General features: G+C 44.1%; 50 protein-coding genes and 1 riboswitch (2 of these 51 cut by a window edge). Of the genes, 32 read left to right on the top strand and 18 right to left on the bottom strand.

Going from position 1 to position 57,671, the window contains the following annotated elements; translation table 11 throughout:
* Positions 1-1,679, top strand: partial view of an alpha/beta hydrolase-fold protein gene (locus H6A34_RS01235; RefSeq protein ID WP_205102958.1) — the 3' portion only. 190 nt of this gene lie to the left of the window's left edge; 1,679 of the gene's 1,869 nt are visible here — the last part of the coding sequence; the start codon falls outside the window, past its left edge; it ends in the stop codon at positions 1,677-1,679.
* A 59-nt stretch (positions 1,680-1,738) separates the two neighbouring features.
* Complete coding sequence (locus tag H6A34_RS01230; RefSeq protein ID WP_239480712.1) at positions 1,739-2,431, top strand: flavin reductase family protein; 693 nt, start codon at positions 1,739-1,741, stop codon at positions 2,429-2,431.
* Between the two features lie 82 nt (positions 2,432-2,513).
* On the opposite strand, the gene H6A34_RS15170 is transcribed toward H6A34_RS01230, so the two are convergent.
* The 7 genes from H6A34_RS15170 to H6A34_RS01195 form a co-directional block, all read right to left on the bottom strand.
* The gene (locus tag H6A34_RS15170) at positions 2,514-2,990 is read right to left on the bottom strand and encodes an EamA family transporter (protein ID WP_205102957.1); all 477 of its coding nucleotides are present in this window, start codon (positions 2,988-2,990) and stop codon (positions 2,514-2,516) included.
* Positions 2,944-4,032, bottom strand: coding sequence for a tRNA 2-thiouridine(34) synthase MnmA (gene mnmA, locus H6A34_RS01220; RefSeq protein WP_205102956.1), 1,089 nt, complete (start codon positions 4,030-4,032; stop codon positions 2,944-2,946). Before mnmA ends, H6A34_RS15170 begins: the two co-directional genes overlap by 47 nt.
* A gap of 84 nt (positions 4,033-4,116) precedes the next feature.
* Positions 4,117-5,100: a methionyl-tRNA formyltransferase gene (gene fmt / locus H6A34_RS01215; RefSeq protein ID WP_205102955.1), complete on the bottom strand. Its 984-nt coding sequence runs from the start codon at positions 5,098-5,100 to the stop codon at positions 4,117-4,119.
* 90 nt (positions 5,101-5,190) lie between these two features.
* The gene (glmS, locus tag H6A34_RS01210; protein WP_205102954.1) at positions 5,191-7,041 is read right to left on the bottom strand and encodes a glutamine--fructose-6-phosphate transaminase (isomerizing); all 1,851 of its coding nucleotides are present in this window, start codon (positions 7,039-7,041) and stop codon (positions 5,191-5,193) included.
* 270 nt (positions 7,042-7,311) lie between these two features.
* Positions 7,312-8,235, bottom strand: coding sequence for a hypothetical protein (locus H6A34_RS01205; RefSeq protein WP_205102953.1), 924 nt, complete (start codon positions 8,233-8,235; stop codon positions 7,312-7,314).
* 13 nt (positions 8,236-8,248) lie between these two features.
* Positions 8,249-8,980: a hypothetical protein gene (locus H6A34_RS01200; RefSeq protein ID WP_205102952.1), complete on the bottom strand. Its 732-nt coding sequence runs from the start codon at positions 8,978-8,980 to the stop codon at positions 8,249-8,251.
* Between the two features lies 1 nt (position 8,981).
* A complete protein-coding gene (locus H6A34_RS01195) occupies positions 8,982-9,479 on the bottom strand; it encodes an RNA polymerase sigma factor (protein ID WP_205102950.1) in 498 nt (165 codons plus the stop codon).
* 135 nt (positions 9,480-9,614) lie between these two features.
* On the opposite strand from H6A34_RS01195, the gene H6A34_RS01190 reads away from it, so the two are divergent.
* Positions 9,615-9,995, top strand: a complete 381-nt coding sequence (locus H6A34_RS01190; RefSeq protein ID WP_021948932.1) for a GtrA family protein — start codon at positions 9,615-9,617, stop codon at positions 9,993-9,995.
* 18 nt (positions 9,996-10,013) lie between these two features.
* Here H6A34_RS01190 and H6A34_RS01185 read toward each other — a convergent pair whose 3' ends face one another.
* Entirely contained in the window at positions 10,014-11,195 is a 1,182-nt protein-coding gene (locus H6A34_RS01185) for a Bcr/CflA family efflux MFS transporter (protein ID WP_205102949.1), read from the bottom strand.
* Positions 11,196-11,325: 130 nt separating this feature from the next.
* On the opposite strand from H6A34_RS01185, the gene H6A34_RS01180 reads away from it, so the two are divergent.
* The 3 genes from H6A34_RS01180 (at position 11,326) to H6A34_RS01170 (ending at position 16,110) form a co-directional block, all read left to right on the top strand.
* The gene (locus H6A34_RS01180; RefSeq protein ID WP_205102947.1) at positions 11,326-12,207 is read left to right on the top strand and encodes an AraC family transcriptional regulator; all 882 of its coding nucleotides are present in this window, start codon (positions 11,326-11,328) and stop codon (positions 12,205-12,207) included.
* Positions 12,208-12,611: 404 nt separating this feature from the next.
* A complete protein-coding gene (locus H6A34_RS01175; protein ID WP_205102945.1) occupies positions 12,612-13,925 on the top strand; it encodes a T9SS C-terminal target domain-containing protein in 1,314 nt (437 codons plus the stop codon).
* A gap of 76 nt (positions 13,926-14,001) precedes the next feature.
* Positions 14,002-16,110 (top strand): S8 family serine peptidase, encoded by a 2,109-nt coding sequence (locus tag H6A34_RS01170; protein WP_205102944.1) that lies wholly within the window; start codon positions 14,002-14,004, stop codon positions 16,108-16,110.
* 318 nt (positions 16,111-16,428) lie between these two features.
* Here the strand turns inward: H6A34_RS01170 and rny are convergent, their stop codons facing one another.
* From rny to H6A34_RS01150, 4 genes are all read right to left on the bottom strand, one after another.
* Positions 16,429-17,964 (bottom strand): ribonuclease Y, encoded by a 1,536-nt coding sequence (rny, locus tag H6A34_RS01165; RefSeq protein WP_021948927.1) that lies wholly within the window; start codon positions 17,962-17,964, stop codon positions 16,429-16,431.
* A gap of 26 nt (positions 17,965-17,990) precedes the next feature.
* Entirely contained in the window at positions 17,991-18,317 is a 327-nt protein-coding gene (gene zapA, locus H6A34_RS01160; protein WP_205102943.1) for a cell division protein ZapA, read from the bottom strand.
* 10 nt (positions 18,318-18,327) lie between these two features.
* Entirely contained in the window at positions 18,328-18,621 is a 294-nt protein-coding gene (locus tag H6A34_RS01155) for a hypothetical protein (protein WP_205102942.1), read from the bottom strand.
* A gap of 131 nt (positions 18,622-18,752) precedes the next feature.
* Complete coding sequence (locus H6A34_RS01150) at positions 18,753-19,388, bottom strand: hypothetical protein (protein WP_205102941.1); 636 nt, start codon at positions 19,386-19,388, stop codon at positions 18,753-18,755.
* 239 nt (positions 19,389-19,627) lie between these two features.
* On the opposite strand from H6A34_RS01150, the gene rfbA reads away from it, so the two are divergent.
* From rfbA to H6A34_RS01085, 13 genes are all read left to right on the top strand, one after another.
* Entirely contained in the window at positions 19,628-20,506 is an 879-nt protein-coding gene (gene rfbA, locus H6A34_RS01145) for a glucose-1-phosphate thymidylyltransferase RfbA (protein WP_205102940.1), read from the top strand.
* Between the two features lie 48 nt (positions 20,507-20,554).
* Positions 20,555-23,062, top strand: a complete 2,508-nt coding sequence (locus H6A34_RS01140) for a GumC family protein (RefSeq protein ID WP_205102939.1) — start codon at positions 20,555-20,557, stop codon at positions 23,060-23,062.
* Between the two features lie 130 nt (positions 23,063-23,192).
* Entirely contained in the window at positions 23,193-23,624 is a 432-nt protein-coding gene (locus H6A34_RS01135) for a BT0820 family HAD-type phosphatase (protein ID WP_021948921.1), read from the top strand.
* A gap of 266 nt (positions 23,625-23,890) precedes the next feature.
* Positions 23,891-25,153 carry a family 8 glycosyl hydrolase gene (locus tag H6A34_RS01130; protein ID WP_239480711.1) on the top strand — a complete coding sequence of 421 codons (1,263 nt, stop codon included), beginning with the start codon at positions 23,891-23,893 and terminating at the stop codon, positions 25,151-25,153.
* Between the two features lie 626 nt (positions 25,154-25,779).
* A complete protein-coding gene (trpD, locus tag H6A34_RS01125) occupies positions 25,780-26,781 on the top strand; it encodes an anthranilate phosphoribosyltransferase (RefSeq protein WP_205102938.1) in 1,002 nt (333 codons plus the stop codon).
* Positions 26,782-26,811: 30 nt separating this feature from the next.
* Positions 26,812-28,311, top strand: coding sequence for an indole-3-glycerol phosphate synthase TrpC (trpC, locus tag H6A34_RS15365; protein ID WP_205102937.1), 1,500 nt, complete (start codon positions 26,812-26,814; stop codon positions 28,309-28,311).
* Positions 28,312-28,315: 4 nt separating this feature from the next.
* Positions 28,316-29,092: a tryptophan synthase subunit alpha gene (gene trpA / locus H6A34_RS01115; RefSeq protein ID WP_205102935.1), complete on the top strand. Its 777-nt coding sequence runs from the start codon at positions 28,316-28,318 to the stop codon at positions 29,090-29,092.
* A gap of 2 nt (positions 29,093-29,094) precedes the next feature.
* Positions 29,095-29,499, top strand: a complete 405-nt coding sequence (locus H6A34_RS01110; RefSeq protein ID WP_205102933.1) for a PaaI family thioesterase — start codon at positions 29,095-29,097, stop codon at positions 29,497-29,499.
* A 91-nt stretch (positions 29,500-29,590) separates the two neighbouring features.
* Positions 29,591-30,775 (top strand): tryptophan synthase subunit beta, encoded by a 1,185-nt coding sequence (gene trpB / locus H6A34_RS01105; protein WP_205102932.1) that lies wholly within the window; start codon positions 29,591-29,593, stop codon positions 30,773-30,775.
* A 307-nt stretch (positions 30,776-31,082) separates the two neighbouring features.
* Positions 31,083-32,495 (top strand): anthranilate synthase component I family protein, encoded by a 1,413-nt coding sequence (locus H6A34_RS01100; protein ID WP_205102930.1) that lies wholly within the window; start codon positions 31,083-31,085, stop codon positions 32,493-32,495.
* 71 nt (positions 32,496-32,566) lie between these two features.
* Positions 32,567-33,130 (top strand): anthranilate synthase component II, encoded by a 564-nt coding sequence (locus H6A34_RS01095; RefSeq protein WP_205102968.1) that lies wholly within the window; start codon positions 32,567-32,569, stop codon positions 33,128-33,130.
* A 295-nt stretch (positions 33,131-33,425) separates the two neighbouring features.
* Positions 33,426-33,941 carry a DUF6359 domain-containing protein gene (locus tag H6A34_RS01090; protein WP_205102928.1) on the top strand — a complete coding sequence of 172 codons (516 nt, stop codon included), beginning with the start codon at positions 33,426-33,428 and terminating at the stop codon, positions 33,939-33,941.
* A 222-nt stretch (positions 33,942-34,163) separates the two neighbouring features.
* Positions 34,164-34,353, bottom strand: a riboswitch (cobalamin riboswitch).
* Between the two features lie 157 nt (positions 34,354-34,510).
* A complete protein-coding gene (locus H6A34_RS01085; protein WP_205102926.1) occupies positions 34,511-35,110 on the top strand; it encodes an RNA polymerase sigma factor in 600 nt (199 codons plus the stop codon).
* A gap of 99 nt (positions 35,111-35,209) precedes the next feature.
* Here H6A34_RS01085 and rpe read toward each other — a convergent pair whose 3' ends face one another.
* Positions 35,210-35,860, bottom strand: a complete 651-nt coding sequence (gene rpe, locus H6A34_RS01080) for a ribulose-phosphate 3-epimerase (RefSeq protein WP_205102924.1) — start codon at positions 35,858-35,860, stop codon at positions 35,210-35,212.
* A gap of 1,196 nt (positions 35,861-37,056) precedes the next feature.
* Between rpe and H6A34_RS01075 the strand changes: the two genes are divergently transcribed.
* The 4 genes from H6A34_RS01075 (at position 37,057) to H6A34_RS01060 (ending at position 41,835) form a co-directional block, all read left to right on the top strand.
* Complete coding sequence (locus tag H6A34_RS01075; RefSeq protein WP_205102922.1) at positions 37,057-38,013, top strand: LuxR C-terminal-related transcriptional regulator; 957 nt, start codon at positions 37,057-37,059, stop codon at positions 38,011-38,013.
* 285 nt (positions 38,014-38,298) lie between these two features.
* Complete coding sequence (nrdD, locus tag H6A34_RS01070; RefSeq protein ID WP_205102966.1) at positions 38,299-40,392, top strand: anaerobic ribonucleoside-triphosphate reductase; 2,094 nt, start codon at positions 38,299-38,301, stop codon at positions 40,390-40,392.
* A 29-nt stretch (positions 40,393-40,421) separates the two neighbouring features.
* Positions 40,422-40,892, top strand: coding sequence for an anaerobic ribonucleoside-triphosphate reductase activating protein (gene nrdG / locus H6A34_RS01065; RefSeq protein WP_205102921.1), 471 nt, complete (start codon positions 40,422-40,424; stop codon positions 40,890-40,892).
* An 85-nt stretch (positions 40,893-40,977) separates the two neighbouring features.
* Positions 40,978-41,835, top strand: a complete 858-nt coding sequence (locus H6A34_RS01060; protein WP_021948905.1) for an enoyl-ACP reductase FabI — start codon at positions 40,978-40,980, stop codon at positions 41,833-41,835.
* A 79-nt stretch (positions 41,836-41,914) separates the two neighbouring features.
* On the opposite strand, the gene H6A34_RS01055 is transcribed toward H6A34_RS01060, so the two are convergent.
* The 3 genes from H6A34_RS01055 to H6A34_RS01045 are packed head-to-tail and all read right to left on the bottom strand — an operon-like array spanning position 41,915 to position 43,566.
* The gene (locus tag H6A34_RS01055; protein ID WP_205102919.1) at positions 41,915-42,376 is read right to left on the bottom strand and encodes a DUF4293 domain-containing protein; all 462 of its coding nucleotides are present in this window, start codon (positions 42,374-42,376) and stop codon (positions 41,915-41,917) included.
* A complete protein-coding gene (locus tag H6A34_RS01050) occupies positions 42,376-42,711 on the bottom strand; it encodes a DNA-directed RNA polymerase subunit omega (RefSeq protein ID WP_021948903.1) in 336 nt (111 codons plus the stop codon). Before H6A34_RS01050 ends, H6A34_RS01055 begins: the two co-directional genes overlap by 1 nt.
* A gap of 27 nt (positions 42,712-42,738) precedes the next feature.
* Positions 42,739-43,566 carry an outer membrane protein assembly factor BamD gene (locus H6A34_RS01045; RefSeq protein ID WP_205102916.1) on the bottom strand — a complete coding sequence of 276 codons (828 nt, stop codon included), beginning with the start codon at positions 43,564-43,566 and terminating at the stop codon, positions 42,739-42,741.
* A gap of 174 nt (positions 43,567-43,740) precedes the next feature.
* Between H6A34_RS01045 and uvrB the strand changes: the two genes are divergently transcribed.
* Positions 43,741-45,780: an excinuclease ABC subunit UvrB gene (uvrB, locus tag H6A34_RS01040; RefSeq protein WP_205102914.1), complete on the top strand. Its 2,040-nt coding sequence runs from the start codon at positions 43,741-43,743 to the stop codon at positions 45,778-45,780.
* 527 nt (positions 45,781-46,307) lie between these two features.
* Here the strand turns inward: uvrB and H6A34_RS01035 are convergent.
* Entirely contained in the window at positions 46,308-49,193 is a 2,886-nt protein-coding gene (locus tag H6A34_RS01035; RefSeq protein WP_205102912.1) for a pectate lyase family protein, read from the bottom strand.
* 13 nt (positions 49,194-49,206) lie between these two features.
* The gene (locus H6A34_RS01030; protein ID WP_205102910.1) at positions 49,207-49,575 is read right to left on the bottom strand and encodes a subtilase; all 369 of its coding nucleotides are present in this window, start codon (positions 49,573-49,575) and stop codon (positions 49,207-49,209) included.
* 422 nt (positions 49,576-49,997) lie between these two features.
* Here H6A34_RS01030 and H6A34_RS01025 point away from each other — a divergent pair, with 422 nt between their 5' ends.
* From H6A34_RS01025 to H6A34_RS00990, 8 genes are all read left to right on the top strand, one after another.
* Complete coding sequence (locus H6A34_RS01025) at positions 49,998-51,746, top strand: phospho-sugar mutase (RefSeq protein ID WP_021948898.1); 1,749 nt, start codon at positions 49,998-50,000, stop codon at positions 51,744-51,746.
* Positions 51,747-51,870: 124 nt separating this feature from the next.
* A complete protein-coding gene (locus tag H6A34_RS01020) occupies positions 51,871-52,701 on the top strand; it encodes an ATPase (RefSeq protein ID WP_205102908.1) in 831 nt (276 codons plus the stop codon).
* 348 nt (positions 52,702-53,049) lie between these two features.
* Positions 53,050-53,400: an NADH-quinone oxidoreductase subunit A gene (locus H6A34_RS01015; protein ID WP_205102906.1), complete on the top strand. Its 351-nt coding sequence runs from the start codon at positions 53,050-53,052 to the stop codon at positions 53,398-53,400.
* Positions 53,391-54,062 carry an NADH-quinone oxidoreductase subunit B gene (locus tag H6A34_RS01010; RefSeq protein ID WP_021948894.1) on the top strand — a complete coding sequence of 224 codons (672 nt, stop codon included), beginning with the start codon at positions 53,391-53,393 and terminating at the stop codon, positions 54,060-54,062. Before H6A34_RS01015 ends, H6A34_RS01010 begins: the two co-directional genes overlap by 10 nt.
* Positions 54,063-54,073: 11 nt before the next feature.
* Positions 54,074-55,642, top strand: coding sequence for an NADH-quinone oxidoreductase subunit D (locus H6A34_RS01005; protein ID WP_205102904.1), 1,569 nt, complete (start codon positions 54,074-54,076; stop codon positions 55,640-55,642).
* 44 nt (positions 55,643-55,686) lie between these two features.
* A complete protein-coding gene (nuoH, locus tag H6A34_RS01000; protein WP_205102902.1) occupies positions 55,687-56,769 on the top strand; it encodes an NADH-quinone oxidoreductase subunit NuoH in 1,083 nt (360 codons plus the stop codon).
* A 36-nt stretch (positions 56,770-56,805) separates the two neighbouring features.
* Entirely contained in the window at positions 56,806-57,336 is a 531-nt protein-coding gene (locus H6A34_RS00995; RefSeq protein WP_205102901.1) for a NuoI/complex I 23 kDa subunit family protein, read from the top strand.
* A gap of 15 nt (positions 57,337-57,351) precedes the next feature.
* Positions 57,352-57,671, top strand: partial view of an NADH-quinone oxidoreductase subunit J family protein gene (locus H6A34_RS00990; RefSeq protein ID WP_205102900.1) — the 5' portion only. It continues 193 nt past the right edge of the window; only the first 320 of its 513 coding nucleotides appear in the window; its start codon is at positions 57,352-57,354; the stop codon falls past the right edge of the window.

Here is a 57,671-nt window from a genome sequence, read left to right as displayed (position 1 = left end):
TTGTGAGGATAGAGTACGACTCGAGAGATTATACCTGCGACAACCACCCTGCTACGCGGAAACCAGCTTATGTGTATCTACCGTACGGCTATGATGAAAGCCGTTCATACGATGTCATCTATCTGATGCATGGATGGACAGGCAGGGCAGAGGACACTTTTGAAACTTTGGGCGGCGCGCAGAAGAACATACTGGACTGGATGATACAGCAGGGGGACTGCCGTCCCGTAATCGTTGTTTCTCCTACATGGGACAAGGACAACCGAGCTAAAGACTGGGGCGAGTCGTGTGAGGAAATCGCCGTGTTCTACAACGGGTATGAAAACGACCTTATTCCAGCCGTTGAAAGTCGCTTCTCAACATACGCCGAGACGACGGATCGGGCTGGTATCGTGGCCTCGCGCGACCATAGGGCTTTCGGCGGATTCTCTTTGGGGAGCGTTACGACATGGTATATCTTTGAGCATTGTTTTGACCTGCAACGCTTCTTCTTGCCGATGAGCGGCGACAGTTGGCATGTTACGACATTTGGCGGACAGACGGCGCCGGAGCAGACGGCACAGTTCCTTGCTTCGGTAGTCCAGGCATCGCCTTACGGAACTGATAACGGATTTCACGTATGGCACGCCGTGGGGACGCAGGATGCACGCTTCTATCAGACCCATAATCAGGCGATGGCTTGTTTGCAGCTGACCGATGTGTTCACCCCACATAATTTTTCATACCATCAGAGAGAGGGTGGGCAACACGACTACAATTCCGTCGTTAAGTTTGTCTATAACACCCTGCCGTTTTTCTTCCCGGATGAAGAACAACAGTCTTTCACTCGCACAAGTCGCATCAGTGATGTAATGAACGATCCGGCTTTCGGTGACTGTGGACGGCTGATTTTCCCAGTGGATGAAGGATACTGGAGTGGCGAGACATTGGAACAGCTGCGTTTGGTGTGGTACAACTATATAGATCCGGAAAAGACTGTCGAAATCTGCAATTACCTGAAAGCACATACTGGTAGCGCATTCCTTGACATTTATACGGAAACAGAGAAACAGGCTGACCCCCAGAAACGTAACACGGGCCTGTTCTTCTTCCGTGGAAGCCCTGGCGCTCCCTTTTCCGTCTGCAATGCAGGAGGGGCATTCGCGTATGTCGGAGCTATGCATGATAGTTTTCCTCATGCCCTTGAATTGTCCAAACTCGGCTATAACGCTTTCGCGCTTATCTATCGTCCGGACAATGCTTACGAAGACCTTGCCCGTGCAATTACCTATATATATGACCATGCTGATGAATTGGGCGTAAGCGCTTCCGGTTATTCCCTTTGGGGCGGTTCAGCAGGTGCACGTATGGCGGCAGTGCTTGGCAATGCAGGATACCTTCGTCAATTGACCGGACGTAAAGATATACCGCAAGCAGCGGCTGTAATCATGCAATATACGGGATATAACACGGTCAGCCAGCAAGATGCGGCAACATATGCTTGTGTCGGCACTAACGACGGTATTGCATCTTGGCGTACCATGCAACGGCGGTTGCAAAGCCTTTCAGCCCTCGGAATTCCGACCGAATTTCATGCTTACGACGGACTTCCACACGGCTTTGGATTAGGCACGGGAACAGTGGCTGAAGGATGGATAGCTGATGCTGTTCGCTTTTGGAAAGCGCAGATAGATAATTGATAGAAATATGAACGCATGTAATTCTTATAATTCTGAATTTAAATCAACAAGAAGACAATATGAAAAAAGCAATAATTATTGTAGTAGCCTTGCTGTCTGTATTGACAGCCTGTAATGAAAACAATAAATCTAACGATATTAACATGAACGTGAATCAGAAAGAAAAAGTAAAGGAGGTGCCCGGACGCCGGAATTTCGGAACACAGCATCCGGTCATGACACCGCAACCCTGTATCATGATAGCGACTTATGACGAGAATCAGGTTCCGGACGTTATGATGGCGGCATGGGGCGGCCAGTGTGACTATGACAAAATTACTTTTGATTTAGGAGCACACAAGACAACAGAGAATATAAAGCTGAAAAAAGCATTTACGGTCAGTTTCGCTACGGAGGAAAATACGGCTCAATCAGATTATTTAGGATTGGTGAGCGGTAATAAGGTTACAGACAAAGTGAAGCGTGCCGGGTTCACCGTAACTCCAAGTCCAAATGTGGATGCCCCGATAATCAACGAATACAAGCTAACGCTGGAATGCCGTGTTGTTGAAATGGAAGAAAACACCGATGGCGGTGCACGTGTGGTTGGTGAGGTCGTGAATTGGAGTGCTGATGAGAGCATTCTTAATGCCGAAGGTAAGGTTGATCTTGCAAAACTCCGACCGATTATTTTCGACTCTTCCGCTTTGATTTACCGCGCAGTCGGCGATAGTGTAGGGCAGGCATGGCATTCAGGTAAGAAGTTTCAGTAATCTAAAAAACAAATAAGACTATACAGACAATCAAACTGAGCAACAACGGGAGACATTGTAGGATGTTTCCCGTTGTTGTTTATTATTCTGTTTGTTTTTCTTCTTTTGCTGGGCTATGTGTAACGACCATTGCTCCGGCTATGACAAGGACGAGCGCGACAGGTTTATCCCAACTAAATACGTCCTGCCCGATGCAGATGGATGCAATGGATGCCACGATGGGCTGCATGTTCATATAGACGCTCACCGTGGTGGCATGTAGGTATTTCAGCACAAACGGTATGAGGAAATAAGAGAGGCAGGTGGAACCAATTAATACGAGCAGCAGCATAGCTATGGCGGAAACGTCTGCCTTACCGTTGTATATCCGTTGTTTGCTAATTTGTTGTGGAGGCGGGGAATTATATAGGGAGAGTAAGGAAGCCAGGATGTTGCCATCGCGGCTGGTATGTGGAAGACGTGTCTTGACTTCTTTACCCTTTCCTTGATTTCTTAATCGGTGAGGACATGCATCAGATACATATCTCGCCGCTTCCGACGCATTTGTGGTGCTCTTCATCGTACACGGTGCAGAACTGGCCGGGGGCTACGCCCTGTATCATGTCCTCAGAGTGTACGGCGAAGGCCGCCTTGCCGGCGCGTTCGAGCGTGGCTTTGTGGAACTCGGGGGTGTGGCGTATCTTAAACGTAACGTTTATCGACGCTTGTCCTTGCCAGGGGTCGCATGTCAGGAAGTTGAAGCCGTGTATGTTGAAGTCTTTTTTGTAGGCCGTAGCCGGCTCGTATCCTTTGCTTACGTAGAGGATGTTCGCCTGCATGTCTTTCTTCACGGCATACCACGGGCCGCCGCCGAAGCCGAGGCCGTGGCGCTGGCCGATGGTGTGGAACCATAGCCCCTTGTGGCGTCCGATTTTCTTGCCGGTCTCAAGCTCGAGCACGTCACCCGGGTTTTCGCCCAAGTAGCGGCGGATATAGTCATTGTAGTTTATCTTGCCCAAGAAGCATATCCCCTGGCTGTCCTTGCGCCTGGCGTTGATAAGGCGCTCGCGTTCGGCTGTAGCCCGCACCTCTTCTTTCATCAGTCCCCCGATGGGGAAGAGGGCTTTCTTGAGTTGCCAGTCGTGTATCTGGGCGAGAAAGTCTGTTTGGTCTTTCACGGGGTCGGGGCTTGTCGTCAGCCATTTCATGCCGTCTATTATTTCCGTCCGGGCGTAGTGGCCTGTGGCTATCAGGTCGTAGTCATGGCCTGCTTTCTCGTTGAAGGCGCCGAACTTGATCAGCCTGTTGCACATTACGTCGGGATTCGGCGTGAATCCTGCCCGCACTTTCTCCATGGTGTAGCGTGTCACTTGGTTCCAGTATTCCTTGTGGCAGTCTACAACTTCGAGCCTGCAGCCGTATCTTGCGGCTACGGCGGTAGCCATCTCAAGGTCCTCTTCGCTCGAGCAGTCCCACTCTTCGCTCTCTTCGGGGCCTATCTTGATGTAGAAGCAGTCGGGACGGAAACCGCCTCGGGCAAGCTCGTACACGACGACGGAACTGTCGACTCCGCCCGAGAGGAGTACGGCTATGCGCTTGTCTTTTAATAATTCATAATCCATAATCCATAATTCATAATCGGGCAGGATGTGACCGTGGTGATTGTAATCCTGCCCAAGTCTTCACCCTTTCACCTTTTCACCCTTTCACCTTTCAAGAGTGTAGCTTTCGATGTCGCGAAAACCGTTAAGGAACGCCCGTGCGTCCATGCGTTTCTTTCCGCTCAGCTGCATTTCGTCGAGCTGTAGCCAGCAGTCGGCCGTGGCAACGAGCATGTTCCCGTTGAATATCCTTATCGTTCCCGGAGCATTCCCGTTGCAGGGCATTTGCGTTAAAGCGGCCTTGAATAACTTAAGGACCGAATTCTTACCGTCGGGAGATACCATGTTGGTCCATGCTCCGGGGTATGGCGACAGACCGCGGACGAAGTTCCGCGCCTGTTCTGCCGGCATGTTCCAGTTAATCCGGCATGTCTCCTTGAATATTTTTGGCGCGTAGTGCAGCTCTTTGCCTACCGGTATCATGTCTTCTTGGGGCAGTGAGTCTACGTGTCCGTTGCCTGCGATAATTCTGTCTATGGTCTTCAAGGCTATGCCGGCGCCGAGTTTCATCAGGCCATCGTACACGTTCTCTACGTTGAAATCGTCTGCGATGTCGAACGGTTCCTGCATTATTATGCGGCCGGTGTCGATATCGTGGTCAAGGAAGAATGTCGTGACGCCAGTCTGTTTTTCGCCGTTGATGACGGCCCAGTTGATGGGTGCCGCCCCACGGTACTGCGGGAGCAGGGCCGCATGGACGTTGAACGTGCCGAAACGCGGCATGGCCCATACCACTTCGGGCAGCATTCTAAAGGCCACGACAACCTGAAGGTCGGCGTTGTAGCTTCTCAATTCATCAACGAATTGCGGGTCTTTCATCTTTACGGGCTGTAGCACGGGCAGACCTTTTGCCACGGCATACTGTTTAACGGCAGAAGGCTGGAGCGTGTCCTGGTGGCGTCCTACTGGTTTGTCGGGCTGTGTCACCACGGCTACTACGTTGTATCCGCCGTCGACAAGGGCACGCAGTGTCTCCACGGCGAACTCGGGAGTGCCCATGAATATTATTCTCAGGTCGTTCTTTGTCATGTCTGTATTTTGGGAAATTAAGAATTAAGAAAATATGCCTTGCAAGGTGTTTTCTACACGGCAGTTGGATTTTTGATTTTAAATTCTTTCCTATTCTACGGTTACTGACTTGGCGAGGTTTCTCGGCTGGTCAACGTTCAGCCCTTTCTCGACGGCTACGTGGTATGCCGTAAGCTGTAGCGGGATGACGGATAGTAACGGAGCGAGCGGCGCAAGTGTCGGAGGAACTTCAATCGTAGCTTCCGCAATGTCGCTCACTGCCTCGTCGCCTTCCGTTACGATTGCTATAATCCGGCCGTTACGGGCTTTTACCTCTTCGATGTTGCTCAGTATTTTCTTGTACAGTTGATGGTGTGTAGCGACAAATACGACGGGCATGTCTTCGTCAATCAGGGCTATCGGCCCGTGTTTCATTTCCGCGGCGGGATAGCCTTCGGCATGGATATAGCTTATTTCCTTTAGCTTCAGGGCGCCTTCAAGGGCTACGGGATAGTTGTACCCTCGGCCCATGTATAGAGCGTTTTCAGCGTATGTAAGCGTTCTGGCAATGTCCTTTATCTTGCTGTCTTTTTCAAGAACGGTTTTTATCTTGCCGGGTATTCGGCCAAGCTCCTCTATGGTATCTTCGTATTCCTGTTGCGGGATGGTGCCTAATTCGTGGCCCAGCGCAAGGGCGAATAATGTAAGTACGGTGACCTGCCCTGTAAAAGCCTTGGTTGAGGCTACGCCTATCTCGGGCCCTACGTGTATGTAAATGCCCGTGTCAGAGGCCCGCGCAATGCTTGAGCCTACGGCGTTGACAATGCCGAAGCACAATGCGCCGCTCTTCTTTGCCAACTCGAATGCCGCAAGCGTGTCGGCGGTCTCGCCGCTTTGCGATATGGCTATCACCACGTCGCCAGGCAGGATTACAGGGTTGCGGTAGCGGAATTCCGAGGCGTACTCCACCTCCACCGGAATTTTTGCCCATTGTTCGATTAGCTGTTTGCCTATCAGTCCGGCGTGCCATGACGTGCCGCAGGCTACGATGACGAATCTTCCTGCGTTGACAAGTTCATTACGGTGCAGGTTGATGGTGCTCAGCACGATGCGTTTCTCCTTGAGTAGAAGGCGTCCACGCATGCAGTCGGATATGCATCTTGGCTGGTCGTATATTTCCTTGAGCATGAAGTGGTCGAATCCGCCCTTTTCCAATGACTCGAGGTTTATGTCCACCTCCTTTATATCATGGGTTATTTCTTTGTTGTCAAGGTTCCTTATCTCAATGTCCTGGCCGAGCTTAAGCAGTGCCACCTCGTTGTCGTTGAGGTAAATCAGCTTGTTTGTGTAATCGGCGAATGGCAGCGCGTCGGAAGCGAAAAAGAACTCGCCATTGTCCTTGCCTACGCCTATTGCCACGGGACTGCTTTTCTTTGCTACCACTATCTTGTCTGGAAATTCTTTGTCGATGACGGCTATGGCATACGCGCCTACAACTCGCCTGAGCGCCAACACGACCGCTCCTTCAAGGTCTTTGCCGTATTCCTGCTGCATGAATTCTATGAGTTGTACAAGCACTTCTGTATCGGTGGAACTTTTGAAAGTGAACCCTTTTCCTTTAAGAAACTCTTTCAGGCTGGCGTAGTTTTCGATGATGCCGTTGTGTACAAGGGCCAGGCGTCCGCTCTGTGACACGTGCGGGTGGGCGTTGACGGCTGACGGTTCGCCGTGGGTGGCCCACCTCGTGTGGGCTATTCCTATCTTTCCGGTGGTGTCTCTTTGGCTTGCTATGGCTTCAAGATTGCTCACCTTACCTTTCTCCTTGTAAACGTTCAGCTGCCCTCCGTCGTTGATGAGGGCTATGCCGGCCGAGTCATAACCACGGTATTCAAGGCGTTTCAGCCCTGCAATCAATATCGGGTAAGCCTCTCTGGGGCCTATGTATCCTACTATTCCGCACATAATCTTGAATATTTGTCGGGCAAAGATAATAATTAAAAACGAAAATATTGTTGCGCGCTCTGTTTTTTATCTGTAAAAGCTTTTAAATCCTTGACTTTGCGGTATGCCACCTTTTACATTGTGAAAGATGGCCTATTGTCTTCCGAAAGACGGCCGTTGGGACTGTAAAAGACGGCCTTTTGCATGACCGTCAGTAAACAATAAATCCGTGAGGCGCTGGCTGTGCCTCACGGATTGCGTGCTTGTTAAATTCAGAGAGAGTATGTTATCCTATTTCTTTAGGTCTGATATGGCGATATCAAACAGTCCTTTTATATATACGTCCCATTCCCGCATCTGCATGTCCTCTATGCTGCGGATGCAGAACTTACGCTCTTCTTGGTTCAATAGTTTGCCGTGTTCGCGGCATAGTTCCAGTATCTTGTTGGCCAATACCGTCCTTACGTCGTCCTTGTTTGTGCTGCGCGACTTCATGAACGTAGCTCTAAGACTGCTTAAACGCCTGAAAAAATCCGTGCTTGTCTTTATCTCGTTGTTGTCCTGCATGTCGCCACTTTGGATTTCATATGTGCCGCTTCCGAGCTTTTTCAGCACATCGAGGTCTTTTAGCTTTTCAAGCTCCTTCAGCTGTTCAAGGTCGCCAAGGTTTATATATGTGGTGGTGTTATTTTTTACTTTCTGCGGATTCAGGCTGTAAATCACGTTTATCGAGCCGCAGAACTTGCCGTTGTCTTCGTTCTCGTACCATATTATTGCGTAGCAGTAACGGCGCAGGCTGTCTTTTGGGTCTTGTACAAGCATTATGCGGTAATTCCTGTCTTTGTGGGCACCAAAAGATATGCTTTTGTCAAGTTTTCCTCCGTATGCTATGTTTGTAAGACGGTTATTGTCTATTCCGGCGTCTTTGGAATATACGTTGTAGGCAACATCCGTGTCTTTTTTGAATGCGTTTAGTACGGGATTAAGTTCCTTTTTCTTGTTCATCGGCAACACGAATACATATTGGTCGCAGAACGATGAAACCTTGTTCTCCGGACCTGTGTTCTCCAGGTAGTTGCTTCTGTGAAAATACTCCGAGAGGCTTTTGTCGTTTATGAAGCTGTCGATGGCCTTTTTCAGATTTTCCTGTGCGTTCACTGCTACGGTCGTTGCGGCGCATAGTAGTGTCGTGGCTAATAATCTTATTGCTTTCATATCTTCTTGTTTTTTAATAATATTCTTCTTCAACATCGTAACTTTCAAGGGCGGTCAGGTATATTTCCAGTCCTGCCTCAATGCTTTTATAGTCATTATATATGTCGTTCAGTATTTCTTCCTGCTGCATTTCGGTCTCCTTAACGTTCTTTTCGGCTATGAGTTTTGCCTCATGGCTTATGGTGTCTTGCCGTGTTTCGGCTAAATATACTTTAGGAGGCATGGGCTTGTATCTGTCCCTTCTTATGCTGCGTCGTGTTTTTTTGTTCTTTGGAGTATTTACGGTTGCCGTGTCAACGGTCAGCGTGTCCGTCTTTATTGCCTGTTCAATATTTACCGACTTGGTTGGCATGGGCAAGTTGTCTGCCGTCATTGATTGCTTTGGCGCGGGCCATGTAATGAGCAGTAGCATGGTGACGGCTGCTGCCGCGGCTATTAACAGGTACAACTTCTTAAAGGTATTACGTCCGCTACGGTGGTTTGTTGATGGCTGTAAGATAGCGTGCTTAGGGCTATTTTCTCCTCTGCCAGTATCTGTTGAGGCTTGCATGTTTGGCTCATTGCCATCTTGAATGTTGTCAAGAGGCATTCCTTCGTCGAACCACGCGAACATTTCCTTATAAGCTTTCCACTCTTCCGGAACGTCGTGGGTGCGGAAATATTCAGCCAACAGGCTCTCCTCTTCGATGGATGTTTGGCCTGCCATGAACCGTTCAATCAGTTGCCGTATGTCTTTTTCTTTCATCTTATTTTCTCCTTTTCATTATTTCGCCGAGTATCTTGTTCCTTGCCCTTGAGAGAAGCGTCGACACCGACGCTGGCGATATGCCCAGCATTGTGGCTATTTCGTCGTAAGTCTTGCGTTCAATCTGTCTTAATCTCAATATCTTGTATTCTGTTGAAGGCAGTTGCGCAAGCTTGTTTTTAAGCCATTCCATATTCTCGTGCTCTTCAAGCGAAACGTCAGGCGTAGGCTGTTTTTCGTCAATGTAGCTCTTGTTTGAGTCTATCGGTACGGTATGTTGCCGCCTGAATCCGTCTATGGCACGGTGTCGGGCTATGCAGACAGCCAGGTTTTCGGCGTGTGATATGCTGCTGATGTCGTCGCGGACGGTCCACAGCTTCAGCATTACCTCTTGGGCAATGTCCTCTGCCTCGTCGTCGCCTACAGACATTGAGCTGGCTATTTTCACCGCTTTCAGCCTTATCCTTTCTGCTATGTCTTCAAATTCTGACTGTCTCATAAGCCTTTCTAAACAATAAACGGACAATCACTCGAAATACAAACAGGTTTTAATGTATTTTAAGAAAACAAGCTTCATTTCTTGTTTTTGTGTTGATTTTGGCGTATCTTTGCGCAGCTTTTTACATCATATATTATGTTATTTAACCGTGAGACATTTTTCGAGATAGTACGTTTCGGCATTGTCGGCGTTGTGGCGACGGCCCTTCATTACGGAATTTATTGGCTGCTTAATGACCTGATGAATGTCAACGTGGCATATACTTTAGGCTATTTCATCAGTTTTGTGGTCAATTATCTGCTGTCGGCACGGTTTACTTTCCGACGCAAAAAGTCCGTAAAGAACGGTTTGGGATTTGGCGTCGCGCACGTGTTTAATTATCTGTTGCAGATATGTTTGCTTAATCTTTTTATATGGTTGGGCGTCAGCAAGTCGCTGGCTCCTGTTCCGGTATATTGCATTGCAATACCCACCAACTTCCTGATTGTAAGGTTTGTATTCAGGAAGTTGGGATAAGTGAGTATCCGGTTCTTGTTATTTATCGCTTAATTTAACGCTGTGCGCGAGCATACAGCTTGCGGCCGTGATGGCAACGAAGATGATGGAAGATGTCATGAATACATTTCCGAGCCCGACAAGCGGCGACACTACTCCGCCAACAGCATATCCAATTGTTCCCAATAGGGCTGAGGCTATGCCTGCATTGTTGCGTTCAGAACCCATGGCGAGCGTGTTTGAAGCTGTGCACATTGCGCCTACGAACATGTAGAGCATGAACAGTGAGCCTTCGTATGCCCAGAATCCGGCATGCGTGAGCAGTGTGACTGCAAGTACTACCGCTAAAACAAGTGCCCAGGAACTCGATATCCTGATTACGCGGCGCATGTCTCCGAGCCTTGCGGCAATGCCTGCAGATATGGCAAGTGCGATTGCGTTTACCCCGAAGACAAGGCTTATGCGTTCGGCTGACAGACCGTATGAATCCATGATGAAGGGCGCGGAGGCGAGATTGGTGAATATCATGGCCATGACAAGCCCGTATTGTGCTACCGCGCATAAATATATACGGTTGGTCAGTATTTTCCTGATATCGCTTATAAGCGCGTTTGGATTAAGTGGAGTACGGTTGTCCGAAGGCAGAGACTCCTTTAGCAATATGGTGCCGAAAACCATTGTGACCCCGATGGCGAAGAGCAACCAGAACACGGCCCTCCAGCCGCCGGTGCTCACGACGATACCTCCGAACATTGGCGCAAGTACTGTCGCTACACCGTTAATCATGCCGATTATTCCGAACATCCGTGCCAGGGCGCTGCCTGAATAGCTGTCGGCAGCGATCGAGCGCGACAATACTATTGAGCCTGCTGCGGCCAGTCCCTGGAAGAAACGCATTGCTATGAAGAATGTTATGGAATGAACGGATAAGCAGCCGAGCGTGGCGGCGAGGAATAACAATAGTGAAAAGAGCAGTGGCTGGCGCCTGCCGTAACGGTCGCTGATGGTTCCGAAGAGCAGTTGGCCTAACGCCAGGCCGACCGTACACGAAGCCAGTGACATTTGTACCATAGACGGTACGGTATGATAATATTCGGTAATCATCGGAAACGATGATATGTACATGTCAAGTACGAACGGTCCAAATGTGCTTAATAACCCTAAAAATCCTTCAAGAAACAGTCGCGGGTTTTCTTTTTTAGCTTCTAATGTTATCCTCATCTTTGTGAATTTTGGATGCAAAAGTACATATTTGCAGCTGTTCGCGTATTTCATAGTTTCTACAATGTATTTCATTTTTGGAACAAACAGCATGTAAAGATGATTAATTTTACTAATTTTGCACTTGATTATGGACACTTCTGTTAACGAACACATTATATTACCGGAAGTTCCGGGGCAGATAAAATATCTTGAAACAGACCTTGGCTGGATGGCCTCTTATCCGTTGAGGCTCCACGTTGGGGTGTACCTTGCCGTCGTGTCGGGTACAGCAACGCTGAACACAGGCACGGATACGTATATCCTGAAGCCGCAAACCGAACTGACGCTTACGGCTGGTTGTCTTGTGCAATGTACAGACCGTTCTTGTGATTTCGGGGTAAGGCTTTTTTCTTTCACACAAGAACTTCTTGCTAAAGTGTCGCTCCCGATAGACCATATATATTTTGACTATAATGAGCTTCATCCGCTTTATCTCCACACTCCTGACGACCGCAGTCAGCGTACATGGCGTGAACTGCTGCTTTGGATGGACATGGCGCGCATGCTTTTTGGCACGCCGGGGCGGCTTCGGTTTATGACGCTACAGGAGGAAACATTCCTGCAAGGGTTCTGGATGTGGTGTTTCGGGACTATTCAGGAGAGAATCGACGTAAAGAACGATTTTACTAACACACAGTTAATTGCCCACGAGTTTATTCGGCTTGTGAAATCGGAGGCGGTGAAGCATCATAACGCCGAGTATTATGCCGACAAACTGAACATCACCCAACGCTATCTTAACAAAATAGTGTTTCGTCATAGTATGGGGCGTACGCCCAAACAGCTAATCGATGCACAGCTTATAGCCGAGATAAAAGGGCAGCTGATGGATTCGTCGCTATCTGTTACTCAAATAGCTGCGCGCTTATGTTTTCCGGACCAGTCATACCTTAGCCGCTTTTTTCGCAGACATACAGGCATGTCTCCTTCACAGTACCGTGACTCACGTTCGTTACATTGGAATTTCTGAACGATAAGTTGAAATATAAAACGCCGTCTTTGAGCTTGCCAAAGGCCATCTTTTAAAGGCTAAAATGCCGTCTTTTACTCGTTAAAAGACGGCATTTTATAAATCGTTGAGTATCAATGTATTATAGGTTTGATTGAAGAATATGTGTTATTAAGCGGTTTAATATGTTATAAATTTTGTCTTAATCTATACAAAAACACATAATTCATAGACATTCAAGGATATTTTACACTTGAACGGTATACACACCAATAGTAAAAAACGTTAAAACAAAACGGTGATTTATTTATTTTGTTAAAAATTGCAAGCTTTATTACTTTTCTTTCTTAAATATTTTTTACTTGTAGGAAAAATCAATAGATTTGCATTAAGACACTTTTTATAACTAATTAAACCGTTAAATTATGAAAAAGACATTTTTACTCATGTTGGGATTTATCATGGCTGCGTCAATGTACGCGCAAGTTTGGGACGGGACGGCAACGTCGTGGACTTCAGGTAGTGGTAGCCAAGCAGACCCGTATCTTATAGAGACTCCCCAACATCTGGCCTACCTTTCTGAGCAGGTAAGGGCCGGAGAGACGTATGAAGGAAAATATTTTAAGTTGGCGAGCGACCTTGACATGGGTGGAGATAAGGACCTGAAATTTAGTCCGATAGGATTTTTTGACGAATATGTTGATCCTGAAGACCAGTCGAAAATAATAGATGACTCAAAATATTTTCTTGGAGTTTTCGATGGAAATTACAAGACGATAGATAATGTTTATATCTATTATGTGGATGAGGTGAATTCTGTAGGAGGTACAGGTTTGTTCGCATGTATATCAGGAAATGCCGTAATAAAGAATCTGTCGATAGGCAACAGGTCAAAGATAGAAGGACTTGACAGCTCCGGTTTATTTGTCGGCACCATGAAAGGGGGTACAATATCCAATTGCGTCAATAACGCGGAACTGTCCTTGGAGTCAGGGTGGTATCATGGAGGTATTGTCGGCTTGATGAATGGCGGCGTAATATCAGGCTGTGTCAACCGTGCTAAAATAACGAGTTTGACCGGTGTCGCAGGAATAGCCGGTTATGTTGATGGGGATGTAATTATAGAAAACTGCTATAATACAAGTGAAATCTGTTTCACGGGAATGTACGGCGGAGGTCTTGTCGGGTCGATAGACAGCGGCGTGTTGCGTAACAGTTATAATTACGGAAAGGTATGGACTCCTGATGAGTTGGGCTATATGTGGGGTGCTGCAGTAGCAGGTTCTGTTGGTTGGGACGATAGTTGGAAAATAGAGAATTGCTATTATCTTACTTATTCTGACGGTTTGGCTGACGAGAACACCGGCGTTACCGCAAAGACAGAGGCTGAAATGAAGGGCGCAGACTTCCTTGCTGCTCTTGACAAGGGCCAGGGCGTGTGGGTTGCCGACGGACAGAACTTAAACAGCGGATATCCCATTTTGAAGTGGCAGGCCGACATCGCCTCGTCAATAAGCAACGTGACAAGTGAAATAAGCGGGGATATCATCGTTGACGGACACAACGTCTCGACGACGATTGCCGGCGCCAGAAGCATAGTTATCACAAGTCTTGACGGACAGATTGTAGTCCAAGGCGACATAAATGATGGCGGCGTGTATGTTCCGGCGAAAGGGTATTTCGTTGCAACTGTATACGGTGACGGCGTAAAACATAGCCGTAAGATTATCATTAAGTAATATTCAGAGCCAGGTTATAAGTCCACAATGCCATCAATAGTGTGCGTATTGTGGACTTTTTAATAAAAATCCAGCCATGAAAAAATCATTATTCGTACTTTTGTTGTCGCTTTGCGTATTGGCAGGTGGTGCGCAAGTTGATGTTAAGGAATATAGTCCGAAATTGACAGCCTCGACCGTCAATTTAATGGAAAAGGCAGTTGTTACTCGAACCTTGTCGCCAGAGCAAACGGTTAATGTATTTATCCGTTTGGCTGATGGTGCGGACATTGAGCGTATTGGGCGGATATATGGTGTCAAGTTTAATGTGGGAACCGGCAATCTTTATACAGCCGTTGTGCCTATGTCAATGCTGGCGGCGCTTGCGGATGACGATGGAGTAGAGGCTGTTGATGCAGGACAGGAAGTCCACATGATGATGGATGCAGCACGACGGCTCACGCATGTGGACGAGGTTCATGCTGGTACTTCGCTTACAATGCCATTTACGGGTAAGGGAGTGCTGGTCGGAATAATTGACGCCGGATTTGATTTCAATCATCCTAATTTCCGTGACAAAGACGGTAATTGTAGAATACAGGCTGTATGGGACCAAAATAATTTCCTCGTAACGGACAGTGATTATGGTTACGGGAAGGAGTATCGAAGTACGGCTGAAATTGTTTCGGCTGGCCGCGACATGGAACTAACGGGTGACACGCATGGCACTCATGTGGCAGGTATTGCTACCGGAAGTTATGACGGGCCATATCTTGGTGTTGCTCCGGAAGCTGATATTGTGCTTGTATCGACCAACAAGACTGAGCAAGGGATAATAGACGGAATTGATTATCTGCTTGAATATGCGGAGAAAGCCGGTAAACCTATTTCCATAAATCTTAGTATAGGTACTGTTTTGGGGTATAAAGACGGTACAGATGCGTTTTCCGTGCTGATAGATAATTTAATGGAAGGGCAAACTGGTAAGGTCATCTCTATTGCCGCAGGTAATGAAGGCGACCGTAATTCAACATTATCCGGTTTGTTTGGAGCAGATTGTACTGGAGTGAAAAGTTTTTGGATACCGCCAACCTATAATCGTGACAATCTGTTTATACAAGGTGAACGTGGGGCTGATTACGAATTGGTGTTGTCTCTCAAGAACAAAGATACAGGGGAAAAACTGTTTACTAAGACGTTTACCAGTGACGAACGGCAGACGTTAAGCTTTAAGGACTTTGGTTCGCAGGCAAGCGATAACGGTCATTTGAGCGTTTCTGTGTCAGAAAATCCTTCTAACGGTAATCCATGTTTTCGGGTTACTATGACTTACGATTTGCCCGAAACAGAGATATGGGAGGTCGCTTTGTCGTCAGAAAGTGGCCGTTACATGATAAACAGCGATTATGGTGAATTTGTATCTTTAGGGAAGAATGGATATTCTGCTGGGACGAATGAGAGTTCTATTGCAGCTACAGCTACGGGATTTAATTCGATAGCCGTGGGAGCTTATGTATCTAAAAATACATACAATGATTTGTCCGGTTCCATTCATGATAAAGACTGGACGCTTGAAGATATATATCCTTTGTCAGGCAAAGGCCCTACTTACGACAATAGGATAAAGCCTGACGTCGTAGCTCCCGGCGCGGCTGTCGTGTCGTCATTCAATTCTTATGCAAATAGTTTTTATGTTAGTCCGGAAGATAAGGTCACAAGTGTCGTGGATGATTATACCGGACGGACGTATTCTTGGGGTGTTGCCAGCGGCACGTCGATGGCGACGCCTGTTGTTACCGGTACTCTGGCCTTGTGGCTTGAAGCAAATCCTTATTTGTCGTTAGAGGATATACGTAGAATTATTGAGAGCACTTCTTCTCATGATACTTTTACGGGTGAAGTGGCGAACGGCGTCTTTGGCCATGGCAAACTTGACGCGTTTGCTGGCTTGAAATATTTAGAGCAGAATACGTCCATTATCCAAAACGAGATACTCGGCTTGAAATATGAATTGCACGACGGAATACTCTTTGTGTCAACTGATACAGATATTAGCAGAATTGACATATATGGGATAGACGGTAAGATGTTGGGGTCGGAGAAAGGCTACGGTAAAGAAATACGTATGCGTCTGCCTTCAGATGGCGTGTTCTTTGTCCGTATTGTCACTGATACATGGCAAAAAACTTTGAAATTGGCATTTTGATGAGAGGGCTTAATAGTGTAATTCCCGAACTAATAATGTAGCAGAAAGGAACAATGTCAGTCTGCTGCTGGCAAAATGACTTATGGCGACATGATATGAAAAATTAAATGGTTGTGTAATTGATGGTCAATCAGATAGTAAAAGACCGCCTTTTAACTTGCAATATGCCGCCTTTTGAGTGACAAAAGGCGGCCTTTTAAAATGTTACCAAATATCCTTCAATGAATTATTTATTGTCAGACAAATCATAAAAAAGAAACGTGTACATGCCTCGAGATTGACATGTACACGTTTCTTTTTTATCAATAATAAGTTTGATTATTTTGCGTATGCCACGCTACGGGTTTCACGTATAACAGTAATTTTTACTTGTCCGGGATAAGTCATTTCGTTCTGTATCTTTGTCGCGATTTCTCCCGAAAGTTTTTCTGTTTCCTTGTCGTCCATCTTGTCAGCTCCGACTATTACTCGAAGTTCACGTCCGGCTTGGATGGCATAAGTTTTTGTCACGCCAGGATAACTCATTGCTATGGCTTCAAGGTCATTCAGACGCTTGATATAGGCCTCGACTATTTCGCGGCGTGCGCCTGGACGTGCACCGCTAATAGCGTCGCAAACTTGTACAATCGGAGCAAGTAGAGTATTCATCTCCATTTCGTCGTGGTGAGCTCCGATAGCGTTTACAATGTCTGGCTTCTCCTTATATTTCTCTGCAATCTTGGCTCCGTATAGTGCGTGTGGCAATTCGCTCTCCTCATCCGGAACCTTTCCTATATCGTGAAGTAATCCGGCACGCTTTGCCTTCTTCGGATTCAAACCGAGTTCCGAAGCCATTACCGCACATAAGTTGGCTGTTTCACGTGCGTGTTGCAAAAGATTCTGGCCATAACTTGAGCGGTATTTCATCTTTCCGATAATGCGGATAAGTTCTGGGTGCAATCCGTGTATCCCAAGATCTATAGCGGTACGTTTTCCGGTCTCGATGATTTCATTGTCAAGTTGTTTTTTTACTTTTGCTACAACTTCTTCAATACGTGCCGGATGGATGCGTCCGTCAGCGACGAGTTGGTGTAATGCGAGGCGGCACACCTCTCGTCTGATAGGGTCGAATGCTGAAATTACAATAGCTTCAGGTGTATCGTCAACTACGATTTCTACACCAGTAGCGGCTTCAAGTGCACGTATGTTGCGTCCTTCGCGTCCGATAATACGTCCCTTAACCTCATCGTTGTCAATATGGAATACGCTTACAGAATTTTCGATAGCGGTTTCCGTGGCAACGCGTTGTATGGTCTGTATGACAATTTTCTTAGCCTGCGCATTTGCGTTCAGCTTTGCCTCATCCATTATTTCATTTATGTAGCTCGCTGCGTCAGTACGGGCTTCATCTTTAAGGCTTTCTACAAGCCTGTTTTTTGCCTCTTCCGCGCTGAGCCCTGATAGTTCTTCAAGTTTTGCGCGTTCTTGCAGCTGCATCTTGTCAAGTTCGTCCTGGCGTATCTGGATAAGCTTTTTTTCGTTGTCAATCCTCTGCTGTTGCTGATCAAGGTCTTGTTTCCTGCGTCCGAGTTCTTCCTGGCGTTGGTTCAATGACAGTTCTCTTTGTTTCAGCCTGTTCTCGTTTTGTTGTATTTTCTGGTTCCTGCTTTGTACCTCTTTTTCCAGTTCGGATTTTTTGTTAAGGAATTTTTCCTTTACCTCCAACATCTTTTTTTCTTTTAAGACATCGGCTTCTTTTTCAGCGGCACTAATCATTCCCTTGTATTTTCCGGTAATAACATACCTAAAAATAAAATACCCCGCGAGCCCTCCGATTACGAGAGCTACCACGGCCACTACAATATTTAATATCATTTGTTATTTAGTTGAAGTTAATATTCTCACTTATCAGTATCATGGGCAGAGCTGTTTACGCCCAAGGCGCCTTCAATTTCAGAGGTGATTTTTGTGAGAATATTGTTGTAAGGTTCGGTATCGTTATGCGCTTTCTCAAGTTCAAGGCAGCTGGCAATGTCCAGCATCGCCATGAAAAGGATTTCCTTTTCGCTTCTGCTTGTCCTATATAGCTCAGATAACGAATTTACTTCGTCTGTTATAAGCTTTGCCGCTCTTCTGCAATAAGGTTCATTCTCGGGCATGATATCAACCTCAATGTCCGTATCGTAAACGTGCAATCTTATATGTATTTTTTTTTTCTCTCCAGCCATCGCCACTTGTTCATTTTCCGCTCAGCAGCGTGATACATTTGTTTACCTCTCTGATCAGGCCAGACAGTCTTCGTTTTGCCGAGTCTATGTCTCCGTCGCTAATTTCCAACATTTTGGCCGTCTTGAGGCATTCATAGTCCTTTTTTGACTGCTCCAGACTTGCCTTAAGGCGTTTTATTTCCTCTTCACGTGCGTCAACCATCGCATAAAGCTCTTCGTTTTCATTCTTCAATTCATTGTATTGGAGAATCATTTGCCTTACACGTGTGGTAAAGTGTGTCAGGATTTTGTCATTGTCAGTCATTATAAGGATTTTGTCTACAAATTTAGACCTTTTTTATTACATTGCAAAATTAATTCAATGAATTTTGTAAAAAAACAAGTTTTTAGGCAGTTATGACTGCCTGATTAATATTTTTGTCTTCTTTGAGGCAATTATTTCTTTTCTGTGTCGTCGGATTTTGGCCTTGGTTCTTTTTTCGCAAGCATGACAACCTGGAATACGAAATCGGTGATCCATTTTTGGCTGAATCCCAAACGCTTGTTATATGTGCGTATTCCGACAATCGTCTTCATTACACCTGCGTCTTTGTAATCGTTTTTGTTAAAAATGTCGGAAACGGTTTTTTCCGTCATTGTATATATTGCTTTTTTCATGAAGGAAGGTACTCGAAGCTTGAATTTCATCAAGTTTCCCATTAGCATCATGACATCTTGGGTGAGGTTCTGGAATTGTATCAGATAAGTCTGCACATCTTGCATCTTCCGGCAATTGCGTCGGATACTGGAATCAAGCTCTTTGAAGAAATCGTCATTGGTCTTGTACAAGTCTTGGAGCATTTTCTTGCAATGCTTTTTTTCGCCAACTCCCAGCTTGTTGTTTACAGTCGGAACGTGTAATGTTGTCTTAAACATTCGTAAGTCAGGTAAGACCGCAAGATTTGTTATGCCTGCATTTTCTGCAATCGCAGCTTGTAAATACACACGAACAAGTGTCATATAGTCTTCCATACCACCTGTTTTGTGCTCATTGTTATTGTCTTTCTTGAATAATTTACTTAAAAATCCCATATTCAAATTATATAATTAATAAACCGGAATAGAGACCGGCATGAAAAATGTGAATGCAAAATTACATCAAATACACCAAAAATCAAAATAAAATTTGATTATTATCAATTTTTATTATACCTTTGCACAATAATATGCTAAGCATGTAATTGTCTTTAAATAAATAATACACAAGAACAAAAATAACTGTAAGCCCATGCGAGTCATGCGGCCGTTTTTTATTTTATAAATCCGTAAAAATGAAAGGAATCGTGCTGGCCGGAGGCTCAGGAACCAGGCTTTACCCAATCACAAAAGGTATCAGCAAACAATTGATACCGATTTTCGACAAGCCAATGATATATTATCCGATATCAGTATTGATGCTTGCCGGAATAAAAGAAATCCTTATTATTTCAACACCTTATGACCTTCCAGGTTTCAAGCGTCTGTTAGGTGATGGGTCAGATATTGGAGTCCGTTTTGAATACGCTGAACAACCTTCTCCTGACGGGCTTGCCCAAGCTTTTATTATTGGTGAGTCTTTCATTGGGAATGATAGTGTGTGTCTTGTCCTCGGGGATAATATTTTCCACGGAGCTGGTTTCTCTGCCATTTTAAAAAATTGTGTCAAGGCGGTGGAAACTAAAGGTGAAGCTACTGTATTTGGATATTATGTTAATGATCCAGAACGTTACGGAGTCGCTGAATTTGACGAGAACGGAAACTGCCTTAGTATAGAGGAAAAGCCCACTTGCCCGAAGAGCAATTATGCTGTGGTGGGTTTGTACTTTTACCCTAACAGCGTAGTGGAGATTGCAAAAGGTATAAAGCCGAGTGCGCGCGGTGAGCTTGAGATAACATCTGTCAACCAAGAATATCTGAACAGGAATATATTAAAAGTCCAGACACTTCAACGTGGTTTCGCGTGGTTGGATACCGGTACCCATGACAGTCTGAGCGAAGCCTCTACTTTCATTGAAGTTATAGAAAAACGTCAGGGATTAAAAATCGCATGTCTTGAGGAAATTGCATTCAAGCAGGGATGGATTGATGCGGAGAAGCTTAAGTCAGTTGCTATGCCGATGTCGAAAAACGATTATGGAAAGTATTTAATGAGTTTAATAGATTGTCAATAATTTTATATTTTTGCCAAACAACATTAATCAAGACTAAACACGGAACAGATGAACGAGTTTAACAACGAACAGCGGGTTCAAGAAACGCAAGAGGAACAATCTTCATTCAATTTCCAAACCATTTACACAGCGTTTGTCCTCAACTGGAAATGGTTTGTCCTGTCGGTATTTATCTGTATCGGCATAGGATTTTTGTATTTGCGTTATACAACGCCTACTTACAATACCTCTGCAAAACTTCTCATAAAGGATGGTAGTGATGACAAAAGAAATACCGGAGGGGCATTGCAGGCGCTTGAAAGTATGTCAAACTTGGGGATAATCAGTAGTAATTATGGTGTTGAGAACGAACAGGAAATATTATCTTCGACAACTGTTGCTGAGCAAGCCATACGTGACCTTAAATTGTATGTAAACTATTATCTCAAAGGCAGTATAAAGAAAAAGCTTGTATATAAAGATCAGCCCATAAATGTTGATATGGACTTCGCTCATCTTGAGAATCTTAATGCTCCACTTGAACTTAAAATAACCCGTGAAGGTAATACTTATAAGATAAAGGGTGAGTATTTCATCGCTGAGGACGAAGTTTCTATTACTGGTCCTTACGAATTGGAGAAGACAATAACTGGACTGCCTGCTGTCGTAAGGACGCAGGTCGGAACTCTTACTTTAACGAAGAACGGAAAATATACTCTTGAAGACGGAGAGACTCTTTATGCAAACTTATTGTCTCCTCAAAAGACTGTGCATAGCTATATAGAACGTCTGTCCGTTGAGCAAACATCGAAAACGTCTTCTGTTTTCAGTCTCCAGTTCCAGGACCAAAACATAGCGAGAAGCATTGATTACCTTAAACAGCTTGTAGTTTGTTATAACAGACAGGCTAATGAGGATAAAAACGAAGTGGCCATTAGGACGGAAGAGTTTATAAATGACCGTTTGGCTAAGATTGATGCAGAATTGAGCTCAACGGACGGAGAACTTGAAAGTTATAAGAAGAGTAATCGTCTTATGGAACTGCAGCTCGATGCAATGACGACATCAACTAATACGTCTACATACGAGCAAAAACTCAATGAGGCGAATACACAGATATCGCTTATCGGAAGTCTTATTAACTTTGCCAACCGCCCTGGCAATAAACATCAGGTGTTGCCGTCGAACATAGGTCTGCAAGATGAGGCTTCTACATCACTTATCAACGAATATAACAAAATAGCGCTTGAGCGTAATCGTTTATTGCGTACCGCTTCAGAAAGCAGCCCTGTCGTTATCGAGCTTACTTCACAACTTGATGACATGCAGACAAGCATTCAACAGGCTCTGCAGCAGGCTCGTAAAGGTTTGATTATACAACGTGACGCAATTAAAGAGCAACTTGGCATGTATAGCGACGAGGTGACCAAGGCTCCTGAGCAGGAGAGAATCCTCACCCAAATCGGCAGGCAGCAGGAAGTAAGGTCTGGTCTTTACTTGATGCTCCTGCAAAAGCGTGAGGAGAATTCCATTTCGCTTGCCGCAACGGCAGATAAGGGTAAGCTTATTGAAAAGCCGCAGTTTGACAAGAAGATAAGTCCCAAAGGCAGTATCATATTGCTGATGTCGCTTGTATTTGGCATAGCTATTCCTTCTGGCGTTCTATACTTGATTAATTTCTTCCGTTATAGAATTGAGGGTCATGACGATGTTGCAAATTTGACGAAACTTCCTATTATTGCAGATATTGTGGTCGCAAGTGACACTGCGAAGACAAGAGCGGATATAGTCGTTCATGAAAACCAGAATAACCAAATGGAGGAGATATTCCGTTCGATGCGTACGAATATCCAGTTCATGCTTAAGCCTGGGCAGAATGTAATATTGTTTACGTCGTCAACATCGGGTGAAGGCAAGACGTTTACGGCTGCTAATTTGGCTGTAAGTTTCGCTCTTTTGGGTAAGAAAGTAATACTTATTGGTCTTGACATCCGTAAGCCGAGACTTGCAGAGTTGTTCAAAATCAATAATTATGTAACCGGTATTACAAATCTCTTGACCATGGACGATCCTCAATGGAATGATATAAAGGGGCAGATATTGCCTTCAGAGATTAATAATAATCTTGACCTGCTTATGGCTGGTCCTGTACCTCCCAATCCTGCCGAACTTGTATCACGTCCTGCATTGGAGCAAGTTCTTAACCAGATAAAACAGCACTATGATTATGTGCTTGTCGACACTGCGCCTGTCGGACTGGTTACTGATACTTTGCAAATAGCCAAACACGTGGATATAAGTATATACATGTGCCGTGCCGATTACACGCCGAAGGCAAGCTTCAACCTTATCAATAACCTTGCGGAGGAGAAAAAATTGCCAAACATGTGTGTGGCAATCAACGGTATTGACTTGTCGGAGAAGAAGTACGGTTACTATTACGGATATGGTAAATACGGTAAGTACGGCCGTTACGGACATTATGGCAAGGGCAGTTCTTATGGAACTTACGGCAGTTATGGTGACTATTCAAAGAGCCATTACGGAAATGAAAACGACAATTCGGTAAAGAGATAATATCGTAACGACAGCCCGTAAAGTGTTATGTAGGTATCTACTGGCTCTTTACGGGCTTTAGTTGTTGTAAGATTAAGTCGTAGGTATTCAGGTATTATTCAATCATCAATACATCATTTTAATTAAAATCATGACGATAGCAGTAGACTTTGACGGGACAATCGTGGAACACATGTATCCGGAAATTGGCAAAGAAATACCTTTCGCCACACAAACACTCAAGATGTTGATTGCCGACAGGCACAAGCTTATACTTTGGTCTGTACGTGAAGGCAAGTTACTTGACGATGCAGTAAACTGGTGTAAGGAGCGAGGGGTTGAGTTCTATGCCGTCAACCGTGACTATCCCGAGGAGCGTGGAATTGAAAATAACAATCATTTCTCACGTAAATTGAAGGTTGATATGTTCATAGATGACCGCAATATCGGTGGTTTGCCTGACTGGGGGACAATTTACCGCATGATTAAGGAAAATAAAACTTATTATGATATTATGGCTGAAAGATTCGGTGGGGCATCATACGAAGAACCGCCTAAGAAAAAACGTTGGTGGCAACGGTAGACATATGGTATGATATGTCATTACAAGCACGGTCGTGATATTTTTTATATCGGCCGTGCTTGTATTTTATTTATATAAGCATGCGTGAAAACATGCTTTTGTCTTAAATTCATGTCAATTTGTTACATGACGCCATAAAAGCTGCAACTCGCTGTATGTGTCATGGATAAAAACATTAACTTTGCTGCCGGACGCATGTCACACGATTCGTGTAGCGGCGTGGCGTACAAGCTTATAATCCATGTAAAAACAAGCAATTAACTGATATGAATCTTTTAGCCATTTTACTTACATTATGCTGCATGTTGCCATGCGGTACTGGCATGTGCGGCGGCGCCGGAAACATCAGGGATGAAGCTGTGGATTACGGTAATAGTTCACAGGGCGACGGCGCGTTCTATACCGGCAAATACCGGAATCTGTTTAACGAATATCTCGGTGTGTCACAAAAGGAAACCGATGACAGGCTTGAGTATGTGTGGAACCATTTTTTCGTGAATGACGGTACAAAACTGTATTTTGAGGACAGTGACAGTACAGCGTACATATACGATACCGGCAATCGAGACGTAAGGACTGAAGGTATGTCGTACGGGATGATGATATGTGTGCAATTAGACAAAAGAGACGAGTTTGATAAAATATGGCGGTGGGCAAAGACGCATATGCTGTATACTTCAGGCCGTTGGAAAGGATATTTCGCATGGCAGTGCAATCCTGACGGCAGTAAGATAGGCGGCGAACCGAGTTGTGCTACTGACGGTGAGGTATATTTCATTATGTCCTTGTATTTCGCTTCGCATCGTTGGGGTGACGGCGGAGCATTTAATTATGCCCAAGAGGCAAGGACGATATTGAAGGATGTTATGTCGAAAGACGGTTCGCAGGGCGTGTTTAACATGTTCAATACCGATGCTAAGCTTATAAGTTTCGTTCCGTCCGATGATGGTTCATGGCTGCATACAGACCCGTCATATAACCTTCCTGCGTTTTTCGAACTATGGGCAAGATGGTCTGATACGGATAAGGATTTTTGGTCACAGACTCCGGAGGCTGCCCGCAATCTGCTTGCCGCTGCGTCACATCCTGTAACGGGCCTGTTTCCTGATTATTCCACTTTTGAAGGAAAGCCGTTCCAGCCGGGATGGAAGAAAGATTATGACGCACGCCGTTATCAGTATGATGCCATAAGATGTGCCATGAATATAGGCATGGACTATTATTGGTTCGGCAAGGATAAAGTGCGCCAGAATGATATGATGACCCGCCTGTTGAGATTCTTCAAGGAAGATAATTTCACCCATGGCCAGTTTAATCTTGACGGAACGGAGCCTACCGGGCTTTATTCTGAAGGCATGGCCGGTGCGAATGCCGTAGGTGCGATTTGTCTTGACGATAAGGGTCTGGCGAAAGAATACATAGAAAGGCTTTGGAACGTTGAACCTCCTACAGGTTATCTGCGTTATTACAGCGGTATGGTGTATATGCTGTCAATGCTCCATGTCTCTGGACAATTCAGGATTTATTGAGTCTTGCCGTGCCTGTGCCTTCTGCTGAGGTTTGTTCCGGCACGTCACATTAGGGACTGTTATAAGTCTGGTATTATTTGTGTGTTTTATAAAAGGCCGTCTTTTGCTTTGCGAAAGACGGCCTTTTGTCGTTTAAAAGACGGCCTTTCAGGTTGTGAAAGGTGGCCTATTGCAGTTTTGTCTTTTTACGTAGGTTGTTTCTTGCGCTTGCTGTTGCATGAACGGTAAACGTTATGCGGCTGGTTGGATGAAGCGTAACAAGGCATGACATGTACCGGAATCATACGCGTATATACATTAATATAAAAGAAAAATGAAGCTATTTTGAATGAAATTTTTGCAAATCGATAAATTTATTCGCTAAAAATTTGTTGTTTGTAAGAAAATGCTTATATTTGCAATCGCAATATAAAATAATATGATTATGAAGAATTTGTTTTTTGCATGGTGGTGGCGTTGCTCAAGATTGACAAAGTCGTGAGTTACGGAGCCGTGTATAAAAACTTTATAGAGATAAGCGGGCTTGTCGTTCTTACGACAGGCCCGCTTGATTTTTTGTATATGGCCCGGTGATTGGAGATGTTAAGGCGATATGCCGTTAGTATTATTAAAAAAACAGAGAAACGATGGAAGTAAGAGAAATATTACAGAAAATGTTGAATCACGAGACTCTTTCCCGTGAAGAGACGAGGGACGTTCTTGTCGGAATAACCCGGAGTGAATATGCTGTTGAGCAAATAACGGCTTTGCTTACAGGCCTGCAAATGCGTGGCGTAACTGTCGACGAGTTGCTCGGATTCCGTGACGGTATATTGGAAACGGGGGTACCTGCCAGGTTGGACTGCGACCGCTACATTGACGTTGTAGGTACTGGCGGAGACCAGAAAAATACGTTTAACATATCTACATGTGCCTGTTTCGTTATAGCCGGGGCAGGATATAAGGTGGCCAAGCACGGTAATTACGCGGCAACGTCAACCAGTGGCGCTTCTAACGTGATAGAGGCGCACGGGGTGAAGTTTACCGATGACATGGACAGGCTTAACCGGTCAATCAACGAATGTGGCATTGTGTATCTGCACGCACAGCTTTTTGCCCGTGCGATGAAGTTTGTTGGGCCTATCCGCAAGGCGCTCCAATTTCCTACATGTTTCAATCTTCTTGGCCCGATAGTGAATCCCTCGCAACCTCAATGTCAGTTGCTCGGAGTGGCAGACCTTAACCAAATGCGTCTTTACAGCAATGTTTACCGCCGGCTCGGCATAGATTTCGGCATAGTGAACAGTCTTGACGGTTACGACGAAATATCGCTCACGGGGGATTTCAAGGTTACGACAAACCGTTATGAAAGGATATTCCATCCAGTAGATTTGGGCCTTAGTATTGCCGATCCGGTAAACCTTCAGGGAGGAGATACTGTCGATGAGGCAAAGGATATATTCGACAGCGTGCTTGAGAACAGGGCTTTGCCTGACCGTAAAAATGTGGTATTGGCTAACGCTGCGTTCGGAATCCAGGTCGTTGACCAGTCAAAGACTATAGACGAAGCTCTCGCATTGGCGCGTGAATCTCTTGAAAGCGGGCGTGCATTGGCGGTGTTCAGGAAGTTTGTAGAGCTTAATTCCTGACTTGTTGTAGATAATTAAAATTACGTGGAGATGAAAGATATTCTGAACGAAATAGTGGAATACAAGCGGATAGAGGTTGACCGCATGAAGGCTTTACGTCCTCAGCGTCTCTTGTATGCCGACGTTGAACGTATCTTAGACGGTGAAGTTCCGTCGCTTAAAACGGCCTTGATGCAGTCGGATACAGGAATTATAGCCGAGTTCAAGCGCCGTTCACCGTCAAAAGGATGGATTAAGGAGGAGGGACTTGCCTGCGATATACCTTTGGAATACCAACGTAACGGGGCTTCGGCTGTAAGTATTCTTACTGACGGAAAGTTTTTCGGTGGTGACGATAGTTTTATTACCGAGGCTCGCGGCTCAGGAGTTACCCTGCCTGTGCTTTACAAGAATTTTGTCGTGGATGAATACCAGCTGTTCCAGGCTCGTCTGTGCGGAGCTTCGGCAGTATTGCTTATAGCCTCTGTTTTAGGTAGGAAAGAGTGTGGCAGTCTTCTATCCGTTGCCCACGAACTTGGTATGGAGGTTCTTCTTGAGCTTCATGATGAGCACGAGCTTGATTATGTGGACTTAATGCCGGATGTATGTGGGGTGAACAATCGCAACTTAGGGACTTTTGTTACAGATGTAGAAAATTCGTTCAGGCTGGCCTCCATGCTTCCTTCCGATATGTGCAAGGTTAGTGAGAGCGGCATTTCCAGTCCTGATACCATACTCTCTTTAAGGCAGGTAGGATTCAACGGCTTCTTGATAGGAGAGTGTTTTATGAAGGCTGAAAACCCTGGGCGTGAGCTGGGACGTTTTGTCCATGAACTCGAAAAGCTGTCATACAAGTCTTCAGAACGTGGTTTGAATATAAAAGTTTGTGGTTTGACGGACCTCGGAAATGTGCTTGATGTAATGTCGTTGGGCGTTGACATGCTTGGATTTATCTTCTACAAAGACAGTCCGCGCTATGTATCTCCCGAGCGAATGGACATAATCTGCATGGCTTTTGACCAGGCAATCAGCAGTGATGTTAAGCCTCTTAAAATAGGGGTGTTTGTCGATTCGGCCGTTGATGAAATCGTTACAGCCGTAGCGAGGTTCAGACTTGACGGTGTGCAGTTGCATGGTCATGAGGATGTAGGTATGCTTGACAGTCTCCGTTCGGCCGTTAGTTCAGTCTGTGGACGTGATATAACGATAATCAAGGCGTTGTGCATCACAAGCCGTGCCGATGTTAAGGCCGGCATGGATTATTGTGACTCGGCTGACATGTTGTTGTTCGACACGAGAGGGAAGGCCGTCGGAGGCAACGGGATACATTTTGACTGGAGCGTACTTGAGGCATATGATGGCAAATTGCCGTTTATCCTTAGTGGAGGTATAGGCCATGACGATGCCAAGGATTTATTGCGGTTCAGCCATCCAAGGCTTGCAGGAATAGACCTTAACAGTCGTTTCGAGACTTCACCCGGAATAAAAAATATCGGGATGTTAAGTCGCTTTATCAATGAAATGCGTGTTTTACGGAATAAACAACAATAAGGATATGAACAAAATAAATTCGTTATTTACCGAAGCAAAGGGACGCAAGCTTTTCTCGCTTTATTTTTGTGCGGGTTGTCCTACGCTTGAATGTACGGCCGATGTGTTAAGAGTTCTGGACCAGCGTGGTGTGGATATTGTTGAGGTAGGCATTCCGTTCAGCGATCCACTTGCCGACGGACCTGTAATCCAGTCTGCCGGAACTGTTGCCTTAAGAAACGGCATGACACTGGAAAAACTGTTCGGCCAACTTGAGGAGATAAAGGATGAAATCAGCATGCCTCTTGTTCTTATGGGCTATCTCAACGTCATAATGCATTATGGTTACGAGCGGTTTTTCGATAGGTGTATGGCGTGTGGAGTGTCTGGCGTAATCATTCCCGATCTTCCTTTTGATGATTATCTTTCTACTATCAAGCCAATGGCCGACCGGTATGACATTCGTGTCATCATGATGATCACGCCTGAGACAAGCGATGAGCGCATAAGGCTGATCGATAATCATACCGACGGTTTTATATATATGGTTTCTTCGGCAAGTGTCACCGGTGCGCAAAGTAAGTTTGACGAGTCCAGGATTGACTATTTCCGCCGTATTGACGGCATGAACCTGCGCAATCCGCGTATGATAGGTTTCGGAATATCCAATAAGCAGACTCTTGAAAGCGCAAGGCGATATGCCGCCGGCACAATCATAGGCAGCAAGTTTGTGACCTTGCTGAATGAAGAGAAAGAGGCCGGTAAGGCTTTTGACAGGTTAATGGCTAACTTAAGTGAATGATTATGACCCTGATAGACGTTTTAAATACAAACGACCGCTTTGCAAATAACGCCGGAGCGAAATTGACATTTATAGGCGACGGCCGTGCAACAGCGGTGATGACGGTGACGAAAGAACATCTTAATGCAGGTGGAGTATGCCAGGGTGGGGCGCTGTTTACCCTTGCCGACATTGCGCTTGCTGCTGTTATGAACAGTCACGGTAATCTTACATTCAGCATAGAGAGTACGATCTCTTTCCTTCACAGTGCGGTTGAGGGAGATGTGCTTACCGCGGAAGCTACTGAAACTTTCAACCACAGAAAGATTCCTTATTGTGAAGTTAAGGTGCGTAACGGCAGGAACGAACTGGTATGCGTGCTTACGGGTATAGGTTACAGGAAAAGTATAAAGTTCAGTGGTGAATGACTTGAGCCGGAGTGAATAGCGTTTTTATTGTTTTTATTACCGACACTTTAGTTTCGGGATGTTTACATAAACCCTTAAAATTATAATTGATATGACTTATTTTGTTGACGATAAAGGCTTTTACGGAGAATTCGGCGGGGCTTATATTCCCGAGATTCTCCATAAATGCGTGCATGATTTGCAGGACGCTTACCTGCCTATTATGGAGAGCGATGACTTCAAGCGTGAATACCACAGCCTTTTGCAGGATTATGTTGGGCGTCCGTCGCCTCTGTATTATGCAAAGCGTATGAGCGAGAAATACGGTTGCAGGCTCTATCTGAAGCGTGAAGACCTCAACCATACCGGTGCCCATAAAATCAATAACGCTATAGGCCAGGCGCTTTTGGCGCGTAGAATGGGTAAGACGCATATTATAGCCGAGACTGGCGCAGGCCAGCATGGAGTGGCTACGGCTACGGCTTGCGCGCTGCTTGGTATGGATTGCAAGGTGTTCATGGGCAAGACGGATATAGAGCGTCAACATACGAATGTCGAGCGGATGAGAATGCTTGGAGCTGAGGTCTGTCCTGTAACAACGGGCAATATGACGCTCAGTGACGCTTGTTCGGAGGCGATAAGATACTGGTGTTGCCATCCGTCTGATACGTTTTATGTCGTTGGTTCTACTATGGGGCCGCACCCATATCCGGATCTTGTGGCCCGGATGCAGAGTATAATTTCTGAAGAATTGAAATGGCAATTGCGTGAAAAGACCGGGCGTGATTACCCCGACTGCCTTATAGCATGCATTGGCGGAGGGTCTAACGCGGCAGGAACGATTTATCATTATGCCGATAATGAACATGTGCGCATAATTCTGGCCGAGGCTGGCGGTAGCGGAATAGACAGCGGGCGTACGGCCGCCACGCTCCATTGTGGTTCGGTAGGCATATTGCATGGTTCGCGTATGCTTGTCATGCAGGATGAGGATGGCCAGATAGAGGAGGCTTATTCTATTTCTGCCGGCCTTGATTATCCTGGTGTCGGGCCGATGCACTGTAATATGGTGACGAAAGGACGCAGCAAGGTTTTCGCAATAAATGACGACGAGGCGATACGTGCCGGTTATGAGCTGACACGGCTCGAAGGCATAATTCCTGCCATAGAGAGCGCCCATGCGGTAGCAGCGTTAAGCAAGGTGAAGTTTAACGCCGACGATGTAGTTGTGCTTACGGTTAGCGGACGCGGCGACAAGGACATTGAAACTTATCTCAAGTATGGTGATGATATATAGTGAATGATGAATGGATAATTGTTGGCGTTACAGTGTAACAACCGTTTTCGGTAAACGGATAACATCCTTTTATCAAGGGCCAGGGGGATTATTGAATATATGCCACTTGCAAACGGATGTTGAGCTGAAAGCCGACGTGTTTCCAATACATGGCCTTTGGGCTTATGAAAGACCGCCTTCTGCGCTTCAAAAGACCACCTTTTACAGTGTAAGACATGGCCTTTTATAAGGCGCCTGGTTTTGTCATCAGTCAGTATGGCCTGCGATAATAAATTAAAATCAAGTATTCCTGATAATAACAAGCTTTATGACGACAAACAAGTTCAGGTATTCTGTAAATAGAACGACGGCACTTGCCGATTTATGTACTCCCGTAAGTGTTTATATGCGTTTGCGTGACACGAGCCCGCAGAGTGTTTTGCTTGAGTGCTCGGATTATCACGACAAGGCCAACAGCCGCTCTTTCGTATGCGTAAATCCGATAGGCAGTGTTTCAGTAAGACGTGGCAAGGTGGAGTTTTTGTATCCGGACGGCACGATGTCGACAGCCGATATAAGCGGCGACTATACCTGCGGCATGGCTATAAACGACTTTTTGGGCAGGTTTGACATCGAGGGCGACAGTAGTGGTTGTTGCGGACTGTATGGCTATACGTCTTTTAACGCTGTAAGGTATTTTGAAGACATAGCGGTAAAGGATGAAGGTGCTGACAGGAATGATGCTCCGGACATTTGTTACATGCTGTTCAGGGACGTTATAGAATTCGAGCATTTTGACAACAAGATGACGGTTGTTACCCTGGCAGCTGACGGCGAAGACGTTACAGAACGTGTGAACCGACTCATGCTCAGGCTGAGCAAAGGCAATATAAACGTATATCCTTTCAGTCGTATCGGCGATGTAACTTCGCCTCTTACGGATGAAGAGCATAAGGCGAACATACGCCGTGGAATAGCCCATTGTATGCGCGGGGATGTATTCCAGGTCGTGTTGTCGCGCCGTTTCGTCCAGAAGTATGAAGGCGATGACTTCGCTTTATACCGTGCGTTGCGCAGTATAAATCCGTCGCCGTATTTGTTCTATTTTGACTTCGGGGGCTTCCGTCTGCTTGGCAGCAGCCCGGAGACGCATTGTAGGATAGAAAACGGGCGTGCTTACATCGACCCGATTGCCGGTACGACGAAGAGGACTGGTGACGCCGAAAAGGACCGCATTAATGCTGAGACTTTGCGTAACGACCCTAAGGAGAATGCCGAACACGTAATGTTGGTTGACCTTGCCCGTAATGACCTTAGCCGTAATTGCCATAACGTGCGTGTTGAATTATACAAGGACTTGCAGTATTACAGCCACGTGATTCATCTTGTAAGCCGTGTTAGCGGACTTCTTGATGATGGCGTCGACCCCGTAAAGGCGTTTATAGATACATTCCCCGCCGGAACGTTGAGCGGAGCTCCGAAAGTAAGGGCCATGCAGATAATCAGTGAGCTCGAGCCGCATTGTCGTGGCGCTTATGGTGGGTGTATAGGCCTTATTGGACTGAACGGAAACCTGAACCAGGCGATAACCATCCGCACTTTTGTCAGCCGTAACGGTGAATTATGGATGCAGGCCGGTGGAGGCATTGTTGCATGCAGCGATGAAGAGCGTGAGTTGCAGGAGGTAAACAACAAGCTCGGAGCCCTCCGTAAGGCTGTCGAGATGGCAGAAAGGATATAGTCCGTGATTTAATAATGGCAAATTGTACAGTAATCTGTCTGCTAACAGACAATAAACAGTAATTATATATGATGACTTTAGCGGTAATAGACAACTATGATAGCTTCACTTACAACCTTGTACATATGTTTAAGGACATTGGTGCGGAGGTAAGTGTGTTCAGGAACGACAGTTTTGAACTGTCCCGTCTTGAATGTTTTGATAAGATAGTGCTTAGCCCTGGCCCCGGGATTCCAAGTGAGGCAGGGTTATTGCTTGACGTTATAGAATGCTATAAAGGCACCAAACCTATACTCGGTGTCTGCCTTGGCCATCAGGCAATAGGCCAGGTTTTCGGTGCCGGTCTGGTTAATCTCAGGAATGTTTTTCATGGAGTGGCTACCGTCGGGACACAATTCGGTATTGATCCAATATTTTCCGGATGTCCGGAGCGGTTGGAGATGGGCCGTTATCATAGTTGGGTCGTAGATAAGGACACGCTTCCCGATTGTCTTGAAGTTACGGCCGAAAGCGACGAAGGGCTGATAATGGCCATGCGCCATAAGACATATGATATATGTGGACTACAGTTCCATCCGGAAAGCGTGCTTACACCTTGTGGTCGGAAAATATTGGAAAATTGGATCAATTCTTGACTCTGATAGCTATTGTTAGATTCAGTCCCGAAAAATATAATAATGTTACGAATTTGTTATAGATAGTGATAAAAATGTTAAATATTTGATTTTTCACATTAAAAATTTGTATTATTCATCATAAAACTTTATATTTGCGACATCTTATTTATGATTTCGAGCTTTTAACGAAATCGCCAGAGGTTGACAGCATCCTGCGTCAACCTCTTTTTTTGTAATGTTTGTCCTTCTAAGTTTTGTGCTTTGACATAAATTTCATACATTTGGAAAATAATAAATACTAATCGACTAAGCCATGAAAAAATTATTGTCTATTTTGTTTCCTTTGTCGTTATTTCTGATTTTTACTGCGTGCGAGAAAGCGGAATATTATGAAGAAGATGCACAGAAAGAGCAACATGAAGAAAGTGGTGATTCCCAAGAGGATGACGACTATGACGTAGGTGATTTTCCAACAGGCAGTGTCGTTGATGTTATGACGTTCAAGACCAATGCCATTTATACTCAGGTATGGGTTGAAGGTTATATTGTTGGTGCGGCTACAGGAGCTAAAAATAAGGTGAGATACGAGTTTGAGCCGGATTTCAGCTATGATACAGCTATCCTTATGTCGGACAATGTCAACGCTTCCAGCACGGACGAGGCTATTTCAGTGTGTCTAACATCATGCTCGAAGAAATTGCGTGAGCAGCTTAATCTTGTTGATCATCCAGAAAATAAAGGCAAGCGTATAGCTGTTTTCGGTTTCCAGGAGAAATATCTTAAAATCTTTGGGATAAAGAAAATTGACGCATACGAGTTTCCTTTATAACGGCAAAACAGGCAGCACCTCACGGTGTTGCCTGTTTCTTAAGGTAACTTATATAATAAAAACATGTATGGCCAACGGCCGTTTATGCTGTTGGTGCATTATTAATGCCTGTATATAGGTCTTTTGCCGATACTTTTACCGGCCCAGACTTTTGCATTTAGCGCGTGTTATCATGCGCAGGATAGTGAAATTCCGTACGGCCCTTGTCCCTTACATCGAGAGAGTGGGCATTATAATAAGGCAGGTCTTCTGACTATGTTCCGCCGTCAAGCACCTTCCCGCCCCGTTGGAGTGGGGCAGTGGTGTCATTGCTTGATGGACATAAAGGAACTAACAGCTGCGAGACAGTCGGAGACTTGCACTCCGTTCCCTTTTTGATCGAGCAAATCGAACCTTATTGGTCGCAAAGTTATGCATTATTTGTTAAAGTGCAAAGGATTGTTGCGTATTTTATTAAATATTTTTTGTATAATGGGTAAAACTTTTTATCTTTGCAACATATAATTTTTAATTTTAATATCATTTTTGCCTATCGAAACATCATTACTTCATAGAAAAACAAAGTAATAATGGAAAATTTTAATTCGTTTACAGACGAGGAGCTGGCCTTGTCATACATAGACGGAAATAATAAAGCTTTTGACGAGCTTCTTACCCGCAATCAAGATAAGTTGTTTTCATATATTTTCTTTGTCGTAAGGGATGAGGATAAGGCCAACGACTTGTTCCAGGAAACTTTCGTTAAGGTTATAACCAAGCTCCACCAGAAGCGTTATGTGGATAGCGGAAAGTTCAGTGCGTGGATTATGCGTATTGCCCATAACGTAATAATGGACTGGTATAGGGAACAACGCGCACGCAATCTTGTTGAACCGACGGAAGAGAATGACTTGTCCAACCTTAGCGGAAATGATGTGCTTGATGTGAATGTCGAGAACAAGTATGTCAACGATCAGATAATGTCGGACGTCAAGAAGATGATGAACATGTTGCCGCCTACCCAGCGCGAGGTGGTATTCATGCGCTTTTACCAAGACCTGTCGTTCAAGGAGATAGCCGAACTTACCGGCGTTAGCATAAATACTTCACTTGGAAGGATGAGGTACGCGATACTAAATCTACGCCGAATGTCGAAGGAATATAACATCGCATTGCAGCTGGATTATTGACTGATAAAGAATTAAGGGGCGGGAATTAATGAAAAATACCTTTATTAAATATAATGGTATTTTTCATTAATTCCCGCCCCTTAATTCTTTATTTTAACTTTAAAGAGCTTTCAATGACTTGATTACACCTTCCGGATTGGATGACTTGAAGATGTAGCTGCCGCTTACAAGAACATCAACTCCGGCAGCAACAAGCCTCGGAGCAGTTTCAGCTTGTACGCCTCCGTCTACCTCAATTACGGCTTTCGAGCCAGCTTCTGCTATCATCCGGCGCAGGCGTTTTACTTTGTTTATAGTGTTTTCGATAAAAGCCTGCCCACCGAAACCTGGGTTTACGCTCATGAGCAGCACCATGTCTACGTCTTGGATTATGTCTTCAAGCATGCTTACCGGGGTAGATGGGTTGAGTGTCACGCCCGCCTTCATGCCTGCTTCGTGTATTTCGTGTACAGTTCGGTTGAGATGTGTGCAAGCCTCGTAGTGTACGTTCATCATCATTGCGCCTGTACGCGCCGTGCGGGCGATGTAGCGTTCAGGTTTGGTAATCATGAAATGTATGTCAAGAGGTTTCTTGCATATTTTTGATACGGCGTCTATAATAGGAAATCCGAATGATATGTTCGGTACGAAAACGCCGTCCATTACATCAAGGTGAAGCCAGTCGGCCTCACTGCGGTTAATCATATCAATATCCCGCTGCAAGTCAAGAAAATTTGCAGCGAGAAGTGATGGTGAAACAAGTGTTGCCATATTTTTCTTTGATTGTTGCTCAGTTCAGACAGTAAACTTCGTTTTTCCCATTAAAGTTGATGACTCTGTATGTGTAAGCTATCTGCCTGATAAAATTCAAAGTCTTGCTTGACGGTTTTTTGTCTTCCGATGTAAAATACTTCATAGGCTTCTTATTTTTTATGTTGTTTATTATTGTAACGGCGCTGTATAGTTTTTATTACATGTTGGGAGGATTTTAGTTGTTTTTTACATAAAAGATTTTGATTAGCCGTGTTGTGAATGAAAGTGGATGTGTTTAATCTTTTGTATGTTAAGAAAATGTATTGATTTTTTACAGAACTCTTTTTGTGGAAAAACCGCATTGCTCTTTGTTAACGCCTAAAAAATGCATCTCAATCCATTTCGCATAAAATGGAAACAGTTTCTTGCTTTTCCGTTGTGGCGGTAATTATGACCGTATGCTGATGTGAAATGATGTTAATAAGACAGCGGCGTTTTTTACCGTTAACGCCTTAGAAAACCGTGTCGCGGTTATAATCCGACATTTTGTTTTTATATGGCGGAAAATTCATTGTTTTTGTATGTGTTTGACAATCAATGATTTACTGTTTATTGTGAATCAATGTACTGTTTGCATTGCTGCAATTGACGGCCTTTTGTTGTGCTAAAGACCGTTCATCGTATTGCTAAAGGCCGTCTTTTAAGTTCTGAAATGTAGCTTTTTATATGGATGTTTCCGCTTTATTGTAAATTTATGGTTTACATTTTGCCTTCTCTCGGGCAAAAACTGAGATGATTAAATCATCTTTTTTCGTGTTTAATTCTCTATTTCGCAAATTTAATTTGTAAAGGAAATGGAAAAGCGTAAAAGCTAAATCGTGTTAATATTTCTGTTCTCTATAACCTTTATGGCTTGTTTCCCAGCTTATGTGGCCTATTTAGGCGTTTTCCTTTATGTGGCGTAACGCTGGATTGTATGTTCCCCGCAACGTGTACGGTGTGCCGATGCTGATGTTTAGTTATGGATGGTTTTACCGGCTGTAAATGGAGGGTAAGTTTTCTAACCAGTTTTAGGTATCAATGATTTTCGCCGTTATGTAAAAAATACCTATATGTTGCGATTGCTTGTTTCGTAAAATTTTTGTTATTTTGCAACATCCAATATAACGAACAAGAACTTTTCGGAGGGTCGGTCTTTGCCGGCTTTATGTAAGATGAAAAATAACAAGATGTATGAGGCCGACGACAAGATGATTTCGCTTATCGCCGACAATTATAACATATTACAGAGCCTTGGAAGGTTTGGTATAAATCTTGGGTTCGGTGATAAAACCGTGCGCGAGGTTTGCGAAGACCAGGGAGTCGACACTTATACTTTTCTTGCCGTAGTGAATTTTTCAATCAATGGCTATAGGGATTTTGATGACGGTGGACGTTTCTCTATACCAACGCTCCTTCATTATTTGAAGGCCTCGCATGAGTATTACCTCAATTTCCAGCTGCCTTCCATACGCAAGGAACTTGAAGATGCACTCGATGAGAATGACAATCTTGCGCGTCTTATCATGAAATTGTATGATGAATATGCGCACGAGATAAGGAAACACATGCAGTATGAGGAAAAGACAGTGTTCCCATATGTTGACGGTCTGCTGGAAGGTAGGGTAAGCGACGATTACGATATCGAGACATTCTCTAAACATCATGGGCAGATAGACGTAAAGCTGAAGGAATTGAAGAATATTATAATAAAGTATTTGCCGAGCGACATCAAACACAACAACCAGCTTACGGCAACGCTTTATGACATTTATAATAATGAGGAATGGCTCGGGAATCATTCCCAGGTGGAGGAAAACATATTCATCCCGGCGATTAGGAAGCTTGAGCATAAGTACAAGCAGAATGATGTAAGTGCCAAAATCTCGAAAATGATTAGCCGTAACCATGACAGCAGCGAGTCTTTGAGCGATAGGGAAAAAGATGTTATTGTAAGCTTGGTGCAGGGAATGACTAATAAGGAGATTGCAGACCATCTTTGCATATCTATAAACACGGTTATTACCCATCGCCGTAACATCGCGCGCAAGTTGCAAATACATAGCCCGGCGGGACTGACCATATACGCCATTGTAAATAACCTGGTTGATATATCAGCCGTAAAATTGTAAATTTCGTAAATCTTTTATTCCGTCTTGATGCCGGAAAAGAAATGCTTTATGTGTTTAAGTCATTGTTTAAAACCAATGATTTTGTGAAGCTTTCTTTTCCGGCATTTTATCTTTTTGTGATTATTTTCCCATGATGTATATAAAGTTTTGTTGTTTTTTCTTATATTTGCAGTCGAAAAAGTTGACTAAAACGGTAAACTTTTATATCAATAATGATTTAAAAGTTTACCGAAATGGATAACTTTATAATAAATACTATATTAAAAATTGTCTATTTTGAGTAAGATGAACACAACTGATTTTATGATTGTCAAGCGGGACGGAAGCCTGGAGCGCTTCAGCTTAGATAAGATTATGAATGCAATAATCAAAGCCTTTCATTCCGTAAATGAACCTATAGATCTCAATGGAGTTTCACGCATAATATCGCATTTGAACCTTGTTGACGGCGTGACCGTAGAAGATATACAGAACAATGTTGAAGAAGCCTTGATGAAAGAGGGCTTTTATAAAGTCGTAAAAAGTTTTATGCTTTATCGTCAACGCCATGCGGAAGATCGCGAGACGCTTGAAAAAGTGAAGTTCCTGACTGACTATTGTGCCGCAAGCAATGCTGCAACAGGCTCGAAGTATGACGCTAATGCCAATGTTGAACATAAAAACATAGCAACACTGATCGGTGAACTGCCTAAATCTAATTTTATACGTTTGAATCGCCGTTTGCTTACTGACCGCATTAAGAAAATGTATGGAAAGGAGCTTGCCGATAGATATATCTACATGCTTGACCGCCACTTTATATATAAGAATGATGAAACAAGCCTGGCAAACTATTGTGCTTCGATAACGATGTATCCGTGGCTGATAGGTGGCACGCTGTCGATAGGTGGCAATTCTACGGCGCCAACCAACCTGAAATCGTTTTGTGGGGGCTTTGTCAATATGGTGTTCATGGTGTCAAGTATGCTAAGCGGTGCTTGCGCAACACCGGAATTCTTGATGTATCTCAACTATTTCATCGGAAAGGAATATGGTTCTGATTATTGGCGTAATGCCGACAAAGTTGTTGACATGTCAATAAAACAGCGCACAATAGACAAGATTGTGACTGACTGTTTTGAACAGATAGTGTATTCAATCAACCAGCCCTCAGGAGCGCGTAATTACCAGGCGGTGTTCTGGAATATTGCTTATTATGACAGGCCTTATTTTGAAAGCTTGTTTGGCGAGTTCCGTTTCCCTGATGGCAGCAAGCCGGATTGGGATAGCCTTAGTTGGTTGCAAAAACGTTTTATGAAGTGGTTTAATAAAGAACGTACAAAGACTGTTTTGACATTTCCTGTCGAGACAATGGCTCTTTTAACGAAAAATGGAGACGTAATAGATACGGAATGGGGCGATTTTACAGCAGAGATGTATTCGGAGGGTCACTCGTTTTTTACTTATATGAGTGACAATGCCGATTCATTGAGTTCATGCTGCCGTTTGCGTAACGAAATTCAGGATAATGGTTTCAGTTATACATTGGGAGCTGGTGGTGTATCGACCGGATCAAAGAGCGTACTTACGATAAATATTAACAGATGTGTCCAATACGCAGAAAAGCAAGGTATTGACTATAAGGAGTTTCTTTCGGACGTTACGGACCTTGTGCATAAGGTGCAACTTGCATATAATGAAAATCTAAAAGAACTTCAACGTGCGGGAATGTTGCCGTTGTTCGATGCCGGTTATATCAATATCGCCCGCCAGTATCTTACAATAGGTGTTAACGGACTGGTTGAGGCTGCGGAATTTCTTGGCTTGAAAATCAACGATAATCCTGATTATCTTGCTTTTGTCCGTTCGGTGTTAGGTATTATAGAACAGTATAATAAGCAATATCGGTCAAAGGAGGTTTTGTTTAATTGTGAGATGATACCGGCCGAAAATGTAGGCGTAAAGCATGCAAAGTGGGATCGTGAGGATGGTTACTTTGTTCCGCGCGATTGCTATAATAGTTATTTTTATGTAGTAGAGGATAATTCTCTTAATGTTATAGACAAGTTCAAGTTACATGGCGCTCCATACATTGAACATCTTACTGGTGGCTCGGCGTTGCATATGAATCTGGAAGAACATCTCTCAAAGCCTCAATATCGACAGCTTTTGAAGGTTGCGGCAACGGAAGGATGCAATTACTTTACATTTAATATACCAAATACGATCTGTAATGATTGTGGACATATAGACAAACGGTATCTTAAAGAATGCCCTCATTGCCACAGTCACAACATTGATTATATGACTCGTGTTATAGGTTACCTTAAGCGTGTAAGTAATTTTTCGGCAGCCCGCCAAGAGGAATCCATGAGAAGGTATTATGCCAAAGTGGATTGATTTTATAAGTAAATAAGAAAACGGATAATATGTTGAAATACGTTGATTCGGACATTGTCTTTCAGGAAATACCTGATGAAGTGACATTGGCGGTGAATATTTCTAATTGTCCATTCCGGTGTTCCGGTTGTCACAGCATGCATTTGTGGAAAGATATTGGTGAACCTCTGACCGTAGACGTAATAGACGGCTTTATAAATAAATATGGTGGAGCGATAACATGCGTATGCTTTATGGGTGGTGATGCTGAGCCTGATGGCGTCGCAGCTCTTTCACGTTATGTTCATGAACGCTATCCAGGAATTAAGGTTGGCTGGTATAGCGGTAGAAGTGCTGTAACCAATAAGGATGAATATGGTTCTTTCGACTATATAAAACTTGGCCCGTATATAGAGTCTCTTGGAGGATTGGACAACCGTTCAACCAACCAGAGATTATATCGGCGTGGTACAGACGGGCGGCTTATTGATATGACAAGCAGATTCTGGAAACTGCCGTAAGGCCTTTTTTCGGTGAAAGATTTGTCAGTATCGCTGAAAAGTTATAATTTTGCACACAGATATTACAAATCAAAAATTATAAGAAATGACTCACAATCTATTGAAAGGTAAGCGCGGTATCATCTTTGGCGCGCTCAATGAGGACTCCATCGCATGGAAGGTTGCTGTGAAGGCAGTTGAGGAAGGAGCTTCGATAACTCTCAGTAACACGGCAATGGCTTTGCGTATGGGTACTCTCAATGAGTTGAGCGAGCAGCTTAACGCTCCGGTGATAGCTGCGGATGCAACCAGCGTTGAAGACCTTGAAAAGGTGTTTGCAGAATCGGTGCGTCTGCTTGGCGGTAAAATCGATTTCGTGCTCCACTCTATCGGCATGAGCCCAAACGTGCGTAAACATCGTACATACGACGACTTGGATTATAATTATCTCCAGAAGACTTTGGACATATCCGCAATATCATTCCACAAGATGTTGCAGGTTGCGAAGAAACAGGACGCAATTGCTGAATACGGTTCGGTTGTAGCCTTGACTTATGTAGCCGCTCAGCGTACATTCTTCGGCTATAACGACATGGCTGATGCTAAGAGCATGCTTGAAAGTATTGCGCGTAGTTTTGGTTATATTTATGGCCGAGAGAAAAATGTCCGTATTAACTGTATCTCACAGTCGCCTACTCCTACTACGGCAGGAAAGGGTATCAAGGATATGGATAACTTAATGGATTTTGCCAATAAGATGTCTCCTCTTGGTAATGCTACGGCTGATGATTGTGCAGATTATTGCGTGATGATGTTCTCTGACTTTACACGTAAAGTCACGATGCAGACGCTTTATCATGATGGAGGATTCTCTTCTATGGGTATGAGCCTTCGTGCGATGAATCAATATGCAAAGGATCTCGCCCCGTATGAGGATGAGAATGGAAAGATTATCTACGGATAAGATAATTAAATACATAATAAGCCCCTGTAATGAATTCATAAATAATATCATTACAGGGGCTTATTGTATGTTGTTCTTGTTATCTAATGCGGTCGGCCGAACGTACAAGTGCTTCGTCTGCCAATATGGCCTTCCTTGCCATAAAATGCAATATAATGGATATGGCCGGTATGGCTGATGTCAATGAAGCCTTGAATTGGCTGGCTGCATCGCCTTGGTAGAACGCAATTACTGCAAAAACTACGTACCATCCGAATAGCAGCAGCATATTGAACATACAGAATCGGCTTTGGGTTATTCTGTTTCTGTAAGAGAATATGGCCATCAGGGATATTGTACATGTTATCAATAATATGGCGAAAAGAGGCCATATCATATAGCTATGACTTCCGTCGGCGTTTGTTATCCACAAGTTGTACACTATGGATGTTTCGCCGAGTGGCCCGTTGTCTGTCATAATGCTGCCTAATGGAAGGCATATGCAGATTATTGTCAGCACAACAGCAATCAAAAGGAATAATGTTTGTTTGCGTTGTATCATTACATATCCCTTTGGTTGTCTTTTTGTGTGTCGCGCCAGTAAACGTTGCCTTCGACGAACTCTTGCGTTGCCAAGAGAGTTGGTTTAGGCAGTTTCTCGTAATATCTTGATATCTCTATTTGTTCGCGGTTCTCGAAAACTTCCTCCAGACTGTCATTGTATGAAGCGAATTCTGCCAGCTTTTTGCTCAGGTCTTGTTTTATTTCAACTGAAATCTGGTTTGCGCGCTTTGAAATAATGGCTACGCTTTCATAAATGTTTCCGGTTTCCTTGCACAGATCCATGATATTGCGGGTCACTGTGTTTGTAGGAGCTTTTGATTTCTTGTAATCCATGTTCTGCTTGTTACTATTACTTGTTTTTTAATTTTCTCCAGTATATTTCTTGCATGAAGCAATGTATTTTTCTGCCAGCTTTTTGTTTTTTGATTCAGGGTATTCGTTCAGGAATCCGTAACATTCGTCTTCCGCGTCCCTATATCGGTCTATCTTCTTTTCTTCAACGCTTTGCTCCGCCAGTTCGAACTTGCTTTTCATTATAAGCAGGGCGAAGTCTTCGCGCAGTGAGCTGTATGGATAGTCGTTTATTGCGTTTTGCGCTGTTATTATGCATGCTTCGTAATTACTTCCTCCACTTGTGCAGTTTCCGAAGTATGTTCCTAAGTTGTAGTATAGTTGAGCCGAGTAAAGCTCTTTCCTTACAAGTTTGTCCTGTAGCTCGAAGAGCCTGTTTTGGGCTTTGTCTTTAAGTTTCGCTTCAGGGTAGATGTCGAGATACTCCTGGAACGCTGCGATGGCGTTCACCGTTTGTGTCTGGTCGAGTCGTGGTTCCGGTGTGCTCATGTAAAGGCTTTCGCCGATGTAGAATGAAGCCATCTCGGCGTAAATGCCCTTGGGATATGACTGGCGGTATTTCTTGAAAGTCATTGCCGCGCCTTCGTAATCCATATCGCAATATTGGGCCATTGCGAGCATATACAGGCTTTCTTCCGCGTTGTCGGTACCTTTTTGGATTGTCACCAACTCTTGTAACAAAGTTATTGCCTGGGCGTATTTGCCATTAGCGAAGCGCTCTTTGGCGAATTCATATTTATAGGCGTAATCTTGCGATTTGTATACTTGGTTGAATTCATGCGCGCATCCTGAAAATATTATGACGGCAAATATTGTGATAAGAACGTTCTTCTTCATAAAATTCCGCATTTGGTTGCAAAATTACACATTATTCTTATAAACCGCAAAGGTTTTGCCTGCATTTTTCATAAAAAAAGGATTTTGTTATACTTCTTTGTTTATTAAAGCTTCAATGAGTGGAAATAATGGATAATTATGATTAACTTTGCACGGAATTTCTTTCGGATAGCGATGAGTGACTTCAAAATTGTATCAGGATATAAACCGACCGGTGACCAACCTGAGGCTATTAAAGAACTTACTGCCGGTGTACTTGAAGGCGAAAAGGCACAGGTGCTTTTAGGCGTTACGGGCTCGGGCAAGACATTTACGGTTGCAAATGTCATAGCTAACGTAAACAAACCGACACTTATATTGAGTCATAACAAGACTCTTGCTGCCCAATTATACAGCGAGATGAAGTCGTTTTTCCCTGACAATGCCGTAGAGTATTATGTTTCTTATTACGATTATTACCAGCCGGAGGCGTATCTTCCGCAGTCGGATACATACATAGAGAAAGACCTCGCCATAAACGAAGAGATCGACAGGTTGCGCCTTTCGGCCGTATCCTCGTTGTTGTCAGGGCGTAAAGACGTTGTAGTAGTATCGTCTGTGTCATGCATTTACGGTATGGGAGGGCCAGTGGAGATGGCCAAGAGTGTCATTTCCATAAAGCGCGGGCAGAAGCTCGACCGCAACGCTTTTTTGCGCAGTCTTGTAAATGCTCTTTATGTGCGTAACGACATAGAGCTTAAACGTGGAAATTTCAGGGTGAAGGGAGACACTGTTGATGTTTTCATGGCTTACAGTGATAATATATTGCGTGTATCTTTCTGGGATGACGAGATTGACGCGATAGAAGAAATAGATTCAGTTAATTTCCACAGGCTTGCTTCGTTTGGTGATTATCAGATATATCCCGCCAATCTTTTCGTAACGTCGAAAGAACAAACCGAAATAGCCATACGCCAGATTCAGGACGACCTTGTCAAGCAAATAGACTTTTTTACCGAGCAGGGTGATGTCATTAAAGCCCAGAGAATCAAGGAGCGTGTTGAGTATGACATGGAAATGATAAAGGAGCTTGGCCATTGTTCAGGAATAGAGAACTATTCAAGGTATTTCGACGGCCGTGAACCGGGACAGAAACCCTACTGCCTCCTTGACTTTTTCCCGAAGGACTATCTGATGGTAATAGACGAGAGCCATGTCAGTGTTCCGCAAATCAGCGCGATGTATGGTGGCGACCGTGCCCGTAAGACCAATCTGGTGGAATATGGTTTCCGCCTCCCCGCAGCTTTTGACAACCGTCCGTTAACTTTCGACGAGTTCCATTCCATGATACATCAGGTAATATATGTTTCCGCTACTCCTGCAGATTATGAGCTTGAAGAGTCGGGTGGAGTAGTGGTAGAACAGGTTATCAGGCCAACCGGACTGCTTGATCCCGAGATTGAGGTCCGTCCGAGTGAAAACCAGATAGACGACCTGATGGAGGAAATACTGAAGCGCAACGAGCGTGGGGAGCGTACTCTCGTTACGACCTTGACTAAGCGCATGGCCGAGGAATTAACAGAATATCTGCTCAACCATGGCGTCAAGGCGAACTATATACATAGCGACGTGGCCACGCTCGACCGTGTGAAGATAATGAATGACCTGCGCGAGGGCGTATTTGATGTGCTTGTAGGAGTCAACCTCCTGCGTGAAGGTCTTGACCTGCCGGAAGTATCTCTCGTAGCCATTCTTGACGCCGACAAGGAAGGTTTCCTGCGTTCGCACCGTTCGCTCACCCAGACGGCCGGCCGCGCCGCACGCAACGTGAACGGCAAGGTAATAATGTATGCCGACCGCATAACGGCAAGTATGCAGATGACAATCGACGAAACATTGCGCCGTCGCGAGAAACAGTTGCGCTATAACGAACTGCATCATATAACACCTAAACAGATAACAAAGGCTATAAGCCATAACGCGCTGAACGTCAAGCCTGTTGAGGATGGAGAAAAGAATGCTCCGACAATATACAAGCCTTATGTTGAGGAGGAGCATGTTGCTTTTGCCGCAGACCCGATAGTTAAGCAGATGAGCCGTGAACAGCTTGAAAAGAGCATTGCCAATACACAGCGTATGATGAAGAAAGCGGCCAAGGAGCTCGACTTCATACAGGCGGCGCAATTCCGTGACGAACTATTGAAATTGCAGGAAATGCTTGCCGCAAAGAAATAACCTCGTCGGCAATACGACATCCAGATTCATTACAGTCGTAAACCTAATCAGGTGCAAAACAAAAGGCGGCATTTCAACATTCGATATGCCGCCTTTTGTTTTGTAAAACGCCGTATATTGTAAGCTAAAATGCGGTTGCTTGTCTTGTAAACGAGTGCCTTTTGCGGGTATAAAGTTGTCGCTAATTAATTGAATCGTCTGTCATCTGTCAACGTATACTGTAATATATTGTACATCAGGCAGTTACGGACTTACATCTGTACAGGATGTCTTTCAGCCACCATCAGCCACAATGCCATTCTGTATTGGTAGGTATGCAATAGCGGTGGTTGACGGCTGAAAGATACGGTAAACCTTCAGCTGCATAAAATCTTGATTATCAGACGCTTGCTTGTTTGCGCTGACAGCTGACAGAGATTTCGTAAAAAATAATTGTATTGATTGCTACAAAATATTAAGTGGCGACGCTATCGCCAGCGTCGCCACTTTCTACAATGAAATAAAATCAGTATGTTATGGTTTGGTCTTTATTCAACAGGAACAAGCTTGATATAGTATAAAAAAGTTTCTCCGGACTTACCCTTTTTGATTGTGTAAGATTGACTGGCTTGAACATTCATTGATATTATGACACCGCCGTCTGTTGCCGTGTCAGATACAATATCATCACCATTTATGTCTAAGCTCTCAGATGCATCCGATGTACAAATATAAAGATACATTGTCATGTCTTCAGATGGAGTGAATGAAACAGAACCTTTGCTGTTCATCTTAAGTCCTTCTGAATAGGTTGTACCGTCAATTACCATATCGCCTTTCTTTGCAGCCTTGTCGCCTGCAACTGTGAAAAATCCTGATGGCGCATTGGTATTTGGCTGACCTTCTGTAAAACTACAAGTGATGGTTCCTTCTGTAATAACTGGAACATCGGGATTATCTTCACCGCCAGTTTCACCACCATCTCCAGTTTCACCACCATCTCCTGTTTCGCCGCCTTGTTCTCCACTCTCGCTATTTTCTCCGTCGAATATGCCTACGAGTTTGGTCTTATAGTTTGTTACTGCTTCTTTGAGAGCAGTGTTTACATCATAACTTTCGTCATCAACAGAGTTGTTGAACGACCATTGGAAGTCACCATGTTGCAGACGGCCTGCGCCGTATTTTCCTGTTACTACCGAAACCACCTCGCTTGCGGCATCGGGAGTGTAGTCGTACATTATGCTTGCGTCTGTGTCGAAATTGTTGTAGCTTGTGCCACCTTTTTTCGTTTTAACGCTGTTGGGTACAGTTTCGCCTCGTGAGGTTGCTTCATAAGCATCAAATTCTACATTATCTTCCTGATATGTTACGTAACTGAAATTTTTTGACTGTTCGGCAAACATATTACCGTATGATTTTATTATACCTCCGTCTTCGCTACTAAATGTACCCTCTCCGTGAACAATGTCTGTGCCTTGCATGGAAATCATCATCGGACGATTGGTGTTGCGGTAATAGTTGTTCTCAACAAATACACTTGAGGCCATTGTTGCGCCAACGCCGTATTTAGCACAACCGTCATAATAATTGTTGTAGATATGTGCGGAATATGACCTTATCCTTGGATGACGGCTGTCGGAATGGTCAAACCAGTTGTGGTGATATGTAATGTACATCTTGTCATTTTCACCGCTAAGACCAAGCAGGCACGCTTTACCGCTATCCCAGAAGTGGTTATAGGAAAATGTTACATAATTGGATTTTTTGCAGTCAAGTGCACCGTCACCTTTTACTTGGTCTTTATCGCTTCCAGCGTTACCATAGAACAAGTCGCAATGGTGAACCCAAATATAATTATTGTTTTGTTGCAGGCCTATATTGTCGCCTTCGCCGCTGTCACAATTCATGAACGCAAGGTTGCGTATCTCGACTGAAGTGGCGCTTTTAAGGCGTATGCCCCAACCATCGGCTACTGCATCATTACCAATACCTTCAATTGTAAGACCTTCGTATGATGCAGATTTGCTTTCGCTCGCCATATCAATCAAAAGGTCGCCTTTTTCAAGATAGTCTGGATCAGTTATTTGTCCAATGATTCGAATGTCGACAGGCTTTGTTAAGTCTCCATCCTTTATTCCAACGCGTACACCATCAAGAATACCTTGCAGTCCTACGTAACTGCTGCCGATAGCATCAGACGTTACGGTGTTTTTGTTTTCTTCGGTAACGTATACTACAATTGCGCCGCTCTTGAGAGTTCCGTCATTGTTGTATGCGCCTGGAGCTTTCCCGTTAGCGAAAGCAAAGCCGATACGGTCGTGGCCTACAACCTCGATATTGTCAACATAGCTTGCCTTGCTTTCGTCCTCGGTGTCGTTGATTACGGGAACAACCTTTATTGAGTACGTACCTGCGCTAAGTCCGAGAATGTCAGCGCGTCCGTATGTTCCATAGTTACGTACGAGCTGATAGTCTATTTTCTTGTATTCAGAACCTAATGAACCTCCGCTTACATAAACGTTGTACGAGGTAGCGCCGTCAAGCAAATCCCATTCAATATAAGCAGCTTCGTTCCAGCCGTCGTATGCCTTTATCTTTATTTCACCTTCAGTTACTTCTCCTGACGGGTCGTCGTTTTCTGCCAGCGCGAAGTCGATATTGCTTACAGTCTTGGTATATACATCTTGCCATGAGCCTGATATGGGCGTAACGGTTACGGTGTTGGCTGTCTTGTCGAAAGTTATCTTTACTTCGTCGGTGTTGTAATATTTGATGTCGCTGCCAACGGTAAGGCGTACTTGGTTTTTGGTGATGTTTTGGCTTACATCGTTGTAGTCGCTTTCGGGCGGTGTAACCTCACCACCTTCGCCTGTAACGGTAATGCTGTATATATACATGCCTCCTTCGAGTGTTGTGAGCGTTACATCACCATCAGATGTTACTGTACCGGTACATGTCAGCTCTTCTGCGGATGTTTCACCAAATCCTGTAGTTCCACTAAGATTAGTTGCGCTTAGTCCGCGAGGGCTGTTTGTTTTTCCAGTCATACAGTAGACCTCAACAAATTGTCCGACCTTAAGATTGGGTATAATGAGTATGACGCCTGTACCATTTAGTTCAAGACGTTTACTTCCATAGTTACAGCGTATTTTAGCCTTTCCTTCTTCAGGAGCACTTGGTTCTGCCGCGGTGAATTTTAGGCTTTTTGTGTATTCAAGTTCTGTTCCGTTCGCTATAAGTGGCTCATTGTCAAGACCTTTAATGTAACAGTATCGGTCAGAACCTAAAACCCAGTTGGCGTCAGCTGCGCAGGCATCCTTATCGGCCTGGCTCATTGTAGAGAAGTTCCAACTCTGTTGGGCGTTTGCGTTTGATGCGAACAGAGTCATAAGGCCTGCGAGCATTATATATAATAAGGTATTGATTGTTTTCATGATTCAGATGCTTTTACTTAACAATGGTTTTCTTTCCGTTTACGATGTAAATGCCTTGGGGCAGTCCTTCGGTAGAAGTGCCGACATATTGTCCGCTGATTGTGTACACACGCTTAACGGTTGATTGGTCGTCCGTTTCGATTTCGGTTATTCCTGTTGACGTTTCGCTGTAGGTTAAGGCAATGCTTACGAGCGACATGTCATCAGTTTGCGTGCTTCCGTCTTCAAATTTCATGGTGACTTGATCACCGTTGAATGTTAATTCTGTTATAAAACCGTCGATTGCTTCGCCGTTAACTGTCACGGTATGTTCCGTGTCCGCCATAGCGACGCCTCCTGATAGCCCAAGCATCAGGAAAGCGCATAGTGCTTTTCTTTTCATAGTTTGTTTGTTTTAATAAATAGTTTTTAATAAATTGTCGCACAAATATAGGTGTTTTTGCCATATATTCAATGACTGTATATTTAAAATGTACTTAATTTAAGAATATTTAATTATAAATGTTAAGTGCGTTAAGTATGAAATTATATGCTGGCAATAGTCTATGTGTGGTGTAAGGACTGCTTTAACAATGTGTAAACACGTCCTATACAGAGCGTTAGGATGGTTCTTACGGCCGGATTGGGTGGTTGGCTGACCGTAAAGTTTTAATGTGATAAGTGTGACGCCTTAACGCCTATTGGCATACAAAATTAAGTGAAAAAGTTAAAAATGTTTCCGTCTGAAAGCGATTTTCTTATTTTATTTGTTATCTTTGTAGCACGATTATCTTAACTTAGACATTAACTAACATTAGCAGTAATATGGAAAACAATGCAGAATTGATTGCTTTGTGTGAAGCCAAGGCAAAGCAGTGGCTCACACCGGTCTTCGATGCTGATACACAGGCGTCGGTAAAGGCTATGCTTGAAAATGACGACAAAACGGACTTGATTGAAAGTTTCTACAAGAATCTTGAATTCGGAACAGGTGGCTTGCGTGGTATAATGGGTGCAGGTAGCAACCGCATGAATATCTATACTGTAGGTATGGCCACACAAGGTTTTGCCAATTACTTGAAGAAAAATTTTGCTGACCGCGAGCAAATCTCTGTGGTGGTTTGCCATGACTGCCGCAATAACAGCAGGCTTTTTGCCGAGACAGTTGCAAACATATTCTCGGCCAATGGTATCAAGGTGTATCTGTTCGACGATATGCGTCCAACTCCGGAATGTTCTTTCGCTATACGTCATCTTGGCTGCCAGAGCGGTGTAAATATCACAGCCAGTCACAATCCGAGGGAATATAATGGTTACAAGGCTTATTGGGAAGATGGTGCTCAGGTTTTGGCTCCACATGATACCGGAATAATTGACGAAGTAAACAAGGTAAAGGTAGAGGATGTTAAGTTCGACGGCAACAAGGATCTAATCCAGATTATCGGTGAAGAAATAGACAAGATATATCTTGACCTTATACATGGAATATCAATAGATCCTGAGGTCATCAAGCGTCAAAAAGACCTTAAGATAGTATATACTCCGCTTCATGGAACGGGTATGATGCTTATTCCACGTTCGCTTAAACTTTGGGGATTCGAGAATGTACATTGTGTAAAAGAGCAAATGGTGAAAAGTGGCGATTTCCCAACGGTGGTTAGTCCGAACCCTGAGAATGGCGAGGCATTGACTCTTGCGTTGCGTGACGCCAAGGAATTGGATGCCGATATTGTTATGGCGAGCGATCCTGATGCCGACCGTGTGGGTATGGCATGTAAGAATGATAAGGGAGAATGGATACTCATCAACGGAAACCAGACATGCCTGCTTTTCTTGTATTATATAATTAGCAACCGCAAGGCCAAGGGCTTGTTGAAACCGACTGATTTTATAGTAAAAACTATCGTCACCACGGAAGTTATCAAGAAGATAGCTGACAAACAGCAAATCGAGATGCGCGATTGCTATACAGGCTTTAAATGGATAGCCCGTGAGATTGCTCTTTCTGAAGGAAAGCAGCAGTATATCGGTGGAGGTGAGGAAAGCTATGGCTTCTTGGCTGAGGATTTTGTACGTGACAAGGATGCCGTTTCTGCATGTTCGCTGTTGGCGGAGATTTGCGCGTGGGCGAAAGATCAGGGCAAGACGCTCTATGAGGTACTTATGGATATTTACCTTGAGTATGGTTTCTCAAAAGAGTTCACAGTAAATGTTGTTAAGCCTGGAAAGACAGGTGCTGATGAAATTAAGCAGATGATGACGGACTTCCGTAATAATCCTCCTAAGGAGCTCGGAGGCAGCAAGGTCGTTTTATGGAAAGATTACCAGTCGCTTGAGCAGCGTGACGATTCAGGCAATGTCACAAAAATAGACATGCCTACGACGAGCAATGTGTTACAGTGGTTCTGCGACGACGAGACAAAGATAAGCGTGCGCCCCTCAGGAACTGAGCCTAAGATTAAGTTCTATATTGAGGTAAAAGGCACAATGAAATGTTCTGGTTGCTATGAGCGTTGTACAAATGAGGCCGTAGCCAAGATTGAGGCTATAAAGAAATCGCTGAATTTGGAATAACCATCACATAATATATAATTAGAGGACGCATCTTAAAATGAGGATACGTCCTCTTTTTGTATTAAGGTTGTGTTGCTCTTATTTTTTGCGTATATTTGCAGTATATTTTTCAAAGTATATAGCTATGAGACTTATAGCCGACAGTGGAAGTACAAAGACCGATTGGTGTGTTGTTGATGATGGCATGGAAATTTGCCGTGTGACCGGACAGGGAATAAACCCATTCCAGCAAGATGAAGAAACGATAAGAGATATAATACATAATGATGTGGTGCGCCGATTGAAAGATGTATATTTGATAGATGAAATATGTTTTTACGGTGCGGGATGTCGTGACAGGATGATATGTGTGTTGGAAAAGCTGTTGAGCAATGCCTTCGACAAGGCTGATAGGATAGAAGTTTGTTCTGATATGCTTGGTGCAGCACGTGCGTTGTTCGGAGAGAGTGAAGGCATTGCATGTATTCTTGGAACCGGGTCTAACTCATGTCTGTATGACGGAAAACGGATTACAGCCAATGTGCCGCCGCTTGGGTATATTCTTGGTGATGAGGGAAGTGGGGCAGTACTTGGTCGGTTATTCGTGAATGCGTTGTTTAAAGGGCTGTTGCCTGATGAAATCCGTTATAGGTTTCAGGAAGAAACGGGATATGACCAAGCTTATATAATAAATAAGGTGTATAGAGAGCCTATGGCTAACCGTTTTCTTGCCGGTCTTTCGGTTTTTATTCATAAACATTTGGATAATAAGGAAATGAAAGATCTTGTAATAAGGAATTTTAAAAACTTCTTCAAGCATAATGTTATGATGTATAGAAGGCAAGACTTACCTGTAAGTGCAGTTGGAAGTATTGCTTTTTATTATAAGGAGGAACTTGAGGAAGCGGCGATGTCCTTGGGCTATAAGTTGGTTAACGTGATGAAGAGCCCTATGGATGGTCTTATTAAGTTCTAAATTGAAAGTTATAATGTTATAAGCTTATATCAATATTGGTCAAATTTAATGTTTATTGACTTCCCATCTGAAAGAGTGCCGACATGTTGGGATTGTATATGTCGTCAGTATAACGAAGCATGAAGCTATAATATTTGTGGAATTTAAATTGCACGTTTATACTGCAAGTGTGTAATTTTATTTCTCGTTAAATACAGATGTTGGCATTTAGTTTAGATAAAGCCTTTGCCGACTTGATAAATATGATTTTTGTCAAAAGAAAAATACATATTATTGTTTAATCTTTGCAAAATAAATTGTAACTTTGCACACGTTTAGTAGTGCTACGTTTTATTAAATAAAATATATATGTATTTTATCTTGTTAATTACCGTTTTGATAACGGCTGTTTTCTTGGTAGTGGCTGCTTTTGTCATCGCTAAGTTAATGGGTCCGCGTACTTATAACAAGGTGAAGGGAGAGCCTTTTGAGTGTGGTATTCCCACGCATGGTTCTTCTTGGCTGCCTGTACACGTGGGCTATTATCTTTTCGCCATCCTGTTCCTCGTGTTCGACGTGGAGACGGTGTTCCTCTATCCGTGGGCTGTCGTCGTTAAGGAGTTCGGCGTAATGGCAATGGTCAGCATTGGATTCTTTTTGTTAGTCTTAGTATTTGGCCTTGCATATGCTTGGCGGAAAGGAGCATTGGAATGGAAGTAAGAAAACCCGTTATCAAGAGTATTCCTTACTCAGAGTTTAAGGATAATGAGTCTCTCGAGAAAATCGTTGATGAGCTTCACGAGGGGGGTGTTAATGTAGTTGTCGGCTCACTTGACAGTATGATAAACTGGGGCCGTAGCAATTCGTTGTGGTCGCTTACGTTTGCAACAAGTTGTTGCGGTATCGAGTTCATGGCCGTAGGTTGTGCCCGTTATGATTTCGCCCGTTTCGGTTTCGAGGTGACACGTAACTCTCCACGTCAGGCAGACCTTATTATGTGTGCCGGTACCATCACGCATAAGATGGCGCCAGCCTTTAAGCGTCTTTATGACCAGATGGCGGAGCCGAAGTATGTGGTAGCCGTAGGTGGTTGTGCTATTTCTGGCGGCCCGTTTAAGAGTAGTTATCATGTGGTACGGGGCATAGGTGAGATTGTTCCTGTCGATGTGTACATTCCGGGATGCCCTCCAAGACCTGAGGCTATATTATACGGCATGATGCAACTACAGAGAAAAGTCAAGGTTGAAAAGTTCTTCGGCGGAGTGAATCACAAAGAGAAAAAGCCTATCATCATCAACGGTAACGATGTTGATGATGAAAAGTTGAAAGAAGCTTCGGCTGCGCTCAATTTGGTGAACACGTCGTCGGCATCTAATATTTAATAAAGGAAGCGATGAAATTAGAAAACAAAATATTCGAATTGAAGGATTTTGCCTCTGAAATGGCAAAACTCAAGAATGAGAAGCATTTTGACTTCCTCGTAACTATAGTAGGTGAAGATTTTGGAGAGGAAGGACTCGGTGCCGTATACATCCTCGAAAATACCGAGACACACGAACGCACAAGTGTCAAGGCTGTGAATGCCGACCGTGACAATGCTTACATTCCAACAGTAAGCAACTTGTGGAAAGGTGCTGAATTCCTTGAGCGTGAAGTGTATGATTTTTATGGTATAAAGTTCCTTGGCAACAAGGATATGCGTCGTCTGTACTTGCGTAACGACTTCAATGGGTATCCTATGAGGAAAGATTACGACATGCGTCCGGAGAACAACCAATATACGCTTGATGGCGATACGGAGTTGGATTATACATTAGAGTATAATCTTGATGAGGATGGCAACCTTAAAGCTACGAAGCACAAGCTTTTTACCGATGATGATTATGTTATAAACATCGGTCCTCAGCACCCTGCGACACATGGTGTGCTTCGCCTTCAGACGGTTCTCGACGGAGAATATGTTAGAAAGGTATACCCGCATTGCGGTTATATTCATCGTGGCATTGAAAAAATGTGCGAAAGCTATACTTATCCTCAGACTTTGGCACTGACGGATCGTCTTGATTACCTTTCGGCCATGATGAACCGCCATGCCCTTGTTTCCGTAATAGAGGAGGGTATGGGTATAGAATTGTCTGACCGTATTAAGTACATCCGTACAATTATGGATGAACTTCAGCGTCTTGATTCACACTTGTTGTATTTTGGATGTTGCGCACAGGACCTTGGTGCGTTGACTGCATTTATTTACGGTATGCGTGACCGTGAGCAAGTTCTCAACGTAATGGAGGAAACAACAGGAGGACGCCTTATCCAGAACTATTATAGAATAGGTGGATGTCAGGCTGATATAGACCCGAATTTGGTTTCTAACGTAAAGAAACTGTGTGAATATATCAAGCCAATGTTCAAGGAATATGATGATGTGTTCACAGGCAACGTAATCCTGCAAAACCGTTTCAAGAATGTAGGTGTGCTTTCAATGGAAGATGCTATTTCCTACGGTTGTACAGGTGGTACCGGACGTGCTTCAGGATGGCACAATGATGTCAGAAAGAACCATCCTTACGATTTGTATGGTCAAGTTGATTTTGATGAAATCACATATACGCACGGAGATTGCTTTGACCGCTATATGGTCCGTCTTGGTGAAATGCGCCAAAGCGTCCGAATCCTTGAGCAGTTGATTGACAATATTCCTGCCGGAGAGTTCTATATCAAGCAGAAGCCTATCATTAAAGTGCCTGAAGGCTCTTGGTATACAAGCTGTGAGGGTAGTCGTGGTGAAATTGGTGTTTATCTGCGCAGCGATGGAGGGAAGAATCCTTGTAGGTTGAAATTCCGTCCGATGGGTTTGCCTCTTGTATCGGCCATGGATACGATTTGCCGTGGCGAGAAGATTGCCGACCTTATCTCAATCGGTGCGACGCTCGACTATGTGATTCCTGATATAGACAGGTAATTCAGGGTTTTGCTTTGATTTTATAAACTTAAACTTTAAACAAAGTGTTTGATTTTAGTATAGTAACAACATGGTTTGACAGCCTGCTCAGGGATACCCTGGGACTTGGCAATTTCTTGTCAATCCTTATTGAGTGCGTTATTGTCGGCCTTCTTATATTGGTGGCTTATGCCATGCTGGCAATCGTGCTTATATATATGGAACGTAAGGTCTGCGCTTTCTTCCAATGCCGTCTTGGCCCGATGCGTGTCGGAAAGTGGGGTATATTCCAGGTTTTCGCTGACGTGCTGAAGATGCTTATTAAGGAAATCTTCCTTGTTGATAAGGCAGACAAACTGCTTTATATCATTGCACCTTTCCTTGTGATAATAGGCAGTGTAGGAGCTTTTGCTTTCATGCCGTGGAACAAGGGGGCTGAAATCCTTGATTTCAATGTTGGAGTATTCCTTCTAACTGCGATTTCAAGTATCGGCGTTGTCGGTATCTTCCTTGCTGGATGGGGCTCTAACAATAAGTATTCGGTCGTATCTGCAATGCGTGGTGCCGTACAGATGATTTCATACGAAATGTCGCTTTGCCTTTGTCTTATTACAGCTGTGGCATTGACTGGCACAATGAGTCTTTCAGGTATTGTTGAATCACAGAACGACGGATGGTTGATTTTCAAAGGACATATCCCGGCAATCATCGCATTCTTGGTATTCCTTATTGCCGGTAATGCAGAAGCAAACCGTGGCCCGTTCGACTTAGCTGAGGCTGAGAGTGAGCTTACTGCGGGTTATCATACCGAATATTCAGGTATGGGTTTCGGATTTTTCTATCTTGCTGAGTATCTCAATCTGTTTATCATTGCCGGTGTAGCGGCGACTGTGTTCCTTGGCGGTTGGATGCCGCTGCACATCGTGGGACTCGATGGTTTTAATACAGTCATGGATTATATTCCTGGCATTGTGTGGTTCTTGGCTAAGACATTCTTCCTGATCTGGATATTGCTTTGGATTAAGTGGACATATCCACGCTTGCGTATCGACCAGATACTTAAGCTTGAGTGGAAGTATCTCATGCCGTTAAGTTTGCTTAACTTAGTCATAATGACCATTGTTGTAGCTTTAGGTTGGCATTTCTAAGGAGTAACTGTGTTTAAGGATTGAATTCATTTAATAATGGAAGAAAATAACAAATCATATTTCGGCGGAATAAAAGACGGTGTGAAGTCTTTGTTGACCGGACTTGGCGTTACCTTTCGTGAATATCTCACGAAGAAAATTACCGAGCAGTATCCGGAAAACAGAAAGACTACGTTACACGTGGCTGCGCGCCATCGTGGCAGACTGATAATGCCGCAAGACGCTGAAGGTAATAACAAGTGTATCGCATGTAAATTATGCGAGATGGCTTGTCCTAATGGGACAATAAGGATTGTACAGAAGATGGTCGAGACCGAGGACGGTAAGAAAAAACGTGTTCTTGAAGACTACGTTTACGATCTTGGAGAGTGTATGTTCTGCGAGCTTTGCGTAAACGCGTGTCCTCATGGCGCTATTAAGTTTGTCAATGATTTCGAGAACTCTACATTCAGCCGCGACTCTCTTGTATTGCATCTTAACAAAGAAAAGTTCGAACCTGCACTCCCTAATATAACAGACGGAGGTGCTCCATTCGAAATAGGTACATTCAATACGAAAATTAAGTAAGAGGAGAACGTGAATATGGCTAATATGGTAATGTTTATTATTCTCGCTGCCGTAATACTAGGTTCAGCTTTAGTATGTATAACGACAAAGCGGATTATGAGAGCGGCCACTTTCTTGCTGTTCGTTCTCTTAGGTGTGGCTGGATTGTACTTCTTGCTTGACTATACGTTCTTGGGTGCAGCTCAAATTAGCGTATATGCAGGAGGTATAACCATGATTTACATTTTTGCTATACAACTTGTAAGCAAGCGTACCCTTCAGGGAATGGTTGAGCGCCTTAAGGGAAGTCGTGTGGCTTTTGGAGCTTTGATGACCTTGGTTGGACTGGTTACGGT

It is taken from the genome of Marseilla massiliensis (assembly GCF_016899855.1).
In the GTDB taxonomy this organism is placed as follows: Bacteria; Bacteroidota; Bacteroidia; order Bacteroidales; family Bacteroidaceae; genus Prevotella.
The sequence above is the reverse complement of the archived record's forward strand: the minus strand, read 5'-3'. Positions and strand labels throughout refer to the sequence as shown.

Bases quoted from the DNA above. Each gene is read 5' to 3' on its own strand.
- fmt (WP_205102955.1), bottom strand. From the start codon at position 5,100: ATGACAAAGAACGACCTGAGAATAATATTCATGGGCACTCCCGAGTTC.
- H6A34_RS01230 (WP_239480712.1), top strand. From the start codon at position 1,739: ATGAAAAAAGCAATAATTATTGTAGTAGCCTTGCTGTCTGTATTGACA.
- H6A34_RS01085 (WP_205102926.1), top strand. From the start codon at position 34,511: ATGGAAAATTTTAATTCGTTTACAGACGAGGAGCTGGCCTTGTCATAC.
- H6A34_RS01185 (WP_205102949.1), bottom strand. From the start codon at position 11,195: ATGAGGATAACATTAGAAGCTAAAAAAGAAAACCCGCGACTGTTTCTT.
- H6A34_RS01095 (WP_205102968.1), top strand. From the start codon at position 32,567: ATGACTTTAGCGGTAATAGACAACTATGATAGCTTCACTTACAACCTT.
- H6A34_RS15170 (WP_205102957.1), bottom strand. From the start codon at position 2,990: ATGAAGAGCACCACAAATGCGTCGGAAGCGGCGAGATATGTATCTGAT.
- H6A34_RS01005 (WP_205102904.1), top strand. From the start codon at position 54,074: ATGAAATTAGAAAACAAAATATTCGAATTGAAGGATTTTGCCTCTGAA.
- H6A34_RS01200 (WP_205102952.1), bottom strand. From the start codon at position 8,980: ATGAAAGAAAAAGACATACGGCAACTGATTGAACGGTTCATGGCAGGC.
- H6A34_RS01205 (WP_205102953.1), bottom strand. From the start codon at position 8,235: ATGAAAGCAATAAGATTATTAGCCACGACACTACTATGCGCCGCAACG.
- nrdD (WP_205102966.1), top strand. From the start codon at position 38,299: ATGAACACAACTGATTTTATGATTGTCAAGCGGGACGGAAGCCTGGAG.
- H6A34_RS01175 (WP_205102945.1), top strand. From the start codon at position 12,612: ATGAAAAAGACATTTTTACTCATGTTGGGATTTATCATGGCTGCGTCA.
- trpC (WP_205102937.1), top strand. From the start codon at position 26,812: ATGAAAGATATTCTGAACGAAATAGTGGAATACAAGCGGATAGAGGTT.
- H6A34_RS01150 (WP_205102941.1), bottom strand. From the start codon at position 19,388: ATGGGATTTTTAAGTAAATTATTCAAGAAAGACAATAACAATGAGCAC.
- H6A34_RS01130 (WP_239480711.1), top strand. From the start codon at position 23,891: ATGAATCTTTTAGCCATTTTACTTACATTATGCTGCATGTTGCCATGC.
- H6A34_RS01075 (WP_205102922.1), top strand. From the start codon at position 37,057: ATGAAAAATAACAAGATGTATGAGGCCGACGACAAGATGATTTCGCTT.
- H6A34_RS01060 (WP_021948905.1), top strand. From the start codon at position 40,978: ATGACTCACAATCTATTGAAAGGTAAGCGCGGTATCATCTTTGGCGCG.
- trpD (WP_205102938.1), top strand. From the start codon at position 25,780: ATGGAAGTAAGAGAAATATTACAGAAAATGTTGAATCACGAGACTCTT.
- H6A34_RS01135 (WP_021948921.1), top strand. From the start codon at position 23,193: ATGACGATAGCAGTAGACTTTGACGGGACAATCGTGGAACACATGTAT.
- trpA (WP_205102935.1), top strand. From the start codon at position 28,316: ATGAACAAAATAAATTCGTTATTTACCGAAGCAAAGGGACGCAAGCTT.
- H6A34_RS01055 (WP_205102919.1), bottom strand. From the start codon at position 42,376: ATGATACAACGCAAACAAACATTATTCCTTTTGATTGCTGTTGTGCTG.
- uvrB (WP_205102914.1), top strand. From the start codon at position 43,741: ATGAGTGACTTCAAAATTGTATCAGGATATAAACCGACCGGTGACCAA.
- H6A34_RS01035 (WP_205102912.1), bottom strand. From the start codon at position 49,193: ATGAAAACAATCAATACCTTATTATATATAATGCTCGCAGGCCTTATG.
- H6A34_RS01090 (WP_205102928.1), top strand. From the start codon at position 33,426: ATGAAAAAATTATTGTCTATTTTGTTTCCTTTGTCGTTATTTCTGATT.
- nrdG (WP_205102921.1), top strand. From the start codon at position 40,422: ATGTTGAAATACGTTGATTCGGACATTGTCTTTCAGGAAATACCTGAT.
- H6A34_RS01015 (WP_205102906.1), top strand. From the start codon at position 53,050: ATGTATTTTATCTTGTTAATTACCGTTTTGATAACGGCTGTTTTCTTG.
- H6A34_RS01020 (WP_205102908.1), top strand. From the start codon at position 51,871: ATGAGACTTATAGCCGACAGTGGAAGTACAAAGACCGATTGGTGTGTT.
- H6A34_RS01180 (WP_205102947.1), top strand. From the start codon at position 11,326: ATGGACACTTCTGTTAACGAACACATTATATTACCGGAAGTTCCGGGG.
- H6A34_RS01140 (WP_205102939.1), top strand. From the start codon at position 20,555: ATGAACGAGTTTAACAACGAACAGCGGGTTCAAGAAACGCAAGAGGAA.
- trpB (WP_205102932.1), top strand. From the start codon at position 29,591: ATGACTTATTTTGTTGACGATAAAGGCTTTTACGGAGAATTCGGCGGG.
- rfbA (WP_205102940.1), top strand. From the start codon at position 19,628: ATGAAAGGAATCGTGCTGGCCGGAGGCTCAGGAACCAGGCTTTACCCA.
- H6A34_RS01050 (WP_021948903.1), bottom strand. From the start codon at position 42,711: ATGGATTACAAGAAATCAAAAGCTCCTACAAACACAGTGACCCGCAAT.
- H6A34_RS01045 (WP_205102916.1), bottom strand. From the start codon at position 43,566: ATGAAGAAGAACGTTCTTATCACAATATTTGCCGTCATAATATTTTCA.
- zapA (WP_205102943.1), bottom strand. From the start codon at position 18,317: ATGGCTGGAGAGAAAAAAAAAATACATATAAGATTGCACGTTTACGAT.
- mnmA (WP_205102956.1), bottom strand. From the start codon at position 4,032: ATGGATTATGAATTATTAAAAGACAAGCGCATAGCCGTACTCCTCTCG.
- H6A34_RS01025 (WP_021948898.1), top strand. From the start codon at position 49,998: ATGGAAAACAATGCAGAATTGATTGCTTTGTGTGAAGCCAAGGCAAAG.
- H6A34_RS01195 (WP_205102950.1), bottom strand. From the start codon at position 9,479: ATGAGACAGTCAGAATTTGAAGACATAGCAGAAAGGATAAGGCTGAAA.
- H6A34_RS01100 (WP_205102930.1), top strand. From the start codon at position 31,083: ATGACGACAAACAAGTTCAGGTATTCTGTAAATAGAACGACGGCACTT.
- H6A34_RS00995 (WP_205102901.1), top strand. From the start codon at position 56,806: ATGGAAGAAAATAACAAATCATATTTCGGCGGAATAAAAGACGGTGTG.
- H6A34_RS01170 (WP_205102944.1), top strand. From the start codon at position 14,002: ATGAAAAAATCATTATTCGTACTTTTGTTGTCGCTTTGCGTATTGGCA.
- H6A34_RS01030 (WP_205102910.1), bottom strand. From the start codon at position 49,575: ATGAAAAGAAAAGCACTATGCGCTTTCCTGATGCTTGGGCTATCAGGA.
- rny (WP_021948927.1), bottom strand. From the start codon at position 17,964: ATGATATTAAATATTGTAGTGGCCGTGGTAGCTCTCGTAATCGGAGGG.
- glmS (WP_205102954.1), bottom strand. From the start codon at position 7,041: ATGTGCGGAATAGTAGGATACATAGGCCCCAGAGAGGCTTACCCGATA.
- H6A34_RS01110 (WP_205102933.1), top strand. From the start codon at position 29,095: ATGACCCTGATAGACGTTTTAAATACAAACGACCGCTTTGCAAATAAC.
- H6A34_RS01190 (WP_021948932.1), top strand. From the start codon at position 9,615: ATGTTATTTAACCGTGAGACATTTTTCGAGATAGTACGTTTCGGCATT.
- H6A34_RS01010 (WP_021948894.1), top strand. From the start codon at position 53,391: ATGGAAGTAAGAAAACCCGTTATCAAGAGTATTCCTTACTCAGAGTTT.
- H6A34_RS01155 (WP_205102942.1), bottom strand. From the start codon at position 18,621: ATGACTGACAATGACAAAATCCTGACACACTTTACCACACGTGTAAGG.
- rpe (WP_205102924.1), bottom strand. From the start codon at position 35,860: ATGGCAACACTTGTTTCACCATCACTTCTCGCTGCAAATTTTCTTGAC.